This is a genomic window from Sphingoaurantiacus capsulatus (assembly GCF_042648405.1).
Taxonomy (GTDB): domain Bacteria; phylum Pseudomonadota; class Alphaproteobacteria; order Sphingomonadales; family Sphingomonadaceae; genus Sphingoaurantiacus; species Sphingoaurantiacus capsulatus.
In genome coordinates this window covers 322,944-377,423 of record NZ_JBHRXV010000001.1, presented here as the reverse complement: position 1 = coordinate 377,423, position 54,480 = coordinate 322,944, and the positions used below count along the sequence as shown (strand labels likewise).

Annotated in this window: 58 protein-coding genes and 1 pseudogene (1 of these 59 cut by a window edge); 36 read left to right on the top strand and 23 right to left on the bottom strand. The window is 69.2% G+C overall.

The annotated features are described in order from the left end of the window. Positions 1-1,200: the 5' portion of an N-acyl-D-amino-acid deacylase family protein gene (locus tag ACFOMD_RS02010; RefSeq protein WP_380856014.1), read on the bottom strand. It extends 441 nt beyond the left edge of the window; the window shows 1,200 of its 1,641 coding nt (coding positions 1-1,200); the start codon lies at positions 1,198-1,200; its stop codon lies beyond the left edge, outside the window. Between the two features lie 275 nt (positions 1,201-1,475). On the opposite strand from ACFOMD_RS02010, the gene ACFOMD_RS02005 reads away from it, so the two are divergent. Together ACFOMD_RS02005 and ACFOMD_RS02000 are read left to right on the top strand one after the other, a co-directional pair. After that, the gene (locus ACFOMD_RS02005) at positions 1,476-2,090 is read left to right on the top strand and encodes a retropepsin-like aspartic protease (RefSeq protein ID WP_380856011.1); all 615 of its coding nucleotides are present in this window, start codon (positions 1,476-1,478) and stop codon (positions 2,088-2,090) included. 193 nt (positions 2,091-2,283) lie between these two features. After that, entirely contained in the window at positions 2,284-2,589 is a 306-nt protein-coding gene (locus ACFOMD_RS02000) for a plasmid stabilization protein (protein ID WP_380856008.1), read from the top strand. A 394-nt stretch (positions 2,590-2,983) separates the two neighbouring features. Here the strand turns inward: ACFOMD_RS02000 and ACFOMD_RS01995 are convergent, their stop codons facing one another. Beyond that, the gene (locus ACFOMD_RS01995) at positions 2,984-3,283 is read right to left on the bottom strand and encodes a hypothetical protein (RefSeq protein WP_380856005.1); all 300 of its coding nucleotides are present in this window, start codon (positions 3,281-3,283) and stop codon (positions 2,984-2,986) included. Between the two features lie 204 nt (positions 3,284-3,487). Between ACFOMD_RS01995 and ACFOMD_RS01990 the strand changes: the two genes are divergently transcribed. Both ACFOMD_RS01990 and ACFOMD_RS01985 read left to right on the top strand, forming a co-directional pair. Further along, positions 3,488-3,718 (top strand): hypothetical protein, encoded by a 231-nt coding sequence (locus tag ACFOMD_RS01990; protein WP_380856002.1) that lies wholly within the window; start codon positions 3,488-3,490, stop codon positions 3,716-3,718. 131 nt (positions 3,719-3,849) lie between these two features. Then, positions 3,850-4,230 carry a hypothetical protein gene (locus ACFOMD_RS01985; RefSeq protein ID WP_380855999.1) on the top strand — a complete coding sequence of 127 codons (381 nt, stop codon included), beginning with the start codon at positions 3,850-3,852 and terminating at the stop codon, positions 4,228-4,230. A gap of 313 nt (positions 4,231-4,543) precedes the next feature. Here the strand turns inward: ACFOMD_RS01985 and ACFOMD_RS01980 are convergent, their stop codons facing one another. Beyond that, positions 4,544-5,152 carry a LexA family protein gene (locus ACFOMD_RS01980; protein WP_380855996.1) on the bottom strand — a complete coding sequence of 203 codons (609 nt, stop codon included), beginning with the start codon at positions 5,150-5,152 and terminating at the stop codon, positions 4,544-4,546. Positions 5,153-5,459: 307 nt separating this feature from the next. Between ACFOMD_RS01980 and ACFOMD_RS01975 the strand changes: the two genes are divergently transcribed. The 3 genes from ACFOMD_RS01975 to ACFOMD_RS01965 are packed head-to-tail and all read left to right on the top strand — an operon-like array spanning position 5,460 to position 7,340. Next, positions 5,460-6,230: a hypothetical protein gene (locus ACFOMD_RS01975; RefSeq protein ID WP_380855993.1), complete on the top strand. Its 771-nt coding sequence runs from the start codon at positions 5,460-5,462 to the stop codon at positions 6,228-6,230. A 1-nt stretch (position 6,231) separates the two neighbouring features. Further along, a complete protein-coding gene (locus tag ACFOMD_RS01970; RefSeq protein WP_380855990.1) occupies positions 6,232-6,738 on the top strand; it encodes a hypothetical protein in 507 nt (168 codons plus the stop codon). A gap of 2 nt (positions 6,739-6,740) precedes the next feature. Continuing rightward, positions 6,741-7,340 carry a hypothetical protein gene (locus ACFOMD_RS01965; protein WP_380855987.1) on the top strand — a complete coding sequence of 200 codons (600 nt, stop codon included), beginning with the start codon at positions 6,741-6,743 and terminating at the stop codon, positions 7,338-7,340. Positions 7,341-7,397: 57 nt separating this feature from the next. Here the strand turns inward: ACFOMD_RS01965 and ACFOMD_RS01960 are convergent, their stop codons facing one another. The 11 genes from ACFOMD_RS01960 to ACFOMD_RS01910 form a co-directional block, all read right to left on the bottom strand. Then, a complete protein-coding gene (locus ACFOMD_RS01960; RefSeq protein ID WP_380855984.1) occupies positions 7,398-8,078 on the bottom strand; it encodes a universal stress protein in 681 nt (226 codons plus the stop codon). A gap of 358 nt (positions 8,079-8,436) precedes the next feature. Next, positions 8,437-8,799: a hypothetical protein gene (locus ACFOMD_RS01955; RefSeq protein ID WP_380855981.1), complete on the bottom strand. Its 363-nt coding sequence runs from the start codon at positions 8,797-8,799 to the stop codon at positions 8,437-8,439. Then, positions 8,796-9,803, bottom strand: coding sequence for a phosphotransferase family protein (locus ACFOMD_RS01950; RefSeq protein ID WP_380855978.1), 1,008 nt, complete (start codon positions 9,801-9,803; stop codon positions 8,796-8,798). Before ACFOMD_RS01950 ends, ACFOMD_RS01955 begins: the two co-directional genes overlap by 4 nt. Further along, a complete protein-coding gene (locus ACFOMD_RS01945; RefSeq protein WP_380855975.1) occupies positions 9,800-10,888 on the bottom strand; it encodes a hypothetical protein in 1,089 nt (362 codons plus the stop codon). The genes ACFOMD_RS01950 and ACFOMD_RS01945 overlap by 4 nt, the downstream gene beginning before the upstream one ends. Positions 10,889-11,329: 441 nt before the next feature. Then, positions 11,330-12,460 (bottom strand): PEP-CTERM sorting domain-containing protein, encoded by a 1,131-nt coding sequence (locus ACFOMD_RS01940; protein ID WP_380855972.1) that lies wholly within the window; start codon positions 12,458-12,460, stop codon positions 11,330-11,332. A 404-nt stretch (positions 12,461-12,864) separates the two neighbouring features. Next, positions 12,865-13,647, bottom strand: coding sequence for a PEP-CTERM sorting domain-containing protein (locus ACFOMD_RS01935; RefSeq protein WP_380855969.1), 783 nt, complete (start codon positions 13,645-13,647; stop codon positions 12,865-12,867). A gap of 333 nt (positions 13,648-13,980) precedes the next feature. Beyond that, positions 13,981-15,117, bottom strand: coding sequence for a PEP-CTERM sorting domain-containing protein (locus ACFOMD_RS01930; RefSeq protein ID WP_380855966.1), 1,137 nt, complete (start codon positions 15,115-15,117; stop codon positions 13,981-13,983). A gap of 18 nt (positions 15,118-15,135) precedes the next feature. Then, positions 15,136-16,284 carry a PEP-CTERM sorting domain-containing protein gene (locus ACFOMD_RS01925; protein WP_380855963.1) on the bottom strand — a complete coding sequence of 383 codons (1,149 nt, stop codon included), beginning with the start codon at positions 16,282-16,284 and terminating at the stop codon, positions 15,136-15,138. A gap of 34 nt (positions 16,285-16,318) precedes the next feature. After that, positions 16,319-17,464, bottom strand: a complete 1,146-nt coding sequence (locus ACFOMD_RS01920) for a PEP-CTERM sorting domain-containing protein (protein ID WP_380855960.1) — start codon at positions 17,462-17,464, stop codon at positions 16,319-16,321. 466 nt (positions 17,465-17,930) lie between these two features. Beyond that, positions 17,931-18,215, bottom strand: a complete 285-nt coding sequence (locus ACFOMD_RS01915; RefSeq protein ID WP_380855957.1) for a hypothetical protein — start codon at positions 18,213-18,215, stop codon at positions 17,931-17,933. 85 nt (positions 18,216-18,300) lie between these two features. Further along, positions 18,301-19,293: a helix-turn-helix transcriptional regulator gene (locus ACFOMD_RS01910; protein WP_380855954.1), complete on the bottom strand. Its 993-nt coding sequence runs from the start codon at positions 19,291-19,293 to the stop codon at positions 18,301-18,303. Between the two features lie 87 nt (positions 19,294-19,380). On the opposite strand from ACFOMD_RS01910, the gene ACFOMD_RS01905 reads away from it, so the two are divergent. Further along, positions 19,381-20,694, top strand: coding sequence for an MFS transporter (locus ACFOMD_RS01905; protein ID WP_380855951.1), 1,314 nt, complete (start codon positions 19,381-19,383; stop codon positions 20,692-20,694). Between the two features lie 76 nt (positions 20,695-20,770). Here ACFOMD_RS01905 and ACFOMD_RS01900 read toward each other — a convergent pair whose 3' ends face one another. Further along, positions 20,771-21,445 carry a TorF family putative porin gene (locus ACFOMD_RS01900; protein ID WP_380855948.1) on the bottom strand — a complete coding sequence of 225 codons (675 nt, stop codon included), beginning with the start codon at positions 21,443-21,445 and terminating at the stop codon, positions 20,771-20,773. Positions 21,446-21,602: 157 nt separating this feature from the next. Between ACFOMD_RS01900 and ACFOMD_RS01895 the strand changes: the two genes are divergently transcribed. The 4 genes and pseudogenes from ACFOMD_RS01895 (at position 21,603) to ACFOMD_RS01880 (ending at position 25,795) form a co-directional block, all read left to right on the top strand. Continuing rightward, positions 21,603-23,756, top strand: a complete 2,154-nt coding sequence (locus ACFOMD_RS01895) for a putative bifunctional diguanylate cyclase/phosphodiesterase (protein WP_380855945.1) — start codon at positions 21,603-21,605, stop codon at positions 23,754-23,756. Between the two features lie 153 nt (positions 23,757-23,909). Next, a pseudogene (locus ACFOMD_RS01890) lies at positions 23,910-24,202 on the top strand (GIY-YIG nuclease family protein). 254 nt (positions 24,203-24,456) lie between these two features. After that, complete coding sequence (locus tag ACFOMD_RS01885; RefSeq protein WP_380855942.1) at positions 24,457-24,924, top strand: carboxymuconolactone decarboxylase family protein; 468 nt, start codon at positions 24,457-24,459, stop codon at positions 24,922-24,924. Further along, on the top strand, positions 24,911-25,795 hold the full coding sequence (locus ACFOMD_RS01880) for a sigma-70 family RNA polymerase sigma factor (RefSeq protein ID WP_380855939.1): 885 nt from the start codon (positions 24,911-24,913) through the stop codon (positions 25,793-25,795). Before ACFOMD_RS01885 ends, ACFOMD_RS01880 begins: the two co-directional genes overlap by 14 nt. A 95-nt stretch (positions 25,796-25,890) precedes the next feature. Here ACFOMD_RS01880 and ACFOMD_RS01875 read toward each other — a convergent pair whose 3' ends face one another. The 4 genes from ACFOMD_RS01875 to ACFOMD_RS01860 form a co-directional block, all read right to left on the bottom strand. Next, the gene (locus tag ACFOMD_RS01875) at positions 25,891-26,073 is read right to left on the bottom strand and encodes a hypothetical protein (RefSeq protein ID WP_380855937.1); all 183 of its coding nucleotides are present in this window, start codon (positions 26,071-26,073) and stop codon (positions 25,891-25,893) included. 359 nt (positions 26,074-26,432) lie between these two features. Further along, the gene (locus ACFOMD_RS01870; protein WP_380856699.1) at positions 26,433-27,362 is read right to left on the bottom strand and encodes a sensor histidine kinase; all 930 of its coding nucleotides are present in this window, start codon (positions 27,360-27,362) and stop codon (positions 26,433-26,435) included. Positions 27,363-27,700: 338 nt separating this feature from the next. Continuing rightward, positions 27,701-29,335 carry a M28 family peptidase gene (locus tag ACFOMD_RS01865; RefSeq protein WP_380855934.1) on the bottom strand — a complete coding sequence of 545 codons (1,635 nt, stop codon included), beginning with the start codon at positions 29,333-29,335 and terminating at the stop codon, positions 27,701-27,703. A 92-nt stretch (positions 29,336-29,427) separates the two neighbouring features. Further along, positions 29,428-30,426 (bottom strand): energy transducer TonB, encoded by a 999-nt coding sequence (locus ACFOMD_RS01860; protein ID WP_380855931.1) that lies wholly within the window; start codon positions 30,424-30,426, stop codon positions 29,428-29,430. An 85-nt stretch (positions 30,427-30,511) separates the two neighbouring features. Here ACFOMD_RS01860 and ACFOMD_RS01855 point away from each other — a divergent pair, with 85 nt between their 5' ends. From ACFOMD_RS01855 to ACFOMD_RS01845, 3 genes are all read left to right on the top strand, one after another. Further along, the gene (locus tag ACFOMD_RS01855; RefSeq protein ID WP_380855928.1) at positions 30,512-31,180 is read left to right on the top strand and encodes a PEP-CTERM sorting domain-containing protein; all 669 of its coding nucleotides are present in this window, start codon (positions 30,512-30,514) and stop codon (positions 31,178-31,180) included. An 86-nt stretch (positions 31,181-31,266) separates the two neighbouring features. After that, positions 31,267-31,590: a hypothetical protein gene (locus ACFOMD_RS01850; RefSeq protein WP_380855925.1), complete on the top strand. Its 324-nt coding sequence runs from the start codon at positions 31,267-31,269 to the stop codon at positions 31,588-31,590. Between the two features lie 121 nt (positions 31,591-31,711). Beyond that, positions 31,712-32,359 (top strand): DUF6624 domain-containing protein, encoded by a 648-nt coding sequence (locus ACFOMD_RS01845; protein ID WP_380855922.1) that lies wholly within the window; start codon positions 31,712-31,714, stop codon positions 32,357-32,359. A gap of 210 nt (positions 32,360-32,569) precedes the next feature. Here ACFOMD_RS01845 and ACFOMD_RS01840 read toward each other — a convergent pair whose 3' ends face one another. Together ACFOMD_RS01840 and ACFOMD_RS01835 are read right to left on the bottom strand one after the other, a co-directional pair. Beyond that, positions 32,570-32,839 carry a DUF2171 domain-containing protein gene (locus tag ACFOMD_RS01840; RefSeq protein WP_380855919.1) on the bottom strand — a complete coding sequence of 90 codons (270 nt, stop codon included), beginning with the start codon at positions 32,837-32,839 and terminating at the stop codon, positions 32,570-32,572. 64 nt (positions 32,840-32,903) lie between these two features. Continuing rightward, positions 32,904-33,653: a class I SAM-dependent methyltransferase gene (locus ACFOMD_RS01835; RefSeq protein ID WP_380855916.1), complete on the bottom strand. Its 750-nt coding sequence runs from the start codon at positions 33,651-33,653 to the stop codon at positions 32,904-32,906. 270 nt (positions 33,654-33,923) lie between these two features. On the opposite strand from ACFOMD_RS01835, the gene ACFOMD_RS01830 reads away from it, so the two are divergent. From ACFOMD_RS01830 to ACFOMD_RS01820, 3 genes are all read left to right on the top strand, one after another. Continuing rightward, positions 33,924-36,404 (top strand): sensor domain-containing protein, encoded by a 2,481-nt coding sequence (locus tag ACFOMD_RS01830; RefSeq protein ID WP_380855913.1) that lies wholly within the window; start codon positions 33,924-33,926, stop codon positions 36,402-36,404. A 54-nt stretch (positions 36,405-36,458) separates the two neighbouring features. Further along, positions 36,459-36,629, top strand: a complete 171-nt coding sequence (locus ACFOMD_RS01825; protein WP_380855910.1) for a hypothetical protein — start codon at positions 36,459-36,461, stop codon at positions 36,627-36,629. A gap of 131 nt (positions 36,630-36,760) precedes the next feature. Beyond that, a complete protein-coding gene (locus tag ACFOMD_RS01820; RefSeq protein WP_380855907.1) occupies positions 36,761-36,919 on the top strand; it encodes a hypothetical protein in 159 nt (52 codons plus the stop codon). 288 nt (positions 36,920-37,207) lie between these two features. On the opposite strand, the gene ACFOMD_RS01815 is transcribed toward ACFOMD_RS01820, so the two are convergent. After that, positions 37,208-38,539, bottom strand: a complete 1,332-nt coding sequence (locus tag ACFOMD_RS01815) for an oxygenase MpaB family protein (protein WP_380855904.1) — start codon at positions 38,537-38,539, stop codon at positions 37,208-37,210. Positions 38,540-38,650: 111 nt separating this feature from the next. Between ACFOMD_RS01815 and ACFOMD_RS01810 the strand changes: the two genes are divergently transcribed. The 3 genes from ACFOMD_RS01810 (at position 38,651) to ACFOMD_RS01800 (ending at position 42,696) form a co-directional block, all read left to right on the top strand. Continuing rightward, complete coding sequence (locus ACFOMD_RS01810) at positions 38,651-39,241, top strand: TetR/AcrR family transcriptional regulator (protein ID WP_380855901.1); 591 nt, start codon at positions 38,651-38,653, stop codon at positions 39,239-39,241. Between the two features lie 820 nt (positions 39,242-40,061). After that, positions 40,062-41,489 carry a phage terminase large subunit gene (gene terL, locus ACFOMD_RS01805; RefSeq protein WP_380855898.1) on the top strand — a complete coding sequence of 476 codons (1,428 nt, stop codon included), beginning with the start codon at positions 40,062-40,064 and terminating at the stop codon, positions 41,487-41,489. Between the two features lie 316 nt (positions 41,490-41,805). Next, positions 41,806-42,696, top strand: coding sequence for a DMT family transporter (locus ACFOMD_RS01800; protein WP_380855895.1), 891 nt, complete (start codon positions 41,806-41,808; stop codon positions 42,694-42,696). Here ACFOMD_RS01800 and ACFOMD_RS01795 read toward each other — a convergent pair. Continuing rightward, positions 42,693-43,064 (bottom strand): DUF1801 domain-containing protein, encoded by a 372-nt coding sequence (locus tag ACFOMD_RS01795; protein WP_380855892.1) that lies wholly within the window; start codon positions 43,062-43,064, stop codon positions 42,693-42,695. The genes ACFOMD_RS01800 and ACFOMD_RS01795 overlap by 4 nt on opposite strands. Before the next feature lie 54 nt (positions 43,065-43,118). On the opposite strand from ACFOMD_RS01795, the gene ACFOMD_RS01790 reads away from it, so the two are divergent. The 15 genes from ACFOMD_RS01790 to gp17 all read left to right on the top strand — a co-directional run bounded on the left by ACFOMD_RS01790 (position 43,119) and on the right by gp17 (position 53,944). Continuing rightward, on the top strand, positions 43,119-43,298 hold the full coding sequence (locus tag ACFOMD_RS01790; protein WP_380855889.1) for a hypothetical protein: 180 nt from the start codon (positions 43,119-43,121) through the stop codon (positions 43,296-43,298). A gap of 68 nt (positions 43,299-43,366) precedes the next feature. Next, entirely contained in the window at positions 43,367-43,519 is a 153-nt protein-coding gene (locus ACFOMD_RS01785) for a hypothetical protein (protein ID WP_380855886.1), read from the top strand. A gap of 74 nt (positions 43,520-43,593) precedes the next feature. After that, positions 43,594-44,907: a DUF1073 domain-containing protein gene (locus ACFOMD_RS01780; RefSeq protein WP_380855883.1), complete on the top strand. Its 1,314-nt coding sequence runs from the start codon at positions 43,594-43,596 to the stop codon at positions 44,905-44,907. A gap of 43 nt (positions 44,908-44,950) precedes the next feature. Next, complete coding sequence (locus ACFOMD_RS01775) at positions 44,951-45,376, top strand: hypothetical protein (protein WP_380855880.1); 426 nt, start codon at positions 44,951-44,953, stop codon at positions 45,374-45,376. 13 nt (positions 45,377-45,389) lie between these two features. Further along, positions 45,390-48,914: a phage head spike fiber domain-containing protein gene (locus ACFOMD_RS01770; protein WP_380855877.1), complete on the top strand. Its 3,525-nt coding sequence runs from the start codon at positions 45,390-45,392 to the stop codon at positions 48,912-48,914. Then, on the top strand, positions 48,898-49,263 hold the full coding sequence (locus ACFOMD_RS01765) for a hypothetical protein (protein ID WP_380855874.1): 366 nt from the start codon (positions 48,898-48,900) through the stop codon (positions 49,261-49,263). The genes ACFOMD_RS01770 and ACFOMD_RS01765 overlap by 17 nt, the downstream gene beginning before the upstream one ends. An 11-nt stretch (positions 49,264-49,274) precedes the next feature. Beyond that, complete coding sequence (locus ACFOMD_RS01760; protein ID WP_380855871.1) at positions 49,275-49,523, top strand: hypothetical protein; 249 nt, start codon at positions 49,275-49,277, stop codon at positions 49,521-49,523. A gap of 42 nt (positions 49,524-49,565) precedes the next feature. Beyond that, the gene (locus tag ACFOMD_RS01755) at positions 49,566-50,594 is read left to right on the top strand and encodes a DUF2213 domain-containing protein (RefSeq protein ID WP_380855868.1); all 1,029 of its coding nucleotides are present in this window, start codon (positions 49,566-49,568) and stop codon (positions 50,592-50,594) included. A gap of 73 nt (positions 50,595-50,667) precedes the next feature. After that, complete coding sequence (locus ACFOMD_RS01750) at positions 50,668-51,105, top strand: structural cement protein Gp24 (protein ID WP_380855865.1); 438 nt, start codon at positions 50,668-50,670, stop codon at positions 51,103-51,105. Between the two features lie 174 nt (positions 51,106-51,279). Beyond that, on the top strand, positions 51,280-52,224 hold the full coding sequence (locus tag ACFOMD_RS01745; protein WP_380855862.1) for a DUF2184 domain-containing protein: 945 nt from the start codon (positions 51,280-51,282) through the stop codon (positions 52,222-52,224). A gap of 19 nt (positions 52,225-52,243) precedes the next feature. Beyond that, positions 52,244-52,447: a hypothetical protein gene (locus ACFOMD_RS01740; protein ID WP_380855860.1), complete on the top strand. Its 204-nt coding sequence runs from the start codon at positions 52,244-52,246 to the stop codon at positions 52,445-52,447. Then, complete coding sequence (locus ACFOMD_RS01735; RefSeq protein WP_380855857.1) at positions 52,444-52,836, top strand: DUF4054 domain-containing protein; 393 nt, start codon at positions 52,444-52,446, stop codon at positions 52,834-52,836. The genes ACFOMD_RS01740 and ACFOMD_RS01735 overlap by 4 nt, the downstream gene beginning before the upstream one ends. Beyond that, positions 52,826-53,173 carry a hypothetical protein gene (locus ACFOMD_RS01730; RefSeq protein ID WP_380855855.1) on the top strand — a complete coding sequence of 116 codons (348 nt, stop codon included), beginning with the start codon at positions 52,826-52,828 and terminating at the stop codon, positions 53,171-53,173. Before ACFOMD_RS01735 ends, ACFOMD_RS01730 begins: the two co-directional genes overlap by 11 nt. Next, on the top strand, positions 53,170-53,508 hold the full coding sequence (locus tag ACFOMD_RS01725) for an HK97 gp10 family phage protein (RefSeq protein ID WP_380855852.1): 339 nt from the start codon (positions 53,170-53,172) through the stop codon (positions 53,506-53,508). The genes ACFOMD_RS01730 and ACFOMD_RS01725 overlap by 4 nt, the downstream gene beginning before the upstream one ends. A gap of 1 nt (position 53,509) precedes the next feature. After that, positions 53,510-53,944, top strand: coding sequence for a tail completion protein gp17 (gene gp17, locus ACFOMD_RS01720; RefSeq protein WP_380855850.1), 435 nt, complete (start codon positions 53,510-53,512; stop codon positions 53,942-53,944). The last annotated feature ends 536 nt before the right edge of the window (positions 53,945-54,480 follow it).

Here is a 54,480-nt window from a genome sequence, read left to right as displayed (position 1 = left end):
GAAGATGGTGTTCACTCTGGAGCCGTCCTCGACGATCAGGTCGATGACGGTGTCTGCCGGGCTGGTGCCGCGCGCCTTGGCGACCTCGTCGAGGCGCTTGCCGGCGTAGGGTTTCAGCTTCTCGGTCTTGAAGCCGCTGAACAGCACGTTCTTCGGGTCGCCGCCCGGCAGCTCCAGCTCGGCGGCGGCGCGGGCGCGGGCGGCGGGGTCCTTCAGCCGCTCGATCGTCGCCTCCAGCCCGCCTTCCTGCACCCAGGCGGGGAGCATCGAGTTGGCGCCGGTGCCGCTCGCCGGATAGGTGTACATGTCGGCGGTCATGCGCAGGCCTTCCTTCTGCGCGCCCTCGAACACCGCGATGGCGGGATCGAGCTTGTACCAGTTCTCGGGGTTCGACTGCTTCAGATGGTGGACGTGCACCGGCACCTTCGCCTGGCGCGCGATCGCCACCGTCTCCTCCAGCGCGCCGAGGAAATGGTCCTGCTCGTCGCGGATGTGCGCCGCATAGAGGCCGCCGCACTTGCCCGCCTCGGTGGCGAGCGCCACCAGCTCGGACGTGTCGGCGTACATCTCGGGGATGTAGATGAGCATGGTGGCGACGCCCATGGCGCCGTCGTTCATCGCGTCGCGGACGAGGGCGCGCATCCGGTTCAGCTGCTCGGGGGTGGGGTCGACGTCGTTAGTGCCCAGCACATATTCGCGGATCGAGCCCGCAGCGATGAAGCTGGCGACGTTGGGGGAGATGCCGCTCTTTTCCAGCGCGTCGAAATAGCCGCCGAGCGTCGACCAGGTGATCGGCACCTTGATGTCGCCCTGCCGGCTCTCGCGGATCTGGCGCATCCTGTCGGTGAGCGGGGCGAGCGAGCTCTCGCTGTTCACCTCGAGCGTCACGCCCTGCAGGATGCCGGACATGCCGCGGCCGTCGTTGAGCAGGGTCTCGCGGGAGTGCGACAGCATGTTGATGAAGCCGGGCGCGACCGCCTTGCCGCCGGCGTCGACGGTGGTTTTCGCGCGGCCGGGGGCCTTCGCGCCGACATAGGCGATGCGATCGCCCTTGATGCCGACCTCGCCGAGATAGGGGGTGCCGCCGGCGCCGTCGTGGATGAGGCCGTTGCGGATGAGGAGGTCGTAGGATTGGGCGGCGGCGGGGGTTGCCGTGGCGGCGAGCAGGGCCGCCATGATCGTCAGTCCGAGCCGCTTCATCGATGTTCTCCTCCCGCGTGAGGGGGCGAGTTTAGCGGGGTGGATGCCGCCGCCAACCCCCGCAAAATCCCCTCAAGGGAGAGGGAAGCGGGCCGCCCGCCCGCACGGCGGGCGACGTTCTTTTCTCGCTGGATCCCGGCCTTCGCCGGGATGACGGTGGGGGAGGCTCGGCCAACCCTCGCAAAATCCCCTCTCCCCTCAAGGGAGAGGGGAAGCGGGGCGCGACATCCCGCCCCGGCTGGAACCCGCGCCCGCCCTCGCGGCTTCCACCCTCCATGCGCCTCCTCCCCACCCTTGCCGCCCTGTCGCTCCTCGCCGCCTGCGACCAGGCGCTGACCAAGACGCCCGACTATCGCCCGCAGGACGCCGGCAGCGTCGATCGCGCGCTGTGCCTGCTCGGCTTCAGCGCGGTGCCGGTGACCGAGGTGCTGACCGGGCATCATCTCGTCGAGGCGGTGGTGAACGGGCGGAAGGGCGTGTTCGTGCTCGATACCGGCGCGAACATCAGCACGCTGCATGCGCCGCTCGCCGCCGACTATAAGCTGAAGCCGGCGCTGGGCGGGTTGATGCCGGCGGTGGGGGTGGGCGTCGGCGGCGCGCAGAAGGCCGGGGTGTGGACGCTCGACAGCCTGACGATCGGCGGCATTGCCATCCGGCAGACGCGGATGATGACCGCCGACCTGACGCCGGTGGTCCGCATGCTGTCGCCGCTGGCGCCGGGCAAGCGCGTCGACGGCATCATCGGGCAGGACGTGATGAAGGAGCATCGCGGGGTGATCGATGTGGCGAAGCCGATCTTGTACCTGATCGCCGAGGACAAGGACCCGGCGCCGGTGGACGCGGCGGAGAGCTGCACGGGCGGGGCGGCAGCGGCGAGCGGGACGGAATAACCCTCTCCCTGGAGGGGAGAGGGCGACTCGCGACAGCGAGCGGGGAGAGGGTGGTCGCCGCGTGGTGCCTGCTCTCGGACCACCCTCTCCCAACCCCTCTCCCCTCCAGGGAGAGGGGCTTTCGGCGGCAACCGGCGGGCCTTCGCTTCGTTGACCCCGCGAGCGAGGGGCGCGCGAGCTGAGGAGAGCTGCCATGCCCCGTGGCGACAAAACCGCCTACACCGACAAGCAGAAGCGCAAGGCTGCCCACATCGAGGAAGGCTATGAGGAGCGCGGCGTCCCGAAAAAGGAAGCCGAGGCCCGCGCCTGGGCGACGGTGAACAAGGAGTCGGGCGGGGGAAATTTGTCGGGCTCGGGGCGGGGCAAGCCGGATAGCAAGCTGTCGTCGCGGAAAGGCGGCCGCAAAGGTGGCGCGGCGTCGGCGACGCGCTCGGCGGCTGACCGCTCGGCGGCGGCAAAGAAGGGGTGGGAGACGCGGCGCAAGCGGGCGAAGGGCTGAGCCGCTCGCCGCCCGCCCGCCCGCGATCTCGACCCATCGGCGCCAGCTCGGCGCCACCGCTCCACCCCGTTTCGTCATCCCGGCGAAGGCCGGGATCCATACCCACCGCCGCATGGATCCCGGCCTTCGCCTGGATGACGTGGTTGGGAAGCGGCGGGTTAGCGCTCGCCCGGCCCGACGCCGGACACCCTCACCCTCCCATCCTCCTTCGCTAAAGCTACGGAGGACGGGCCCCTCCCTCTCCCGCAAGAGGGCGAGGGGTGAAGGGGGCGACGGAGTGGTGGGTTAGCGTCTCCGTCGCGCAAGCGGGCGAGGGGTTGAGGGGAACGGCGGCATCGTGATTGGCGTCCCTCTCCCGCCTGCGGGAGAGGACAGGTGAGGGTGTGGCGGCCGCTCAGGCCGCCTGCCGCTCCCGCTCCGGATGGGCGGCCAGCGCCACGAACGCCGCGTCGGTCAGGCGGCGCGCCGCATTGAGCGCCACCTCGACGGCGCCGGCCGGGCGCGGTGCGCCGGCTTTCCAGGCGGGGCTGGTGGCGACCTCATGGATGAGGAGCGCGGCGGTCCACAGCGGGTGGTCGGCGCGGGCGGCGGTGTCGGCGTCGGGCATGCCGAGGATATGCGCGGCGCCGACGGCGAGGCGCAGCGCCTCGATATGCAGCGGGTCGAGCGGCAAATGCGCGGCGGGGAGGCTCATGGGGGGGCGGCTTTCGGTGAAGGTCGGCGGCGATCCCGATGCCGCCGCTTGGCGCCATATTGGCCGATATGGCTATTTCGGCACAACCTTTCCCGCTGGACGATCCGGCCATAAATTACCGCCCGTAGCGGATCGGACTGGATCGGCGATTGACTCGCACCGCCACCATGTTCTGTTTATGTTCTCCTTTCCGAAAGCCGACTCATGCCCGATTTCCGCCCTGCCGCCGTCAATCGCCGCCTGCGCTCCCTGCGCGGCGAGCGCGCGCCGGTGGGCTGGGTGTTCATGGTCGGGCAGCGGCCTTGGGGGCCGCTGCGCCCGACCCGCGAGGCCGCGCTGCAGGACGCGGTCGAGGCGGGGGAGGCGTCGGTCTGCCTCGAATATGGCCGGGTGTTCCTGCAGCCGCTGACCTGGGTGGCGCCGGTCTGGCCGTAGGGGCGGGCACCGCGGCGATCGGCGGGGCTCGCGCGCCGCCGGCGCGGGGCCGAATCCTGCGACTAACCGGCTGACAGGTCAGCGGAATCATGTCACTTTTGTTGCGCGGCAAGCAGGCATATGCTGTGCTCATGCTGCAGGCCGCGCCCGCCGGGGCGTCCTCCTCCGTCCCGCCGCGCCGACGCTTCCCGCGCCTGCGCGAGCTGGTGAAGTTCGCGCTCATCGCGAACGCGGTGGCGTGCGGGCTGGTGGCGGTGCCGCTGACCCTGGCCGCCGCCTATCATGTCGAGCGCACCGGCCGCTGGTCGGCGGGGCCGCTGGTGTGGCGGGTGCTCGGGATTCACGACGTTGCGATGGTGGCGAGCCTGCTGCTCGGCGCCGCCACCCCGCCGCTGCTGATCGCGCGGCGGCGCAGGGCGCGGACGGTGGCTGCGGTGGAGGCGGCGCCGGCATTGCTGCCGCGGTCCACGCCGGCGCGGCAGCGGGTGGTGAAGGAACCGGCGAAGTGGTGAGGGGGCCGATCGGCCGCTGATCGTTGATCGCGGCGCCGGAAACCTCCCCTCCCCGAAGGGGAGGGTAAGGGGTGGGTGTTGGGGCGAGCCGTAGCCATCGGGCCAGCCGCCGCTTCGTGAGCCCACCCCTTACCCCCCTCGGGGAGGGGAGGTGCTTTCCCCACGCCCACCAATCCAATCCGTCATGCCGGCGAAAGCCGGTATCCAGTTCGGCGGCCGGTCTGGATACCGGCTTTCGCCGGTATGACGGGTGTGTGGGTAGCGGGCTCTTCACCTGAACCGGAAGCGGCCGGCGCGGCCTCCCGCTGGCGCCTTAGTCGAAATCCTGCCACGTCCCCACCACCCGGCCGATCACGGTAAAGGGCTCGCGGCCGATGTCGATCGGCTGGTGGATGGGGTTGGTCGAGCAGGGTTCGAGCCGGGCGGGGCTGGCGCGGAAGCGTTTGAAAGTGGTCTCGCCGTCCTTCATCACCGCATAATATTTGCCGTCGCGAAGCCCGAAATCGTCGGGGTCGATGTAGATGCGGCCGCCCGGCGGGACGAGCTTGTCCATGCTGTCGCCCTCGGCGATCAGCGCGAAGGTGGCGGGGCCGCCGCTTTCGCAGGGGACGAGGCTCAGCGGATCCTCGATCGCCTCGCGCCAGTTGCCGGCGGCGATGCGGCCGACCAAGGGCACGCGGCGCACAGGGGTGAAGTCGACGCCGGAGTCGAGCAGCGCCGCGGGCTCGACGCCGAGCGCGCCGGCGAGGCGCTGCATCCAGTCGGTGGTCAGCGCGCGCTTCGACAGTTCGAGCTTCGAGATGGTGGAGACGTCGGTCGCCGCCCCGGTGTCGGGGTTGGGGACGAGCGCCGCCAGCTGCTCGAGCGTCAGGCCGCGGGCCTTGCGGAGTTGGCGGATACGGTTGGGTGGGCGGCGGTCCATCGCGACTCTCCATAGCCAGGGCGGCCAAGGCGGTAAAGCGAAAAGTTAGCCATATTGGCTTGACAGAGATTGGCCAATGCGGCCAGTTTTGGCGCGTGACGACTCATGCCGCCCTTGCTCCCATCGACCCGTCATACCGGCGAAAGCCGGTATCCAGACCGGCCATCGACTGGATACCGGCTTTCGCCGGTATGACGGTTGGTTGGTGTGGTGGCCGATCTTATGGCGGCGTGCTGCGTCCGGAGATCACCCTCACCCTCCCAGCCTCCGGCTGGGCCCCTCCCTCTCCTCTCGAGGGAGAGGGGGCATGACCACCGCTGAACTCATCCGCGCGCTGGCCGCCGCCGGGGCGCCGGCCGAGGCGATCGCGCTGGCGGTCGATGCGGTCGAGGCCGCGCGGGCGCCCGATGCGGCGCGGCGGGCGGCGGAGCGGGACCGCAAGCGGCGGCAGCGCGCGCGGGCGGCCGGGGCCGATCTGTTCGAGGGCGACGCGGAGGCATCGTTCGACGCCGAGAGCACGCCGTCCCCGGAAGGTCGCGCGACCGGTGGGGCGTGTCCCGCGACCGACGCCCCGCGTCCCGCGACAGCGCCGGACACGGGCGCGGACGGTCCCGCCCTCCTTCCCCCCGATGGTCCCCCGCCTCCCCAGACCCCTCCACCCCCCCTTAACCCCCCAACCCGAAACCGACGCGGACGCGGCGAGCGGCTGATCCCGCGCTGGCAGCCGGCGCCCTTGCCGATGCCCGAGGCCGACATGGTCGCCTTGTGGCCGGCCGGGCGGCTGGAGCGGGAGCTGGCGCGCTTCCGCGATCACTGGGCCGCCGCGGCGGGCGCCAATGCCCGCAAGCACGACTGGGATGCCGCCTGGCGCAACTGGCTGCGGAAAGCTGACGATGAAACACCAAGAAATCCCCGCCGCACGGGCCGCCGTGCCGGCAACGCGGCCCCCGAGCGAGGGGCAGGCAGCGACGCAGCTGCCGGCAGCTTCGACCCCGGCGGGCCAGAGCTTGCCGACCTCGCCAGCCCGCTGGTCCGCGCCGGCCTTGCCCGGCTGCGTCACGCCGGCGGAGCTGGATAGCGTGGCCTTCTATCCGCCTGCCGTGGCGCGCGAGGATGCCGCGCCGCTGGCCGCCGCCGCGCGGGCCTATGCGACCGCGCTGGCGCCGGCCGAGGAGGGGGTGCGGGTGCGGCTGCTGACGATGCTGGCGCTGCGCTTTCCCGTCGCGGCGAGCCTGTCCGATGCCGAAGCGGCGGCTCGGATGAACCTGCTGATCGACGATCTCGCGCATCTGCCCGCCGATTTGCTCGATCTCGCCTGCCGGCGGGCGGCGCTCAGCAGCCGCTTCATGCCGACCGCCGCCGAGCTGATCGGGCAGGTGCGCGAGGAGATGGGGGAGCGGCAGCGGCGGCTTTACCGCCTCGACCGGCTGGCGCGCGAGGCGGGGCGGGCGGCACCGCGCAGCCGGCCGATCACCGATAACGAACGCGCGAAGGTCGCGGCCGGGCTGGCGAAGCTCGCGCGGCGGCTGGGGCGCTCGACCACCCGACGTAACCCCCAAAGCAACAAGACCAAGACTGGAGACTGACGATGGCCACCGCGCCCCAATATGATCCTGACGACCTAACGGCGACCCCCGCTCAAGCCAAGCCGAAGCGCGCCTCGCCGCCGCCCAAGCCGCCGCGCGCGTGCCCGCCCGATTTCGACGCGGTGTACATCGCGCACGGCTATGACGACTGCGAGGTGATCTTCCGCGCCGCGCCGATGACGGTGAAGCGCTGGCTGCTCGAACGCGGGGCGGAGCGGCTGCGCAAGGCCCGCGCCGAGTTCGTCGCCCGCGAACGCGCCGCCCGCCATGCGCTGAAGGCAATGAAGACGCGCAAGAAGCCGCCGCGCGCGGTGGTGGCGGACGGCATCGAGGTGCCGGCGCCGCTGCTGTCCGAAGCCGCGAACTTCCTGCGCACGATGCGCAACGGCGGCTGGTTCTGCGCGCCGACGGGCAAGGGCGATTGGTGGCTGGGTACGATGTACAAAACGCCCGCTCAGATCGTGGAGTTCGCCGCGGCGCGGGGGTTTGACCTGGAGGCGTCGCTGGCGCGGCATCGGTGCGTGGTGCCGGAGGAAGAGCCCCTCTCCCTGGAGGGGAGAGGGGTTGGGGAGAGGGTGGTCGGAGAGCTGGCTCCGTCCTGAGACCACCCTCACCCCGCTCGCTGACGCGAGTCGCCCTCTCCCCTCAAGGGAGAGGGGCTAGCGCCTGTCCGCCGTCGGCACCATCAGGACATCGCACGGCAGCCCGGCGAGCAGGGCGGCGGCGGTGCGGCCGATGAGGGAGACGCCGAGGTCGTGCGCGCCGTGGGTGGCGACGATCGCGAGGTCGTGGGCGCCGGTGGTGACCGCCTCGACGAGCAGCTTCTCCGGCGTGCCAAGGCGGTTGTCGACGCGGAAGCCGCGGAGCGCGAGCGGCGGCGGGGTGGGGGTGTGTTCGAGGCCGGCGGGGAGCGCGGGGTCGGCGCCGACGACATCGCGGAACGGCAAATGATAGGCGTGGACCAGCTCGATGGCCGCGTCGGGGAAGGCCTGCAGCAGGTCGAGCGACCGGGCGCCGCGCGCCGAATGATCGACAGCGACGAGCAGCTTGCGGTGCGGGCCGGCGGGCGGGGTCTTTACCGCGAGCAGCGGGCGGGGGCTGGCGCAGGCGAGGCGTTCGATCTCGGGAGACAGGCCGTCGGCGATGATCAGGTCGGCGGTGGCGCGAGCGACTTCGGCAGCGATCGCATCGGGGTCATCGTCAGGCAGCGGCACCACCGCCGCCTGCCAGCGCGCGGCGAGTTGCGCGGCGCGGGCGGCGGCGGGGCTGTGCTCGGGGGCAGCGAGCAGCAGGGTGCGCGGCCGGGCGAGCCAGCGCGGATGGAGAGGAGGGGACACCATCGGTGACCGGCTTAGAGCGGTGGCGGCGGGGGCGTTACTATAGGAATTTTTATATGCGACGGGTTGGCGCGGGGCGCTTCTCCGCTCCCCGAGGGGGAGGGGTTGGGGGTGGGTTCTATGGGTGCGGTTGGTCTTCCCGGTAACCCGATGCCCGGTCAGCCCACCCCTTACCCCTCCCCCTCGGGGAGGGGAGGTCTTTGGCGGTGGGGCGAGCCTCGCTTCCGGAGGGAGGTCTTGGCGGTGGGCGCGAGCCCCTCTCCCTGGAGGGGAGAGGGGTTGGGGAGAGGGTGGTCGGAGCGCGGGTGCCAGCCGGCGACCACCCTCACCCCGCTCGCTATCGCGAGTCGCCCTCTCCCCTCTAGGGAGAGGGAAGCGGTGGGGGGGTGACCGCCGCCGCTTCGGTGATCTCGACGTAGAAATCGAGGATGCGGCGGGTGAGGGCGGGATCCTGCGTTTCGGCGAGCAGGGTGTCCAACGCGGCGAGGCGGGGGTCGTGGCCTTCCGGCACCGGGGCGCCGGCGCTGGCCAGCAGTTCGGCGGCGCCTTCGCTCTCCCGCACCTGCCGCGCGTCCCAGGTCGCGCTGTCCTGCGCGACGAGGATCAGCGCGAGGCCGAGTGTCGCGGCGGTGCCGCCGGCGTAGGTGCCTTCGAGCGCGGGGGCTACCATCGTCAGTTGCGCCATGCCGAGGGTGACGGTGAGCTGGGCGGGGGTGAGGCTCATGCGGCGAGGCTCCGCAAGGTGGCGGCGAGCGTGCGGTTGTGGAAGCGGTAGGTGTAGAGCGACGAGAAGACCATGATCGGGTCGATCGAGCGGCCCGACGCCACCTCGCGCGCCGACGAGATCCAGATGGCGAGGCCCATCACCTGCGCATAGACGCGCCACCAGGCGAAGGCGGTGGGGTCCACGGTCAGCCCGCTGGTCCGGCGCCAATGGGCGATGGCGGTGGCCTCGTCGACGGTGCCGGCGGGACGGCCGGGGCTGCCGTGGCTCCACAAGGGGTCCATCGCCCAGGCGAGGTCCTCGAGCGGGTCGCCGATGTGCGCCATCTCCCAATCGACGATCGCGCCGATGCGGCCATTGTCGTCGACGAGGAAATTGCCCGAGCGATAGTCGCCGTGGACGATGGCGAGGCGGCTGGGCGTCGGCGGCGGGTTGCGTTCCAGCCAGCGGACGCCCGCCCAGAAGATCGGCTCCGGGCCGAGCGCGTCGGCGGTGACCGCCGCGGCCCAATGGTCGAGGCGCTGGCGCCAGCAGTCTTCGGGGGCGGGCGGCGGGGTGCCGGTGACGAAAGCGGCGGGGTCGGCGGCGTGGATGTGGCCGAGGATGGTGAACATCTGCTCGCCGACCCACGCGCCGTGCGGGGCATAGGCGTCGGGGGTGAGGATGCCGCCGGGCTTCACGTCGGCAACTTCGGACATGATGAAGCCGGGCGCGCCCAGCTCGGCGCCGCTCTCGTCGACGAACAGCGGTTCGGGGACGGGGACTTCGCTGCCGTGGACGGCGGCGAGCGCGGCGAATTCGGTGCGGCGGTCGGTCTCGATCAGGCTGGAGGCGGGGTCGCGGCGCAGGACGAGGCCGCGGGTGGTGCCGCCGCTGGTGGCGTCGAAGCGGTAGGTCTCGCGCGCGGCGCCGCCGTGGAAGCGCTTGAGGCCCGAGACGCTGACCGGCTGGCCCCAGCGGATGGAGAGGCATTTTTCCAGCAAGGCCTCAATGTTGTCGCTCATGCCAGATCGAAGATGCCGGTGAAGCCGGACGGGGCGTGCGGGCCGATGATCAGCTGTTCGAGGACGCCGCGGCCGTCCTCTTGGCCGCCGGGCAGTGTCAGCTTGGCGGTGACCAGCGCCTGGATATGGTTGAGCGGGATCGTGCCCTCGTCGGCGGTCGCGGTGTCGATGGTCTCGGTCACTACCGAATGCTCGCCGTGGAAGGTGCCGTGGGCGCGGGTCGGGTGGCCGTAGCCGATGCCCTGCATGAAGAAGGTGTCGTGGACGGTCAGCTCGACCTTGACCGGGCCGTCGGTGCCGGTGCCTTCGATCGTCGCGGCGCTGGCGTGGCGGGTGCCGGGCTTGAAGCTGAGCTTCGAGCGCACGTCCCACAATTTGCGCGGGGTACCGTCCGGGCCGATCAGCAGCATCGAGCGGTTCCACGGCTGGCCGTCGCCGTCGTCGTTGGTGTGGAAATAGAGCTGGTGGGTGGGGAAGTTGAGCGGCGCCCACAGCCAATAGAATTGCGGCATCGCCATCGGCACGGGCGGCTGCGGGTCGGCCGCGCCGATGGGGCGCACGCCCCAGCTGCGGTCGCGCGTTCCCAGCATGCCGGCGACGTCGTGGCGCTGGCCGTCAAGGCTGATCCAGCCGGTGTAGCGGCCGTTCTGCGTCATCCGCGTCACGTCCATCAGGGTGCGGGTGCCGATGCGGCGGGTGAAGCGCGGCTCCTCGATGGGGAAGGCGCGGCCGTCGAAGACCAGCTCCGCCTCGATGCCGCTGTCGTTGGGCGCGAGCGTCAGGCGCAGGCGCTGCAGCGGTTCCTCGACGGTCACCGAGATCGGCGCGACCTGCGTGTCCATCCGCTCGAAGCCGAGCAGGCGGGAGGCGAGGACCGAGCGCTGCTTGCCGCCGTGCACCAGCGAAAAGGCGGCGTCGGTGACGTTCAGATGCGGGTAGATGCCCATCGCCGCGGCGAAGAACAGGCGGCCGTCCGCGCTGTAGCCGTTGAAGAAATAGCGGTCGTAGAAATTGCGATCGGTGCCCGCGAAGGCGATCGGCTCGGCGCGCTGGTGAATGGGGAAATCGTCGGCTTTGGTGAGCATGGGGTGAGGCTGGCACCGGGTGCGGTGCAGCAACAAGCTATGCTTGCGGGGAGGGTTTCGGAGCCCCTCTCCCTGGAGGGGAGAGGGGTTGGGGAGAGGGTGGTCGGATGGCGGGCGCTAACCGGCGACCACCCTCACCCCGCTCGCTGACGCGAGTCGCCCTCTCCCCTCCAGGGAGAGGGACACCAAATGAAAAGAGGGCGGCCGTCCGAGGGTCCAGTTCGGATGGCCGCCCTCCCCCGGTCCCTCCGCCTGTCAGGGGGAGAGGGACATTCGGTCTGGGGCCGCGGCGTACGGGCGCCGCTGGCTGAGAAACCGGCGGGCGCCGCTACGCACGCCAGCGGGGGCGATCCCCCGATCACCATGAAATTACCGGGGAGGGCGGGGGTGCCTCAATGCCCCAGCGTCTCAATCGTGAGACAAACCGGCACCCCCGTCGTTTTAGTTGGTCGCTGCTTTCCGCCGCCGCCGGCGTAGGCCGAGGCCGACGATGCCGAGTCCGAACAGGGTGAGGGCGGCGGGTTCGGGGACGGCGGTGGACGGATCGACGTCGAACTCGTCGGGGGTCAGCAGGAAGGCGCGGGTGTTGCCGTTGAACTGGCCATAGCCCACGATCTGCCCCCGCTCGTTGAGCGCCGTCGCGTGGGTCAGCCGCCAGCCGCCGAGGTTCGAGACCAGCGAGGCGAGCGAGAAGATCTGGCTTTCGAACCACATCAGCGCCTGACTGCCCATGGCATCATAGCCGGTGCCGACGATGCGGCCGGCGTTGTTGATGTCATAGGCGGTGCTGCTGTTGGCGCCGCCGGCGAGGTCGCCGAGGTCGGTCATCACGCCATTGACCCACAGGAAGGCGCGGCTGCCCGTCGCGGCGCTGCCCCATCCGACGACGTGGCCGGCATCGTTGATGCCCTGCGCCGAGCTGGCAAAGCCGCCGCCGGGCAGGTCGCCGAGGCTGGTCGCCTGCCCGGCGGCGGTGAAGATCGCCGCGTTGGAATTGCCGGCGGCGTCGGTGCCGCGCCCGGCCACCACGCCGTGGTTGTTGATCGCCGCGCCGGTCGAGGAGGTGGGGCCGCCCGGGATATCGGCAAAGGCGGTCGCCACGCCATTCTCCCACCGCGCGGCCACATTGCCGCCGGGGACGCCGGCATAGCTCGCCACCTGGCCGCTGTTGTTGATCGCATAGGCCGACGGCGAAGGGCCGCTCGGGTTCAGCGGGGTGAAGCTGCCGTTCTGCCAGATGACGGCCGGGCCGTTCATATTGCCGACGATCTGGCCTGAATCGTTGATGCCGAACGCGGCGTCGCCGAAGGTGTTGCCGGCGCCGGGCGCCCGCGGCAGTTCGGTCATCACGCCGTTGGTCCAGACGAACGCGCGGTTAACGGTCGCGCCGCTCGAGCTGACGGTGCTGCTCCCCCCGACCACCTGGCCGTGGATGTTGATGCCGCTGGCGGTGCTGTAATCGAACCCGCCGGCGAGGTCGCCGATGTCGGTGAGCGTGTAGGTCGGCGCGGCGAGCGCCGGCGCGGCGAACAGCGCGGTCGCGGCGAGCGCCGCCAGCTTCAGATGCTTCATGGTCAACGAGCCCCCTGATCCTTTTCGAACAGACGGGGAGCTTCGGCGGCAGGAGGGCGTACGGCCGCGGATGCCCCCGGATCGGCCGTGCCCTGCCGAACCGGGCCGCTGCCGACCCCTCACGCAAAATGCCGCTGGAAAACGCCCCTCTGACGGGCATGAGCGCTAGCAAGCGCCGCCGCTCGACAGAATGCCTGAGCGTCTCAGGCGTGAGACAGCGTGGCTTTTTTCTGTGGATGCGCCCGCGCCCGCGCCGGTACACCCTCACCTTTCCTCTCCCGCAGGCGGGAGAGGGACGCCGCTCCAGCCCCTCGCCCGCTTGCGGGAGAGGGAGGGGCCCGCCGCGAAGCGGTGGGAGGGTGAGGGTGTGCGGCCGGGACGGGTTCGACGCTGGTGAACGGCGCTCAGCCCTTGCGCCGCCGCCGCAGCCCGAGGCCGACGACACCCAGCCCGAACAGGCCGAGCGCGGCGGGCTCCGGCACGCGTTCGGCGTTGATCGACTGGACGCGGCCCCAGACGTATTTGGTGTTCTCGGTGTAGCTCGTCTGCCGGCCGGCGCTGTCCCAGGTGTACTGGGTGATGCGGTCGAACGAGCGCAGGTGCGAGTTGGTGTTGAACGGGCCGAAGGCGGTCGCGAACTGGTCGCCGTCGATCACGCTCGTCACCACGCCCGGCGTGTAGAGGAACATGTCGAGGAACTGGTCGCGCATCCACTGGCGGGCGACGCGGCCGTTGCTGTGATATTCATACTGCCAGCCGTGGCCGGCGGTGGTCTGGCCATAGAGCTGATAGGTGCTGCCGTTCGAGTACATGATCGAGCGGTCGCCGCCGTCGGTGGTCGGCGTGGGCAGCGCCATCGTCCCGCCGGTCTTGGTCATCGACGCGGTCATGAAGCTGTTGTTGTACTGGCTGTAGTACATGCGGTTCGGGTTGTTGTCGGTGTCGGTCGGCAGATTGTCGCCGTTGACGATGAACCGTCCGGTCAGCCCGAAATTGGTCTCGGAATGATGGGTGGTGTTGCCGCAGTTCGGCGCCGTGCTCGGCGAATAATAGCAAAAGCTGGTGGTGTGCTGCGCCCATGAATTATTCTGGCCGCCGGCGATGACGTCATAGCGCACGATCGCCGCCGACGCCGGCAGGGCGGTCAGCGCGACGGCGGTGAGCGCCGCCAGTTTCAGGTTCAGCATGATCTTTTCGAGCCCCCGTGTTGCGTATCGTTCAACGGGGGTTCCGGCGGCAAGAGGGTGCACGGCCGCGGATGTTCCGGTGCGGCCGTGCCCTGCCGAACCGGGCCGCTGGCCGACCCCTCACGCAAATGCCGCTGGAAAACGCCCCCCTGACCCTTGAGGGCTTAGGGGCGGCGGGATGGCGACGCCATGCCCGGGCGTCTCACGCGTGAGACTCGCGAACGGTTTGTCGCTTTTCTTGGGGGATATGTTCCCCAACATCGTCATTCCCGCGAAGGCGGGAATCCATTAGCGCCGACGCTTCGGCGTATGGACCCCCGCTGGTGTGGCGGATCAGCCCTTGCGACGCCGCCGCAGCGCGAGGCCGAGGAAGCCGAGGCCGAACAGGCCGAGCGCTGCCGGTTCGGGGACTTCGACCGCGTCGTCGAACGCGTCCGGTGTCAGCAGGAAGGCGCGGGTGGTGCCGTTGAGGAGGCCGTAGCCGACGATCTGGCCGCGCTCGTTGATGGCGCTCGCCTGCGTCAGTTGCCAGCCGCCCAGGTTGGCGACGAGCGATCCCAGCGAGAAGACCTCGCCGCCGAACCACATCGCCGCCTCCGCCCCGGTGCTGCCGAGGCCGTAGCCGACAACGCGGCCGGCGTTGTTGATGTCATAGGCGAAACTGCCGTCAGCGCCGCCCGCGAGATCGCCGAGGTCGGTCATCACGCCGTTCACCCACAGGAAGGCGTGCGTGACGTTCTGGCTGGCGGCGTTGACGGTGCTGCTCTGCCCGACGACATGGCCGGCGTCGTTGATGCCACGCGCGATGCTGCTGTCGCCGCCGCCGGGCAGGTCGCCAAGGTTGGTGACCTGGCCTTGGGTGTAGAGCGCGGCGCGGGTGCCGGTCGCAGCGCCGCCTTGCCCGGCCACCTGGCCATCGGCGTTGATCGCATAGCCCAGACCGGCCGAGCTGCCGCCGGGCAGGTCGCCGAGCGCGCTCAGCGACCCGTTCTGCCAGATCGCTGCGGCCTGGCCGCTGGTGGCATAGCTCGTTCCCGCAACCTGGCCGCTGTTGTTGATGGCGTAAGCCTCGCTGTAGTTGGGCCCGCCGGCCAGGTCACCGATCGAGGTCGCGACGCCGTCCTGCCAGACGATGCCGCGAAACACCGCCTGCTGGCCGATGAAGCCGACACCGTTGCCGACGATCTGGCCGGCATCGTTGATGCCGCGCGCGCCCGTGCCAAAGCCCCCGGCGCCGGCAAGCGTCGGCAGCGCGGTCATCGTGCCGTTGGCCCAGACGAAGGCGCGCATCCCGCTGGCGCCGCTGCTCTGGCCGACGACCTGACCGAGATTGTTGAGCCCCCAGGCGGCGCTGTAATTGCTGCCGCCGGCGAGGTCGCCGATGTCGGTCAGCGTGTAGGTCGGCGCGGCGAGCGCGGGCATGGCGGTAGCGAGGGCCGCAGCGGCGGCGAGAAGCTTGAGCGAGCGCATGGGGCGTTCCTCGGCGGATCAGGCGGCGCGGCGGCGGCGCAGGCGGAGCGCGGCGAGGCCGAGGCCGAACAGGCCGAGCGCCGCGGGCTCCGGCACTTCGGCGACCGCGTCGTCGAAGCTGTCGGGCGTCAGCAGGAAGGCGCGGGTGACGCCGCCGAGGGTTCCGGAACCGACGATCTGGCCACGCTCGTTGATCGCCGTCGCCTGGATGAGCCGCCAGCCGCCGAGGTTCGAGACCAGCGAGGCGAGCGAGAAGATCTGGCTGTCGAACCACATCGTCGCCTGGCTGCCGACGCTGTCAAAGCCATAGCCGGCGACGCGGCCGGCGCTGTTGACGCCGAAGGCAATGCTCTGGTTGGTGCCGCCGGCGAGGTCGCCGAGGTCGGTCATCACGCCGTTGATCAGCATGAAGGCGTGGGTCACATTGGTCGAGCCGTTGGTCGTAATGCTCTGTCCCACGATGTGGCCGGCGTCGCTGATGCCGCGCGCGACGCTGCTGACGGCGCCGCCCGGCAGATCGCCGAGGTCGGTGGCCTGCCCGTTGACGAACAGCGTTGCCTTGGATGTGCCGGAAAAGGCGGTCACGCCGACCACGTGCCCGCTGCTGTTGACGGCGAGGCCCTGGCTGCTAGCCGCCCCGGGCAAGTCGCCCAGATTGGTCAGGCTGCCGTTCTGCCAGAGCGCCGATGTCGTCCCGCTGGCTGCGGCGCTGGTACCGGCGACCTGGCCGCTGGCGTTGATGCCCCAGCCCTGGCTGAGGTCGCCGCCGCCGGGCAGGTCACCCATCGAGGTGGCGACGCCGTTCTGCCAGACGATGCCGCGATTAACCGGCGTGCTGCCATTGAGCCCGATGCCGCTCCCGACGATCTGACCGGAATCGTTGATGCCGCGCGCGAGGGTGCCATAGTTGTTGCCGCCGGGCAGGTTTGGCAAGGCGGTCATCACGCCGTTGGTCCAGCTGAAGCCGATCTGTTGGCCGCTGGCGCCGATGCTGCTGCCGACGACCTGGCCAAGGTTGTTGATGCCGTAGGCGACGCTGTAGTTCGACCCGCCGGCGAGGTCGCCGATGTCGGTCAGCGTGTAGGTCGGCGCGGCGAGCGCGGGCATGGCGGCGGCGAGGGCGGTGGCGAGCGCCGTGGCGGCGGCGAGAAGGCTGAGCTTGCGCATGGGGGCCGGTCTTTCTGGCGAAAAGGAAGCGAGATCAGGCGGCGCGGCGGCGGCGCGCCGCCAGCCCGAGCAGGCCGAGACCGAACAGGCCGAGCGCCGCCGGCTCCGGCACCTCGACCGCGTCGTCGAAGCTGTCGGGCGTCAGCAGGAAGGCGCGGGTGACGCCGCCGACCGCGCCGTAGCCGACGATCTGGCCGCGCTCGTTGATCGCCGTCGCCTGGTTCAGGCGCCAGCCGCCGAGGTTCGAGACCAGCGAGGCGAGCGAGAAGACCTGGCTGTCGAACCACATCGTCGCCTGTACGCCGGTGTTGTCAAAGCCATAGCCCGCGACGCGCCCGGCGCTGTTGACGCCGTAAGCAATGCTCGCGTCGCTGCCACCGGCAAGGTCGCCGAGGTCGGTCATCACGCCGTTGATCCACATGAAGGCGTGAGTCACGGTGCTGACGCCGTTGGTCGTCGAACTTTGCCCCACGATGTGGCCGGCGTCGCCGATGTCGCGGGCGATGCTGCTGACGAGGCCGCCCGGCAGGTCGCCGAGATAGGTGGCCTGACCGTTGGCGAACAGGGTCGCCCTCGTCTGGCCGCCAACAACCGACTGGCCAACCACGTGCCCGCTGCTGTTAATCGCGAAACCCTGGCTGGAAGAGGCCCCGGGCAAGTCACCCAGGTCGGTCAGGCTGCCGTTCTGCCACAGGGCGGATGTTGTAAACGTGGTTGCGGCGCTCGTGCCGCCGACCTGTCCGCTGTTGTTGATGCCATAGGCCAGACTGTAATCGTTGCCGCCGGGCAGGTCGCCCATCGAGGTGGCGACGCCGTTCTGCCAGATGACGCCGCGGTTGACCGCCTGACCGCTGGCGCCGAGCCCGACGCCGGTCCCGACGATCTGGCCGGAATCGTTGATGCTGCGCGCCGCGCTGTTGTAATTGTTCCCGCCGGGCAGGTTCGGCAACGCGGTCATCACCCCGTTCGTCCAGACGAAGCCGACTTGCCCATTCGTACCGTTACTGCTGCCGACCACCTGGCCGAGATTGTTGATGCCGTAGGCCTGGCTGTTGTTCGCCCCACCGGGCAGGTCGCCAATGTCGGTCAGCGTATAGGTCGGCGCGGCGAGCGCGGGCGTGGCGGCGGTGTGGGCGGCGGCAAGGCCCGCGGCGGCGGCGAGAAGCTTGAGCGAGCGCATGGCAGTGAATTCCCCCTGAGACGGGGCGCGCGAAGCAAGTCCTGCGCCATGCGGCAGGAATCCGCAGATTTCCGTCATTCTTGAGGGAACGGCGGCGTAACGGCTTATGGTTAATGTAAAACCGGCCGACGAAAAGGAGGGCTTTTTTCAAGCCATTCCGGTAGAGTCGAGTGCGAGGCCGCCGGCCTATCTCCCACCATCGTCATCCCCGCGAAGGCGGGGATCCATTACCGCCGACGTTTCGGAGTATGGACCCTCGCCTGCGCGGGGCTGACGATGAAGGTTGGAGAGCGTGTGCCTGGCCCACATTTGCCCGACCGACACCCCGATCCGTCATACCGGCGAAAGCCGGTATCCAGTCTAACCATGGTCTGGATACCGGCTTTCGCCGGTATGACGGATGTTGGGTGGGCGGGGCGTCGGAGCCCGGAGCTCGCGCCCTCAGCCGCCGATCAAGGGCCGCCGCTCAGTTGCCGCCCACCCCGCTGGGCCGGGTCCGGAGTTCTTCGACCATGCGCCGCGTTCCCCTCACCTCGCTCTCCGCGATGCGCTCCCACTCGCCCTTGGTGAAGCAGCGCTTCGCCTTCCTGACCAGCGAGCCGGTTTCGAGATGCTTCTTGCAGATGATCTGCTGATCGTCGCCGCTGCTGACGGTGGTGACCCTTGCGGCTGGCGCGGCGCTGTTCGCCAGCGCGGCGGTGCCGATGAAGGCGCACGCGGCGGCCAGCGACATGAGACGTACGAGTTGCATGGTCCCTCCCCATCAATCGTTACGGGAGCACGCTAGCGTAATTACGCAACCCCGTCGACTCCGGGAGTGCCTACCGTAGTGGCGCCTACCGCAACTCCCCCAGCCACATCGGCAGGCGGGGGTCGGGCGCGCCGGCGGCGGCGGCGAGGAGCTGGTCGCGGTAGGCGCTGGGGCGCAGGCCATAGGCGGCGGCGAAACGCCGGCTGAAGTGGCTTTCGGAGGGGAAGCCGCAATCGGCGGCGATGGCGGCGATCGGGCGCGGGTCGGATCGGTCGGCGAGGCGGGTGCGCGCCTGCTCCAGTCGACGGGCGGTGATGAACGCCATGAGGCCGCCGTGCGGCTGAAACAGCCGGTAGAGCGTCGCGCGCGACAGGCGGCTGTGCTCCATCAGCATCTCGGTGCCGAGTGCGGGGTCGGCGAGACGGTTCTCGATGACGCGGCGAGCGCGGTCGAACGACGCCTCCCGCACGACGTCGTCGGCACCTGCCACCGGCTCCTCGATCGCGGCGGCGAGCAGTGGGGCGATCGCCTGGGCCAGCGCCGGCGCGGCGGCGTGGGGCATCGCCGCGGCATGGCGGGTCAGTGAGGCGAGGAAATCGGCGAGCGGCTGGATGCCCGTGCCTCCGAGCACCCGGCCGTGCGCGGCGCCGAGATCGCCGAGGACGGCGGCGGCGGCTTCGCGCGACAGGCTGACGGTCAGCACATGCGCGTCGCGCGACCGCGTCCGGATCGGGCGGCGCATGTCGACGAGGAGGAGGTGGCCGGCGGGCACGGCGCGGTAGCCGCTGCCCACGTCGGAATCATAGCCGCCGGCGACGACATGGTGGATGAGCAGATGGTCGAGGCCGTCCCTGATCTCTGCCGCGCCCCGGTCGTGCGCCACGTCGGTGCCGTGGCGTTCGTGAAGCACGGTGCGGTGCAGCCGCCAGCGCGCGACGCGCATGCTGAATGCGGGGCCGTCGGCGCTGACGCGGGTGGGGGCACCGTTGAACGCGGCATAGCGCGCCAGCCGATCGGCCGCCGGCCAATCTTTGCTGTCGAACGCCATATGCTCGATGGCGGCGGTCTGCCCCGTCATCCTGCTGCCTTCACATGCCCCGCTTGCATCACACCACAAGTTCAGCTTGTTGTGAACGCTGCGGGACGTGTCGGGGGCGAAACGACCATGGCGACGGCGTGGAAGCTATTGCGCGAGGGGCGAGCGGCGCGGCCGACGCTGTTGCTGCTGACCGGTGCCTACGGGCTCCAGTATCTCGACCGCATGCTGGTCGGGCTGTTCGCGCCGTCGATCAAGGCGGACCTTGCGCTTAGCGATACGCAGATCGGGCTGATCACGGGCGTCGCCTTTTCGCTGTTCTATGTGGTCGCCTCCTTGCCGCTGGCGCGGCTCGCCGATCGCTGGGACCGCAAGACCATCGTGGTGGCGAGCCTGGCGGCGATGAGCGTGGCGACGGCGGTGTTCGGCGCGATGGGAACGCTCGCCGGGCTGTTCGTGGCGCGCGCCTGCGTGGCGATCGGCGAGGCGGGGGCGACGCCGACCTCGGTTTCGCTGCTCGCGGGCCTCTACGACAGCCGGCAGCGGCAGATCGCCATGTCGCTCTATTCGGGCGGCGGCTTTGCCGGGATGGCGGTGGCGCTGTCGGCGCTGGCGCTGCTCAGCGACATGTTCGGGTGGCGACAGATATTCCAGTTGGCGGGCGTGGTCGGGCTGGTGTTCGCGATCCTGCTGGCGTGGCGGCTGCCGGCGACGCCGCGCGTGACGCCGGCGGCGGCGGGGTTCGCGCGGGTGCAATGGCGGCTGCTGCGCATTCCGTCGTTCACCTTGCTGTCGCTCGGGTTGTCGGCGGCGCTGCTCGGGTCGGCGGCGGGGACCAACTGGGTCGCGTCCTTCCTGTCGCGATCCTACGGCATGGCGCAGGGGGAGATCCTGCTGTTCCTCGCCGCGGCGTGGGGCGGCGGGGCGTTGCTGGGGACGGTCGTGTTCGGTTCGGCCAACGCCCGCCTGCGCGGGCGGGGTGCGCGCGGGCCGCTGGCGATGCTGGCGCTGGCGGTGCTGGGCTTTGCGAGCGCCTATGTGGTTGCCTTCACCGCGCGGACGCCGGGGGCGTCCTTGGCCGGGATCGCGGTGGCGCTGTTCTGCATCGGCGGGCTTCGCGGGCCGACCTTCGCGCTGGTGCAGGACATCGTGCCGGATGCGCACCAGGCGGCGGGCAATGCGTTGCTGTTGGTGATGACCTTCCTGATCGGCTCGATGCTCGGGCCGTTGCTGACGGGGGTGATTTCAGATGCGCTGACGCCGCGGCTGGGGCCGGAGGCGTTGCGGGCGGCGCTGTTTGGGGTGCTGACGACAGGCGGCGGGGCCAGTTTGCTGCTGCTGGCGGCGGCGGGGTGGTTTGTGGAGCGGGATATTGCGGGGAAGGGCGCCGACACCCCCTCTCCCTGGAGGGGAGAGGGCGACTCGCGCCAGCGAGCGGGGTGAGGGTGGTTGCCGGTTAGCGCCCGCCTTCCGACCACCCTCTCCCCAACCCCTCTCCCCTCCAGGGAGAGGGGCTAGATCAGAACCCCAGGCTTGCGCCGACCAGCACGCCGGTCTTGCCGAGATTGCCCGCTTCCGCCGGCCCCGAATAGTTCGTCCCGACCACCGAGAAGAAGGCCGTCACCGGGCCGAGGGCATAGTCCACCCCTGCTTCCCAATCGAGCTTCTGGTCGTAGAAGCCGTCCTCCCAGCCGCCGCGCAGGCGGAAGGTGAGGGGGGTGAGGGGGAGGCCGACGGTCAGTTCGGGGCTGACGTAAATGTTGTCGCCGGCGGTGTTCTTCTGATCGGGCGCGTAGGCGACTTTCACGGCGAGGCGTGCCGGGCCGAGGCTGCGGCCGACTTCGCCCTGGACCTCGCCGTAGTTCACATTGTCGCCGCCGGGGTAGATGTAGGCGACGACCGACGCGTTGTAGTCGAGGAGACCGTTCTCGCCGCCCCAGCCGGCGTAGAGGTCGAGCTCGGTATCGGCACCGCCGAATTCCTCGATGGTCGAGCCCCAGGCGCCGAGGAAGATTCCCGAGGGCAGCTCGGCCTCGACGCTCGCCTGCAAGGCGGGGTCGCGGTCGGAAAGGCTGATGCCGCGGTAGCGATAGTCGGTGACGCCGGTGACGCTGGCCGACAGGTCGATGGCGGCGGCGGGCGCGGCGATGCCGAGCAGCAGGGCGGCGGTCAACAGGGTGGGGGCGGTACGCATTATCACGGGCCTCGCATATCGCTGGCGCGCCATGCTATTTCGGGATCGAAACAGACATGACGCCGTTCTCCGTGGTATGAGTCATGGGGCGGCCGTTGGCAACGGAGCGTTGATCCTGTCGAGTTGGTCCCAGCGTCGCGGTCTCCTTGGACAGCTCGTGCTGCCGGTGACGCTGATCGTCGGCCTGACGGCACTGGTGATCGCCGGGCTGCTAGTGTGGTCGACCCGCCATGCCGACCGGGTGTCGGTCGAGCGGCAGGAGGCGCTGGCCGAGACGGTGCTGGCGCAGAGCGTCGACCGCGTCGGGTACGATCAGGAAGGCTCGACCGTCTGGGACGACGCGGTGGCGCAGTTGCAGCGCCGGCCGCTCGACATGGCGTGGATCGACGGCAATCTCGGCGTGTGGATGCAGGAATATTACGGCTATGACGCCGTCTACATTCTCGGCCCCGACGACCGGCCGGTCTATGCGATGCAGGCGGGCCGCCGCCTCGACACCGACAATTTCACCGCGGTCGCCGGCGCGCTGATGCCGCGGGTGGCGGAGCTGCGCCGCCAGCGGGTGCCGCAGCCGACGCGAGGGGCCGGCGTCGCGATGCTGAGCCCCGGCGTCGCCGACATCGCCGAGATCAACGGGCGCCCGGCGATCGTCAGCCTGAAACCCGTGGTGTCGGAAACCGGCGACCTGACGCAGCAGACCGGCGACGAATATGTGCACATCGTGGTGCGCTACCTCGACGGCAGCTTCGTGAAGGGGCTCGCCGAGCAATATCAGTTCGAGGGCGCGCATTTCGCGCGGGACCTGCGCGGGCGGCAACCCGACGAGGCGGCGGCGCCGGTGGCGGGGCGGTTCGGCACCGTCGGCTATCTGCTGTGGCGGCCGTTCGAGCCGGGGTCGGAAGTCAGCCGCGACCTGCGCTGGCCGCTGCTCGGCGCGCTGCTGGTGGTCGGGCTCGTCGTGACGCTGCTGCTGGCGCGGCTGCGGCGGCGGACGAACGACTTGCAGCGCAGCGAGGCGGCGGCGCAGCGGGCGGCGCTGCACGATGCGCTGACCGGGCTGCCCAACCGCGCGCTGCTCGACAAACGGCTGGCGGCGGCGCTCGAGGCGCCGGGGCCGGGCGATGCGACGGTGGCGCTGCTCTATCTCGACCTCGACCGCTTCAAGGCGATCAACGACACGCTCGGCCATCCGGCGGGCGACGCGCTGATCCGCGAGGTGGCGAAGCGGTTGGGCGAGCAGGTGCATGCCGGGGATACGGTGGCGCGGCTGGGCGGCGACGAGTTCGCCATCGTGCAGCGCGGGGTTCACCGGCAGGCGGAGGTCGAGCTGCTGTGCCTGCGCATCGTCGAGGCGATGGCGCAGCCGTTCGACCTGCCGGGCGGGCAGGGCTTCGTCGGCGCGAGCATCGGCGTGGCGCTCGCCGGGCGGCATGGCGCGGACGACCCGGTCGAGCTGGCGAGGAAGGCCGACATCGCGCTCTATGTCGCGAAGAAGGGCGGGCGCGGGCGCTTTGCGTTCTTCGCCGACGAGATGGACGCCTTCGTCAAGGACCGGCAGTCGCTCGAGGCCGAACTGCGCGCGGCGCTGAGCGAGGGCGGGCAGCTGGAGCTGGCCTATCAGCCGACCTTCGCGACGCATTCGGGCAAGCTGTCGGGCGTCGAGGCGCTGGTGCGCTGGCGGCATCCCACCAAGGGCCTGCTGATGCCGGGGACGTTCATCCCGCTCGCCGAGGATACGGGGCTGATCGAACGCTTGGGCGAATGGGTGCTGGCGGAAGCTGCGCGGACGGCCGGAGCGTGGCCGATCGAACGGCTGGCGGTCAACGTCTCGCAGGGGCAGCTGAAGAACCCCGGCTTCGCCGACAAGGTGAAGGCGATCCTGGCCGAGACGGGGTTCGAACCCGACCGGCTGGAGCTGGAGATCACCGAGAGCTCGTTCGCGGGCAATGGGCCGGAGGCGAAGGACAATGTCGCCAAACTGCGCGACCAGGGCATCCGCATCGCGCTCGACGATTTCGGGACGGGCTATTCGTCCTTAAGCCATCTGCGCGATCTCGACGTGGATCGCATCAAGATCGACAGCAGCTTTACGAGCGCGATCCTGCCGGGCGCGGGCGGCAGCGCGATCATCCGCGCGATCATCGATCTGGCGCGCGCCATCGGGCTGAACGTGACGGCGGAAGGGGTGGAGACCGACGAGCAGCGGAGCTTCCTGTCGAGCGTGGGGTGCCACGAGCTGCAGGGCTATCTGCTGGGCCGTCCGATGAGCGCGGGGCAGGTGTCGCGGTTGGTGGAGACGGCGAAGGGGTAGAGGCGGAGGTGGCTGGCGCGGGCGCGTTCGCGCTGCCTTGGCAACACCCACCACCCGTCATACCGGCGAAAGCCGGTCCAGACCGGCCGCTGAACTGGATACCGGCTTTCGCCGGTATGACGGGTGGAGTGAGACGGACTGGGGGCTACGAACGTGAACAAGGGCGGCTACGTCTACATCCTCGCGAGCCGCCGGAACGGGACGCTCTACACCGGCGTCACCAATGACCTCGCGCGCCGCATCTTCGAGCATCGTGAAGGTATCGCGCCGGGTTTCACGCGCGACCATGAAGTGAAGCTGCTGTCTGGTACGAGCCGCATGCGGACATCGCGGAAGCCATCCTGCGCGAGAAGCGGATCAAGGAGTGGCAGCGGGCGTGGAAGCTGGAGCTGATCGAGGCGGTCAATCCGGAGTGGCGTGATCTGTATGCGACGTTGCAAGCGTGAGCTGTGCTTCCGACACGCGCCACCCACCACCCGTCATACCGGCGAAAGCCGGTATCCAGACAGGCGGCCGAACTGGATACCGGCTTTCGCCGGTATGACGGATTGGGGAAGCTGGACGGCTTTCGCCGGTATGACGGTTGAGGGTGTGGGCACGGGTGAGTTCGCGAGCGGGCGTGGGAGCGGAAAAAACGCACACCCATGTCACAACTGCCGACCCCACCCCGTCATCAGGTCAGCAACCAAGGAGACCTGACATGACCCCCCGGATCGACAACGCCTTCCGCCACGCCCCCGACGCTTTCAAGGCGATGGTGGCGCTCGAGGGCAGTATTGCGCAGAGTGGGCTGGAGTATGGCCTGATCGAGCTGGTGAAGATGCGCGCGTCGCAGATCAACGGCTGTGCCTTCTGCCTCTACATGCACGCCACCGACGCGAAGAAGGCCGGGGAGAGCGACATGCGGCTGCATCTGCTTCCGGGCTGGCGCGAGGCGACGGTGTATTCGGCGCGGGAGCGGGCGGCGCTGGCGTGGACCGAGGCGCTGACCCGCGTGTCGGAGACGCATGCGCCCGACGAGGATTATGCGCTGGTCGAGGCCGCCTTCAGCGAGAAGGAGCGGGTGTATCTGACCTTCCTGATCGGCGCGATCAACGTCTGGAACCGGATGCAGGTCGGTTTTCGCGCGACGCATCCGGCGGTGGAAGAGGCCCGTGCGGTCGCCTGACGCCACCACTGACTTGTTCGAGGCGGAGCGGCCGCGGCTGCTCCGCCTCGCCTACCGCATGCTCGGCTCGATCGCCGAGGCCGAGGATGTGGTGCAGGACGCCTGGCTGCGCTGGGAGCGGGTGGAGGAGGCGGTCGACGTGCCCGCCGCCTGGCTGACGCGCGTCGTCACCCGGCTGTGCCTCGACCATATGCGGTCGGCGCGGGTGCGGCGGGAGCAATATGTCGGGGCGTGGCTCCCTGAGCCGCTGGTCGGCGGGGTCGAGCCGGAGGAGCCGGCGGACGACATCACCCTGACATTGATGCTGGCGCTCGAACGGCTGTCGCCGCTGGAGCGCGCGGCGTTCCTGCTGCACGACGTGTTCGGGGTGGCGCTGGGCGAGGTGGCGACGACGCTCGACCGCGATGCCGCGGCGGTGCGGCAGCTGGCGGTGCGGGCGCGGAAGCACGTCCATGCGGCGAAGCCGCGCTATGCGGTGGAACGCGGCGAGGCCGACCGGATCGCGCAGGCGTTTTTCGCGGCGTCCCGCGACGGCGATCTGGCGGCGCTCACCTCGCTGCTCGCCGAGGATGTGGTGATCCGATCGGACGGCGGCGGCAAGGTGCTGGCGTTCCGCAACCCGATCCGCGGGATCGAGCGGGTGCTGCGGCTGTATCGCGGCATCGCCAAGAAATATGCGGGGCAGCCGGCGGTGCAGCTAGTGCGCGGCGTCACCATCGACGGGCTGCCGGGCTATATCGGTTATGACCGGGGGAATGTGCTGCAGACGACGGCGCTCGATATTCGCGACGGCAGGATCGCGGGGATCTACATCGTGCGGAACCCCGACAAGCTGCGCCATGTGGCGGCGATGGTGGGGATAGGAGCGTAGCGCGGCGTCTGCCCGTTTGGGAGAAGACGTAGGCAGCGGATCATCGGCGACGACCGCTGATCGCGTAGCGGTCGCCGGATGACCGGCGGCGCGCCCTAGCTGGCCATCACGTGCAGCGGGTGAGTGCCGTCGGCGCGGCGGAGGCGGCTTTCGAGGGCCGCGATGCAGGCGTCGAGGTGAAGCGTCGCCACCCCGGCGTCGGTCTGTTCGAGCAGCGCATTGGCTTCGCGCAGGCGGTCAAGCGCCTGGTCGAGCAGGGTGAGATCAACATCTGACATAAACGTCCGCCTACCCGGCCGATGCAACGGCCGTCGCGCCAATCCCGGCGCTCGGTATCCCGGGCTTAGGGCGCTGCATGTATCGCGTGGCTAGCGAGATGCACCCAACCGACGACTCTGAACATAGCATGATCGGGATGCGCCGTATGTACGGCAGGCGACATGCGCGGCTGGTGGTCCGGTAGCCCTGCTTCGCCAAGGCTTCGCAGGGTTTGGCCTGTTTCTCCCTGATCGTCATCCCCGCGCAGGCGGGGACCCAGCCCGATCAACAACATGCCCGCTTTGCGGGCGCTATTGCTTGTGGACTGGGTCCCCGCCTTCGCGGGGATGACGGGTGGGAGGGTGTGGCGGGGCCGCCCCTACGCCGCGAAGCGCAACTCCGTCACCGCGCCGCGGGGGCGCTCGGGCATGGCGATCTCGCCGCCGAGCTGCGCGGCCAGCCCGCGGACGATCTTGAGGCCGAGGCTGTTGGGCGAGGGCTTGGCGGCGGCGAAGCCGGGGCCGTCGTCGGCGATGGTCATGTGGTAGCGGCCGTCGTGCAACTGCTTCAGGTCGAGCGTGATGGTGCCGGTGTCGCGGCCGTGGAAGGCGTGCTTCAGCGAATTGGTCATCACTTCGGAGACGATCAGCGACAGCGCGGTGAGCCTGGGCAGGTCGAGCCGGATGTCGTCGGCCTCGATCAGGCAGATGATGCCCTTCGCCGAGCCGACCTCGATAAGTTCGGCACAGAGTTCGCGCAGATAGTCGCCGATCGGCTGTTCGAGCGAGGCGGGGGCGTGCAGGCGGCGGTGGATGCGGCCCATCACCTCGATGCGGCGGATGGCGTCATCGAACAGCGCGGGTGCCGTGGCGGGATCGGCGGCGGCCTTCTTCTTCTGCAGCGCCAGCAGCGAGGCGACGAAGCCGAGGTTGTTGGCGACGCGGTGCTGAAGCTCGGTGAACATCGTCGCGTGGCTGTCGGCGAGCTGCTGGCTGCGCGCGCGGGACAGCGCGAGACGCTCGGTGGCGCGTGCCATCATGTCGATGATCAGGATGTCGACGGCGCAGATGAACAGGAAGAAGCCGAGGGCGATCGCCGTGTTGTGGGTCACCTCGAACGAGCGGAACGGCGGGATGAACCAGTACCAGGCGGAGAGGCCCGACAGCGCCGCGCACAGGATGCCCGGCCAGGTGCCGGCGAGGAACGCGGTGAGGATGATCGCCGGGAAGAAGGTCAGGTATGGGAACCCCGGCGGCAGCGCGCCTTCGAGGGTGAAACGGGTCCACAAGGCGAGGCCGTAAGCGGCCAGCGCGAAGAACAGGCCGAGCAGCGGCTGTCGCCGCAGGGCCGAGGTGGCGATGAGAAAACGTTCCAGGGTCGCGCTCCGCTAAGGCGTCCGATGCAAGGCGTTAGCCGTGCGTCGCGCGCGCCGTCTGTACGATCCGCGACGTAGCGGGGTGTTGGGGGTGACCGTAGGGGAGGCGCGGGGTGGGCGCCAGCGTGGGATTTTTGCGGGGGGTTAGCCCCTCTCCCTGGAGGGGAGAGGGGTTGGGGAGAGGGTGGTCGGATGGCGGACGCTAACCGGCGACCACCCTCACCCCGCTCGCTGACGCGAGTCGCCCTCTCCCCTCAAGGGAGAGGGGGAGTTTACTTCCGCTCGCTTGCCGTCTTGTCGCGCTCGGCTTTGAACTCGCTGTCGGCGCTCCAGGCGGGCCAGTCCTTGCTGTCGGCGAGCGCGCGGCCGGTGGTGTAGAGGAGGGTCATGTCATCCGGCACGCCGGTCATGTCCCAGTCGGCCGACCATTCGTCGGACGGCTGGTGGTAGCTGTCGCGGGTGAAGATCTTGCCGATCTCGTCGGCGCGGGCGGTGCCGCCGTTGACAAGGTCGCGGCCTGTCCCGAACGACACGGCGGGGACGCCGGCCTTGGCGAAGGGGAAATGGTCGGAGCGGTAGAAGCCTCCCGCCTCGACGCGCGAGTCAGGGGTGTAGACGCGGCCCTGCTTCTTCGCCTCGTCGATCAGGCGGTCGAGCAGGCCGAGCTTGGCGGTGCCCGAGATGGTGAAGTCCTTCGCCGCACCCAACCCGATGGTGCCGTCCATGTTGATGACGCCGGCGGTCTTGCCGAGCGGGAACAGCGGGTTCGCCGAATAATAGGCCGAGCCGAGCAGGCCCTTTTCCTCGGCGGTGACGGCGAGGAAGACGACGCTGCGCTCGGGCGCCGGGGCCTTGGCATAGGCGCGGGCGAGCTCGAGGATCATGGCGATGCCCGAGGCGTTGTCGCGGGCGCCATTGTAGATGGTGTCGCCCTTTGCGTCGGCGAGGCCGACGCCGAGATGGTCCCAGTGGCCGGAGTAGATCACCGTCTCGTCCGGGCGGCTCTTGCCTTTCACCATGCCGACGACGTTCTTCGAGATGATCGTCTCGGGCTTCACATCATAGCCGGCGCTGAGCGTGGCTTTCAGCGGGACGGGCTTGAAATCCTTCTTCTTCGCCGCCGCCTTCATCGCCTCGAAGCTGGTGCCCGACGCGGCGAACAGCTCGGCGGCGAGGTCCTTCTGGATCCACGCTTCCATCGCCGTGTGGTCGGCCGCCGGGTTCTGGCGGACGATGTCGAACATGGTGTTGGTGTTCGAGTTCTTGACGGTCGCCCAGCCGTAGGAGGCGGGCTCATATTCGTGGATGACCAGCACGCCGGCGGCGCCCTGCCGCGCGCCTTCCTCATATTTGTAGGTCCAGCGGCCGTAATAGGTCATCGCCTTGCCGCCGAAGTCGCCCTCACCGCCCTCGAAATCGGGATCGTTGACGAGGACGACGGCGATCTTGCCCTTCAGGTCGACGCCCTTGAAATCGTCCCAGCCGCCGCGCTCCGGCGCCTTCACACCGTAGCCGACGAAAACCAGCGGGGCGTTGGCGATGTCGACGCGCGTCTGCCCGGTCATCGCGGCGCGGACGGCGATCTCCTCGCCCTGGCTGAGCTTCTTCGCAGTGCCGTTGACGGTCATCGACAGCGAGGGCGTGCCGACGATGTCGGACTTCAGCAGCGGCACGTCCTGCGTGTAGCTGGCGCCGTTGCCGGGTTTGAGGCCCGCGTCCTTCATCGCCTTCACCAGATAGTCGACGGTCTTCACCTCGCCCGCGGTCGCCGGGCCGCGGCCCTCGAATGCGTCGGACGACAGGGTCTGCACATCCTTGCTGATCCGCGCGATGTCGAAATTGGGCGTGGCGGCGACCGCGGCGGTGCCGGCGAGCAGGGCGGCGGCGAGGAACAGGGGGGCTTTCATGAGGTCGTGCGACTCCGCGTTCAAATGGTACGTGTCGATCTAGCCGAGCGGGCGCGGCGGGGGAATGGCCCGCGCGGCCCGAAACGGGCGGGCTATTTGGCGGTCGGTTTGGCTTCGGCGGCGTGGACGGCGTCGCGGTATAGGGCGATGCCGACGAAGGCGCGCAGCGTGGCGCGATGCAGGCGCAGGGTGGTGCCTTCGACGATGCAGGGTTCGAGATGCGGCGTCAGCCTGGCCAGCGCCTGCGCCTCGGCCTCGCTGGTCGCCACCGTGTCGATCACCGCGCGGGCGGCGAGCGGGTCGCGACGGACGATGCACTGCGCCATCGCCTCGGCGCCGTTACGTGCGACCAGTGGCGCAACGCCGGCGCCAAGCGCGGGCCCGACACCGCGAAAGCGGTTCTGCATCAGATTTTCGCCGACAAAGCCGGCGAGTTGCAGATGCGGGATCGCCTTCAGATAGCTGTTGCAATTCGGCGCGGTCGCCATGGCGGCAGCGGCGGCGGCTGACTGCCCGGCGCTTCCCATCGGCTGGTCGACAAGCGCTGCCGCCGGCGCGGGCGAAACATGGACCAGGCAAGAAGCGAGCTGATTCAACATTCGGCGCGCCAGGGTCGGTTCAGCCGGCATCGGCAAATCCGGGATGGTCCACAGCGTATGCAGCACTTTCGTTTCGCGCACCGGTACGCCGTTCTCGAGCGCGGGCCTGAACTCGGAGCGACGCTCAACGATCTCGCAGGCGGCACGGTCCAGATATACCGAGCGGCTCGTCACGGCGACGACGCAACTGCCGCGAACGACCTTGCCGTCTTCACCGACGACGAACTGTATCGACGTCAATCCCTGTTCGTCCGCCCGCAATGCCTTGTCAGGATAGTCGGCGGCGGTGATCAAACCCTTCGCGGCGATGCGCTCAGCTGGTCGCGTCTCGCCCTGTGCGAGGGCGGGCATGGCGAGGGTGGCGGCGAGCGCGGCGGCGAGGGCGAGTCTCATGGGGGCGATGATATCTGGACCGGCGCGGCACGCCAGTCGCCGCGAAGTAGTGCTTCTATGGGGGTGACGCCGTTCCTTACATAGGTCGATGATCGACATATGACTTATCGTTATTCGCCATATAGTTAAGGTTATGGCACGATAAATGCCTAAGAGGCCCTGAATGCATTCTCAGGGGGCTTTGATGCGTAAGTTCGAGTTGGCCGCGGTTGCGGTAATGATGACGACCGGCGTTGTTTCGGGGGCGAACGCGGCGGTGATTTCCGAGGTCGAGAACAACGACACGCTGGCGACGGCGATGAACATCGATCCGTATTTCAGCACCGACTACAGCGCCAACATCGGCGACAATTCGACCAACACGTCGACGACGATCCCGCACGCCACGATCAACGGCTATGCCGAGCAGGGCGGGCGCGACTGGTACCGGTTCAGCGTCGCGACGGCGGGCAGCCGGGGCATCTTCGACATCGACGGCGCCTATGAGGCGACGGGCAATTTCGGCTTCGATTCGAACATCACCATCTATGATGCGATCGGCAACATGCTCGGCCGCAACGACGATTATAACCAGAACGCCGGCGCCGGGGGCAGCAACCACGGGCTCGATTCCTACTATGAATATGTGTTCAGCACGTCGGGCACCTATTTCGCCGAGATCAGCAATTGCTGCTGGTCGCAGCCGTTCAACCAGGGCAACACCGGCGCGCCTGGCGCCGAGTTCAACTACCAGTTCCAGGTGTCGATCCAGAACCATGCGACGATCAACGAGGTGCCGGAACCGGCGAACCTCGCGCTGCTCGGCCTCGGCCTGATCGGCCTTGCCGCGCGCCGCCGCCGCAAGATCGCCTGACTTCACACCGGAGTGGAGGCAACCGCCTCCGCCCCGCCACAATCGCGGAGCCTCCTTCCGGCCTGGCCGGGGGGAGGCTTCGTCTTTTGCTGCCGATCGCATTGCTGTTGCTGCAGGCTGCCGCGCCGGGCGAGGTGGCGGCGTTCGACCTGCGCAAGCTGAAGGAGAGCCGGGCGGCGGAGCGGTGTGCCGAGAGCGTCGGCGAGGAGATCGTCGTCTGCGCGCGGCCGGACGAGACGGTGAGGCACCGTGTGGAGATGTTGCCGCCGGCGCCGGTCGAGCTGTTGCTGCCCAAGGCGGAGATGAGGCTGTTCGGCGACGTGACGGGCGCCCTGACGACCGAAGGCGCAACCTTGCCCGACGGCACGCAGAGCAACCGGGCGATGGTGAAGCTGAAGGTCCCGTTCTAGGCTTTGCGTTCCACGGTCGTCATACCGGCGAAAGCCGGTATCCAGTCGAACGGTGGGCCTGGATTCCGGCTTTCGCCGGAATGACGATGAAGGGTGTGGCGCGGCTATGCTTCGTTTGCTGATGGCGGCGGTTACGATCGCGGCTGCCGCACCGTCGGCGGCGGGCGAGGCGCCTTTGCCGCTGGTCGCGGCCTTGCGCGAGGCGGTGGCGGCGGCGCGGGCGCGGCCGGTGCCGGTGCTGGCCAGCGCGCTGGAGCGTGAGCTGTGGCGGCGGACGGCGGTCGACAGGGCGGCGCGCGAGGCGCTGCTCGCGGGGCTGGCGGCGACGCCGGCCGACACGCGCGACGCGGTGAGCGCGGCGCTGTGGGCAGAGGTCAGGCCGATCGACCGCGACAACAGCGATTATCTGAGATCGGTGATGCCGGCGCGCGGCTGGTTCAGCGCGCGCGAGCATGGCCGCTTCGTGCCCGGATGGGCGTGGCTGATCGTCCAGCATTCGCGCGACCCGGCGCTGCGCCGCGAGGTGCTGGCGCGGATCGAGCCGCTGTGGATGCGCGGCGAGATACCGGGGTCGCGCTATGCGCTGCTGCATGACCGGGTGGCGCTGGAGGGCGGGCGACCGCAGCGGTACGGGATGCAGATCGTCTGCCGGGACGGCAGGGCGGTGCCGGCGGCGGTGGAGAACCCGGCGGGTCTCGACCGGCGGCGCGCGGCGCTCGGGCTCGATCCGATCGGGGCGTACATCGCCGAGGCGCGGATGGTGTGTTGAGGGGGTGGATCGGCGCGCGGGCCATCCTCAGGCGCGTCATACCGGCGAAAGCCGGTATCCAGTCAGGCGGACAGTCTGGATACCGGCTTTCGCCGGTATGACGGTTGGGGTTGAGGCGGCGGCGGGTCGCAAAACGCGAATATCAAAACGTGAAGCGGCGGCCGGGCGTTGGGCTCGGCCGCCGCTTTGACGTTCGGGTGAGCGGAAGGCTCAGTCGCCGTCGTTATCCGACAGCGGCTTGCCGTCCTTTTCCTCTTCGAGCAGGGCGGCGTTGGCGGCGGTGGCCGACAGGCGGACGTTGTCGCCCTCGACGCCGGCGACGAGGCCCTTCGAGATATAATGGTGATGGTCGTGGTGCGAGCCGCTGTCCGCCTTGGTCAGCTTGATGCGGTCGCCGTCGACCTTGTCGACGGTGCCGAGGTGAACGCCGTCGGCGCCGATGACGTTCATATGCTCGCGGATCTGGCCGAAATCGCCCATTGCGGGTCTCCTGCGGTTGAGGGTTTACCGCCCCTTCAACGCGCAGGAGCCGCGATGGATGCGCTTAGCTGGGCTTGCGGAAAACCAAGGTGAACTGGTCGGTCTTGCCGCGGATTTCGGGGCGGAAGACGTTGACGGTGCGGTCGTCGGCGGGGGCGCGGTAGAGGTCGGCCTCGCGCTCGAACCTGAAGCCGGCTTTCTCGATTTCGGCGCGCACGGCGGCCTTGTCGGCGCGGTGGAGGGTGTCGCTGTCGCGGAAGCCCGAGCCGTCGGCCGCCGAATGGTCGACGACCAGGAAGGTGCCGCCCGGCTTCAGCGCGTCGAACAGCTTCTTGTTGATCGCGTCGGCGGCGCCGGCCGGGAAGGCCTTCAGGTGCATGTCATGGTAGTTCTGCACGGTGATGATGGCGTCGAGCGGCTCGGGGAAGCCGACGGCGGTGAGCGACTGGTTGAGCGGCACGACGTTCTTGTAGGGTGCGGACGCGGCCTTCTGCTCCTCGCCATAGGCGGCGCGGAAGGCGATGAATTCGGCGGGCTGATAGGCGTAGACCTTGCCGGTTGGGCCAACCGCGCCGGCGAGGATGCGGGTGAGGTAGCCGCCGCCCATGATGAAGTCGCCGACTTTGGCGCCGGGCTTCACATTAGCGAGCGCCAGCAGCTCGGCGGGCTTGCGCGCCGCATCGCGGGCCTTGTCGGCGTCGGGGCGGTTGGCGTCGGCGAGCGCGGCGGTGACGGCCGCCGACGGCGCGGCCGAGGCGGGGACGGCGAGGCAGGCGAATGCGACGGCGAGCGTTAGGGCGATGCGGCGGGTCATGCTATGGTTCCTCCCCTGAGAAAGTTCGGCGACGCTAGGGCGGTAGCGGCGCGACGGCCATCCGGCTTTCGACGAACCGCCCACCGGCATCTGCCCGTGGTTCTACTACCGTATCTTTACGACTTACGGCGAAACCTTGCCGGGTTAGGAGTTGCTGACGGCAAGGCTGGCGACGTCGGGGGGCGACGCGGGCTATGGGCAGGTGCCGTCAGTATCGGAATTCTGGTGGGTGTAGCGAAAGCGTTAGCAAATTTCTTGGGGGAGCCGGGCGTGTCCGAACGGGGCGACGATGCCGCGAGCGTGCTGGCCGACCTCGACGAGGCGCTGGGCATCGCGCAGCTTGGGCTGTGGACCTGGGCGGCCGGCAGCCAGGTCATGACCTGGTCACCTGCGCTCTACGCCATTTCGGGCCAGGACCCGGCGACCTTTACCCCCACCATCGAAAACACCATCGCGATGGTTCACCCCGACGAGCGCGCGTCGGCGCTGGCGAAGCTGCAGGCGGCGGCCGAGGGAGAGAGCGGCGGCAGCGACTATCGCATCGTCCGCCCCGATGGCGAGGTTCGCCACCTGTGGGTGAAGATGAACCCGGTGCTGGAGGACGGGCGCATCGTCGCCGTCCGCGGCGTCAGCGCCGACGTCACCGAGCGCCGCAAGACCGAGGCGCGGCTGGCGGAGAGCGAGGCGAATTATCGCCATGCCCTTGAGTTGAACCCGCAGGTTCCGTGGGTGGCCGATGCCACCGGCAATATCCTCGAGGTGTCCCCGCGCTGGCGCGAGTGGATCGGCCTCAATGCCGAGGAGACGGCGGGGCTCAACTGGATCGATGCGCTGCACCCCGACGATTATGCGCGGACGGCCGAGAGCTGGACGCAGTCGGTGAAGGCGGGCGCGCCGGTCGACATGCGCTATCGGCTGAAGACCAAGGACGGCGAATACCGCTGGTTCCGGGCGCGCGGTGCGCCGCGGCGCGATGACAGCGGCGCGATCATCCGCTGGTACGGCGCCGTCGAGGACATCGACGAGCAGGTGCGCATGGAAACCGCGCTCCGCGAGACCGAGGAACGCTACCGGCTGGCGGCGCTCGCCACCAACGACCTGATCTGGGACCATGACCTCGTGTCCAACCACATCGCGTGGAACGAGACCGAGGGGACGCGCTTCGGCTATGCGACCGCCGAGCTGGGCGACAGCGGTACCTGGTGGCTCGACCAGATTCACCCGAGCGACCGCGAGCGGGTGCGCGACGCCATCGCCGCGGTCAGCAGCAACGGCGCCGAGCAGTTCGTGGAGGAGTATCGCTTCCGCTGCGCCGATGGCAGCTACGCCGACGTTTACGATCGCGGCTATATCCAGCGCGATGGCGACGGGCGCGCGGTGCGTCTCGTCGGCGCGATGCAGGACGTGACCGAGCGCAAGCGGGCGACGGCGGCGCTGATGGACAGCCAGGCGCGGCTCCGCTGGGGCGCGACGCATGACGCGCTGACCGGCATCGCCAACCGTGTGCGCTTTCAGGAAGTGCTTGCCGAGGCGATCGCCGCGGTGCCGGAAGACCGCTGCGTCGGGCTCGTGCAGCTGGATGTCGACGGGTTCAAGCAGATCAACGACACGCTGGGCCATGATGCCGGCGACGCGGTGCTGCGGACACTGGTTCGCCGCATCGGCGAGCTGCTGCGCCCCGGCGACACCTTGGCGCGGATGGGCGGCGACGAGTTCGCGATCGTGCTGCCGAGCCTCGGCAGGCCCGAGGGGCTGGAGAAGGTCGTCGAGCGCATCCAGACGCTGATGCGCGAGCCTTTCGTGTTCGAAGGCCATACGCTCGACTGCCGCACCACCATCGGCAGCAGCCTGAGCCCGCACCACGGCCGCACGCCCGAGGAATTGCTGAAGAGCGCCGATATCGCGCTGGCTTCGGCGAAGGCGGCGGGGCGCGGCCAGCATGTCACCTTCGACCCCGCGATGCGCGTCAGCCTGCAGCATCGCAACTCGATGCTGAACGTGGCGCGCGATGCGCTCGCCTATGACTGGATCGTCCCGCACTACCAGCCGAAGGTGGTGCTCGCCGACGGGCGCGTGGCGGGGTTCGAGGCGCTGCTGCGCTGGCGCGACAGCCGCGGCGTCTTCCACGGGCCGGGGACGCTGGGCGCGGCGTTCGAGGATCTGGAACTGGCGGCGCAATTGTCCGACCGGATGTTCGACCGTTGCATCGCCGACATGCGGCGCTGGATGGATGAGGGCGTCGACTTCGGCCATGTCGCGCTCAACGCCGCCGCCGCCGAATTCCGCCGCGACGACTTCGCCGAAGGGCTGATCGAGCGCTTGCGCGCCGCCGACATTCCGACCGACAAGGTGCAGCTCGAGGTGACCGAGAGCGTGTTCCTGGGCCGCGGCGCCGAATATGTCGAACGCGCGCTGCGGCGGCTGTACGACGTGGGCGTGCGGATGGCGCTCGACGATTTCGGCACCGGCTATGCCTCGCTGCGCCACCTCAACCAGTTTCCCGTCGATATCCTGAAGATCGACCAGAGCTTCGTCCAGGGCATGGCGGCGAACAGCGGCGAGGAAGTCATCGTGCGCAGCCTCGTCAACCTTGGCCAGAGCCTCGGCATCGAGGTGGTGGCGGAAGGCATCGAGGAGGAAGCGCAGGCGGAAATGCTGCGCCGGCTCGGCTGCCATTACGGGCAGGGCTTCTTCTTCGCGAAGGCGGTGCCGGCGGAAGCGGTTCCGGGCCTGATCGCGGCGCGGCGCTGACCCCGAGGCAACTGTGGCGCTCCCTGGCCGTTAGGTCCGCAGAGGGAGTGCCACATGCCGAACCACGCCAGTCCTGATGAAGAACGCGCCCGTCTCGCCAAGGCGTCCGAACTGACCCGCGAAGCGATGCGGCTGACCGACGGCTTCGCGCCGACCGCCTTCGAGCATCTGCGGCTGGCGACGGCGGTTCTCGACGTGATGAAAAGGCCGGCGGGCAGCGCCTGACCGCGCGTCGGGCGGCTTTACAGTTTCGCGGCGACGGTGGGCGGCGATTTCGTCGATCAATCTGAAATCGAGAGCTTTTTCGAAGCTGGTCCGCTTCCTGCTTGGGGTCTCCTCAGCGAAGAGGAGACAGAATGCGCGCCGATGCACTTCCCACCGGTGCCACCACGATGCTCCAGATCATCGTGCTGATGGCCGTGTTTGCCGTCGTCGTGGCCGGTTGGCTGTGGTGGCAAAACCGGCGCATCAGCAACATGGCCCCCGCGCGCGAACGGTTCCGCACGCCGGTTTGAGCGGCGGTTCCCACGTCGTCATCCCCGCGCAGGCGGGGACCCAGCCCGATTGAAGAGCGTGCCCGCTTTCGCGGGCGCTTTTCGTTTGGGGACTGGGTCCCCGCCTGCGCGGGGATGACGAGCGAGGGCTTCGCCTTCTTCGCGATTTCAGCTTTAGAGAACGGCCGTCTCCACCAGCCGTCATACCGGCGAAAGCCGGTATCCAGACCAGCGTCCGACTGGATACCGGCTTTCGCCGGTATGACGGCTGGTGGGTGGGCGAGCGACCCGTCCTGAGCCGGTGAGCGGCTAGGCCTGCGCTCCCGCATGCGCGCCTGTGGTCGGCCGGTAGGCGGCGCCGTCGCTGGTGAATTCGGCGTGGCCGTAGCGGGCGAGGAGTTGGCGGACGCGGCGGACGAGGTGGGCGTCGACGGCGCCTTGCAGCCCCGGCACGCGGCGGGCGAGGGTGTAGAAGGCCATGCGGCCGGTGATCCACAGCGCGACGATGATGAACAGCGCGCGGTCGACGACACCGATGTCGATGCCCATCGCCCTGGCGCGGTCGTTGTCGCCTTCGAGGAAATGCTTGAGGAAGAAGCCGCGGGCGAAGCGCTGCTCGACGGCGTCGAACAGGCGGTTCCGCAAGCGTTTGTCGGGCGGCAGATAGGCGGCGAGCGTGGCGCGGATGAGCGCGCCGCAGGTGGCGTCGTCGAAGCCGGCGCGCAGGGTGGAGTTGCGCGCGGTCATCAGGCGGACGACGCCCTCGGGCGTGTCGGCGAGCAGATCCTCGGGAAGGCCGAGCAGGAAGCAGCGGTAGCGGGCGAGCTCGACCTTGGCGCGCTCCTCGGCCGTGAACTGGCGGCGGCCTTCGCGGATCATCTGGAAGCTCAGCAGGAACACGCCGATGAGGCCGGCGGGCATCTGGTCGACCTGCGGGATCGGCATGCCGTAGACGCTGGCGTCCCACTTGCCCGAGCGCAACGCGTTGATGCGCACCATCGAGTGCATCAGCCGCACCATCGCCGCCGCCTTGAAGCCCTCGCCATGGCGTTCGAGCGCGCCGGGCAGGATGGTGGTGGAGAAGAAGGTCGCGGTCTCGTTGACGCGGCGGGCGGCCGACGAATGGCCGAGCGTGCCGGTCAGCGCCATCGGCAGCGCCGAATATTTGTTGAGGAAGGTGGCGATGAAGGCGCCGCGGATCGCGAAGGGCGCGAGGTTGGCGGTGCCGTTCAGTTCGAGCGCTGCGCCTTTGCGCACCATGTCCATGTCGACCCAGTCGGGCGTCGCCTCCATCGCGGCGATGAAGGCGGTGAGTTCGGCGGGCGCGTCGGGGACGGCGTCGAGGCCCTTTTCACAGGCGGTGACCAGCATGTCGATCAGCGGGCGGAAGCCGTATTTGGGCAGCAGCGCGGCATAGGCGTCGGCGACCACATCGCCGAGCATCGTGTAGTGGCGGACGCGCTCCAGATCCTCGTCGGTGACCTGCACGCCGCCGGGGGCGCGGTCGCGGACGACGGCGAAGCTGGAATCCTCGGTGAACCGCTCGGGCAGCGCATCGAAGTCGAAGCGGCCGTAGAGGGCGGGCATGCGCTCGGCCTGCGAAAGCACGCGGGCGCGGACGGCTTCGAGCGAGGTGTCCATCGGGGTCGATCCTGTCGGTGCTTGAACTCAGGCACCAAGATATGTGAGGGTTGCTCAGGTTTCTACTCGCCTTTGCCGCCTGGGCGGCAAGCAGGGGAACAGGAGAGCCAAGTGGCTGGAAACAAAAGGCGTTCGCCGACACAGGCGCGGGCGGCCGCGACGGTAGATGCGATCCTCGAGGCGGGGCTTCAGCTTCTGACCGCCGACGGCGTCGCGGCGCTAACCACCAATCGCATCGCACAGCGCGCGGGGGTGAGCATCGGCACGCTCTACCAATATTTCGACAGCAAGGCGGACGTGCTGGCGGCGCTCGCCGACCGGCGCGCGGCAGCGGTGCGCGAGGAGATCGCGCGGACGGTGATCGAGCGGCCGGGGCTGGGCAGCGTACGGACGATCGTGCGGGCGCTGACGCAGAGTTTCGAAGGGACGCCGGAGACGCAGACGGCACTGCTTGGCGCGATGTTCGCCAGGGATGGCGCGGCGTTGGCGAGGCACCATGAGGCGTTTCTGGCGGCGATCGCGGGCAAGGCGCGGCTGGACATCGAACTGACGCCCGAGCGGGCGTTCGTGCTGACGCACGCGGCGATCAGCCTGCTGCGCGCGGCGGCGGCAGAGCCGTCGCTAGCGCTCGACCCGGACGCCCTCGAGGATGAGATCGTGCGGTTGATGGAGGCGTACATCGCGGCGTTGCCGGCGGGGTAGGTGCGCGCCGCTCCACTCGCGTTTCGCGGGCGCCCGCACTCGCACTCGCATCCGTGTCCACTATCCGTCATGCCGGCGAAAGCCGGTATCCAGACCACCGCCTGACTGGATACCGGCTTTCGCCGGCATGACGGATTGGGAGTGGGGCGAGGGGGTGAGCGATCCCCGGACGACGCATGATGGGGGGCGACAGGACGGTGGGTCGGGGAGGCATCTACCGGTCCCGGATGTTCTCCAGCCGCCGGATCAGATCGTCGAGCGCGCGGTCGCCGGCCTTTACGCCGAAGGCAAAGCCGAGCAGCGCGCCGACCACCAGTAGGCGGACGGGCATCGTGCGATCATGCTCGCTGCGCAAAAACTCGCGCTCAAGAAGATAACGCTGGGACAAAACTACTTACGCTTCCGCAACTACACTTGACTTGGGATTCAATGATCGGCGGCTGCCGAGGTTCCGATTTGCGGTTTTGGAACCAACCTAGGTTAGGGTCGTTCATTACGCATCCGCCCGGCTGTATTCGGAGCGGTGGGTGCCCGGCAGTGTTTCGCCAGGCTGCGTACAGAGAACCCTCGTAAGAGGCGAGATTCGACGCCCGTCACTCCTCCCACGGTGACGGGCGTCTTTTCGTTTTCAGCGTCGGTAGGTCCTACAGAATCTCACAATTGGCGACCGGCCCCGTTTGTCAAAAACCTAGGATTTCCGCCGCTTCCAGAGCTTGGCCCGCTAGATGTTTACGTGCCCGCCCCGGACCCGTCCGCGGCGGGCGTTGTCGTTTCAGGGCGAACCTGTTGGCGGGACGGGCGCTTTCCTATCGTCGCGCGGATGAAGCGTGCCGATCCGCGCGAGGCCGATCTGTTCGGCGAGGCGCCGCCGCCGCCGACCCTTGCCGATGCCGAGATCACGCCGCAGCCGGGGCCGCAGGCGGCGTTCCTGGGCGTGGAGGCGGACATCGCCATCTATGGCGGGGCGGCGGGCGGGGGGAAGAGCTGGGCGCTGCTGGCGCAGCCGTTGCGGCATGTGGCGAACGGCAGCTTCGGGGGCGTGATCTTCCGGCGGACCACCGTGCAGGTCAGGAACGAGGGGGGGCTGTGGGACGAGAGCATGAAGCTCTACCCGCAGCTCGGCGGCAAGCCGAAGAGCCATGTGCTCGAATGGCGGTTCCCGAGCGGCGCCTCGCTGTCGTTCGCGCATCTGGAGAATGATGCGACGGTGCTCAATTATCAGGGCGCGCAGATGGCGTTCCTGGGGTTCGACGAGCTGACGCACTTCAGCGAGCAGCAATTCTGGTACATGCTCAGCCGCAACCGATCGACCAGCGGCGTGAAGCCCTATGTGCGGGCGACGACCAACCCCGATGCCGACAGCTGGGTGGCGAAGCTGATCGGCTGGTGGATCGATCCGGTAACGGGGCTGGCGTGTGCCGAGCGCGCCGGGGTGGTGCGCTGGTTCGCGCGGATCGGCGGCCGGCTGGTGTGGGCGGACAGCGCGGATGAGCTGAAGGCGCTTCACCCGGCGGCGCGGCCGAAGTCGCTGACTTTCGTGCCGGCGAACTTGTCCGACAACGGCATTCTGGAAGAGGCCGATCCCGACTATCGCGCCAATCTCGAGGCACTGCCGCCGGTCGAGCGCGAGCGGCTGCTGCTCGGCAACTGGAAGGTGCGCGCCGCGGCGCGCGCGCTGTTCCGGCGTGAGTGGTTTCCGTTGGTCGACGCGGTGCCCGGCGGGGGCCGGGTGGTGCGCAGCTGGGATCTGGCGGCGACCGAGAAGAAGGCGATTGGCCACGACCCCGACTGGACCGCCTGCGTGCGGGTGCGGCGGGTGCCCGATGCCAGCGACGGGCGGGCGGGGACATTCTACATTGAGACGGCGATGCGGCTGCGCGGGACGCCGGCGGCGGTGGAGAATGCGATCCTGAACACCGCGGCGCAGGACGGGGTGGGCGTGGCGATCCGGCTGCCGCAGGACCCGGGGCAGGCGGGCAAGGCGCAGGCGGACACCTATGTGCGCAAACTCGCCGGGCATGAGGTGCACGCCGTGATTCCGAGCGGCGACAAGGTTTCGCGCGCGGGACCGGCGTCGGCGCAGGCGGAGGCGGGGAACATCCGGCTGGTGCGGGCCGCGTGGAACGACGAGCTGCTCGACGAGCTTGAGGCGTTTCCGGCCGGACGGCACGATGATTGGGTCGACGCGCTGGCCGATGCGATCAACGAGCTGACCCTGGGGTCGGCGTATACGCTGGCGAATTTGTAGGGCCTGCGGCCCGTTGGTGCCGCCCACCCGTCCCGTCATTCCGGCGAAAGCCGGAATCCAGCCGGGCGGTTGTCTGGATACCGGCTTTCGCCGGTATGACGGATTGGGTGGGCGCGAGCGGCGGGCGGCGGGCGGCGGGCGGCGGGCGTGCCGGGGCGTGCGAGCTGCGAGCGTAGGACGGGCGCGGGACGCGGGCTTGGGGCGCGGCGGGCGGGGTGCATGAACTTGGCCACGCCGAAGAATGCCTAGGTTGTGACCCGGCGGAGGGGCGGCTAACGCATCGCTGATCCTTCGTCCTTTTGCCGGGAGCCGCCCCTTGTCGCCGCGCGACTTCCTGATCCTTGTCGGCATCTGCCTCGTCTGGGGGCTGGCGAACGTCGTCAGCAAGATCGTGGTGGCGCATTGGGCGGTGCCGCCGTTCGCGTTCGGGGCGCTGCGCTTCGCGCTGGTGGCGCTGGTGACCTTGCCGTGGCTGCTGCCGGCGCCGAAGCCGCTGGGGCGGCTGCTGCTGATCGCCGCGCTGATGGGGGCGGGCAATTTCGCGCTGCTGTTCGTCGGGCTGCAGACGGCGAGCCCGTCGGCCGCCGCCATCGTCGTGCAGGTCGGGGTGCCGTTCACCACGCTGCTGTCCATTATCGTGTTGAACGAGAAAATCGCGTGGCGGCGGTGGCTTGGCATTCTGATGACCCTGACCGGGGCGCTGGTCGTGATCTGGAACCCCGATGGCCTGTCGCTATCGAAGGGCCTGTGGTTCGTCGCGGCCGCCGCGGTCGCGGGATCGACGGGCGCGGTGTTGATGAAGCAGATGGAGGAAATCCAGCCGCTGCGTTTCCAGGCGTGGGTGGGGTTCACCTCCTTCGCGGCGCTGCTGCCGGCGTCGCTGCTGTTCGAAACGGGGCAGGCGGCAACGATGACGGCGGCGGGCTGGCCGTTCGTCGCGGCGCTGCTGTTTTCCGCGCTGATCGTCTCGGTGATCTCGCACACCGCCTATTACCGGCTGATCCAGCGGTACGAGGCCAATCTGATCTCGCCGCTGACCCTGATGGCGCCGCTCGCCACCATCGGCTTCGGCGTGCTGATCACCCACGACCGCTTCGACCTGCGCATGGGCATCGGCGCCGTGCTGGCGCTGTGCGGCGTGCTGATCGTCGCGCTGCGCACGCGGCGCGTGGGGCCGCTGACCAACCTGCTGCGCGAGCGCAGCTAGGCGGACAGCCAGCGAAGCACGAGATCGGTGACGGCGGGTGCCTTCGCCGCGACGTCGGCGCCATCCCTGAAACTGAGCACGCCGCGATCGGGGCTCGGCCATTTCGCGAGGCCGCCCGGGTCGTCGAAGCTGAAGCCGGCGGGCGCGCGGGCGCCGCGATGCAGGATGAGGCGCAGGCTGCCCTTGGGGCCGAGGTTCAGCGTCGCCCGGTCCTCGCCGTCCAGCGCGAAGCTGGGCGCGTTCCACTTGATGGTTTCGACGAGCGCCGGCGAGGCCGCGGCGACGGCGGCACGCAGGGTATCGATGGCGGCGCGAAGCTCGGGCGCGAGCGGGGTGAGCCAGGCGACGACGGCGGGCGAGTCGGTCATGGGACCGGTTTAGCATCTCCTCGCCGCAGCGGCGCGGCGCGCGGAAAGGGCGCGATGGGGAGCTTGTTCATCCACGCCAAGGTGCGCTGGCGCTTCGGGCCGATCGAATGGCTGACCTCCACGCCGGCATATGGCATCGACGGCGAGGTGGCGCCGAGCCTGGGCGGGCAGTTCATCGACCCGTTTCTCGGCGATGTGAAACCGAAAGCGAAGCCGCCCGAAACCCCCGCATAATTCGTATCTTGCGGCGCCCCGGCCTTTATGGTGAATGCGCCGCTTTCCAGCAGTTGAGGGGCTGATGGATGATTGATGACGAAGGGACCGCGGCGCGGCGCGGCCGACGACGAACCGAGCCGACCGAGCCGCGCGACGCGGCGATCACGCCCGACGATTCGGCGAGCGCGCTGGAACGCGGCGCGCGCATTTTCGAACGGCTGCTGCGCAAGCGGTCCTGACGAACCTACAGCCGATCTCCCCGCCACCCTATCGTCACGCCTTCGCGTCGGATGACGGCTAAGGAGGCGCTCGCATGGGTTTCGTCAGCGAATTGCGCGACGGGCTGACCAATCTGATCACCGGCGCCGGAACGGCGGCCGACAAACGGGCGCACAGCGTCTATGCGCTGCGCCATGTCGATCCGGCGCAGGTGGAGGCGGCGTACCGGTCATCGTGGCTGGTCAGGAAGATCATCGACCTGCCAGCGCACGACGCGACGCGCGCGTGGCGGCGCTGGCAGGCGGCGCCCGAGGCCATCGCCGCGATCGAGGCGGAAGAGCGGCGGCTGGAGCTGCGCCGCAAAGTGCGGCGGGCGCTGGTGCTGGCGCGGCTGCACGGCGGAGCGGCGATCCTGCTCGGGGTGGGCGATGGCGATGCGGCGATGCCGATCGATCTCGCGCGGATCGGCAAGGGCGGCTTGCGCTATGCGCATGTGCTGTCGCGCTGGGAGCTGGTGCATGGCGAACGGCGGATGGACCCCGAGGACCCGTGGTTCGGCCAGCCGACGCATTTCCTGTTGCGCGGCCGCGGCGGCGGCGAGGTGAAGCTGCATCCGTCGCGCGTCGTCGCCTTCGTCGGTCAGGCGGTGCCCGAGGCGAGCGCCATCGGCCCTGGTCTTATGGGGGGCGCGAGCTGGTTCTGGGGCGACCCACTGCTGCAGTCGATCGAGGACGCGGTGAAGAATGCCGACGCCGCGCAGAACGGCTTCGCCGCGCTGATCGACGAGGCGAAGGTCGATGTGTTCGGCATCCCCGACCTGCTGTCGAGCCTGGCCAGCCGCGAATATGAGGAGCGGCTGCTGCGGCGGTTGAGCCTCGCGAAACTGGGGCAGTCGACGCACAACGCCAAGCTGAAGGATGCGAGCGAGACCTGGGAAACGCGTCAGGTCGTGTGGACCGGCATGCCCGAGGTGATCGACCGATATTTGCAACTGGTGGCCGGCGCCGCGGATATCCCCGTGACCCGGCTTTTGGGGCAGGCGCCGGCGGGGCTCAATGCCACCGGCGAGAGCGACCTGCGCAACTACTACGACAGTGTCGCGGCGATGCAGGCGAACGAGCTGCGGCCGTTGCTCGAGCGGATCGATGCGGTGATGCTGCGGTCGCTGTTTGGCAGCGTGCCGGGCGATGTGTGGTTCGAGTTTGCGCCCTTGTGGCAGCTGGCGCCGAAGGAGCGAGCCGAGGTCGACAAGCTCAATGCCGAGACGGCGGCGATCGACGCGGCGAGCGGGTTGATCCCGGCCGAGGCGCTGGCGGCCGGGCGGCGGGGCCGGGTGATCGAGGACGGTTGCTACCCGGGCCTCGAAGCGGCGCTGGCGAACCTACCGGCGGTGAGCGCCGTGGCCTAATCTCTGCGCTTCCACCTCGTCGAGACGACGACAGGAGACATAAGTGGCGAACCTCGTCCTCTATTCGAACTTCCGCCTGCGCCAGCACAATGGCAACGCGATCAACCTGGCGTCGGCGCCGATCAAGGTGGCGCTGCTGACCGCTGCCTATGTGCCGGACGTCGCCGTCGACCAGCTGTTCGCGAGCGTGAGCAGCGGCAAGGAGGTGTCGGGCGGGGCCTACAGCGCGGGCGGGCAGACGATCGCCGGCTCGGCGGTGGCACTCGACGGCGCGACGCCGGAGTGGACGCACGACGATGTGGTGTGGAGTCAGCATGCCAGCGGCTTCGCGACCGCGCGCTACGCCGTGTGGCATGATAGCGGTAGCGGGCGGTTGATCGGCTATCTCGACCTGACCTCGAACCGCGGGAACGTGAACGGCCCGCTGACGCTCGACGTGACGGCGGCGACCGGCATCGCGAGCTTCTGAAGGAGCGGGCGCGGTGTTTCTGAACTTCAGGGAGCGGCTGCCGGCAGGCGTGGCGTTGACGCGTGCGTCGTCGGGGACGGTGGTGGATGCGATGGGGAGGGTGACGTACGCGGCGAGTAATCTGCTGACCCGTTCCAGCGACTTCGCCAGTACCGCGTGGATAAAGTATAACGATGGCACTGCGACTCAGGCGTTGACGGCAGGCCAAGCCGATCCGTTGGGCGGAAATGACGCTTCCCGGGTCGAATGGACTGCGGGGGGCTATAACCTGCTCACTCAGAATCTCACGCCGCTGCCGGGTATGAATTACCGGCTTTCAGTTTGGATGAAAGGTGCGGTCGGCGGCGAGATCGCCAAGCTCGACTTCTTTAACGGTAGCAGCAACGGAACCGCCGGCCAGCAGGTCACACTGACCGACCAGTGGGCGCGCTATTCGGTTAAGGTTACCTCTGTGAATGCCCTCGGCGGCTTTCAATTTCGAAAGCAAGTAACGGCTACGGCGCAGACTTTCTCAATCTTCGGCGCGCAGGTCGAGCATGTCACTTATCAGACGGCACCGTCGCCATATCTGGCGACGGTCGGCGTGGCGGCTTACGGCCCGCGCTTTACGCATGATTCCGTCACGCTCGATACACGCGGTCTGTTGAGTGAAGAGGCGCGGACGAACCTGCTGCTGCGGTCGGCCGAGTTCGACAATAGTTATTGGACGACGGCCGCAGCGGCGATCGTGCCGAATGATGCGGTGGCCCCGGACGGAACCGCGACTGCTGACCGCCTGACGTGCAACACGCCGGGCGCCTATGCGAGCGTGTTCCGTACCGAGGTCGTCGCCAATGCGACCGCCTACACACTGTCGGTGTTCGCCAGGGCCCGAACCGGCTTCATCCTGAGCCTCGAGCTTCGGGGGAGTCCGGCAGGCGTCGATGCCGTGTTCGATCTCTCGGACGGGACGGTGATCTCCGGCGCCGGCGCGATCACGCCCGCCGGCAACGGCTGGTATCGCTGCTCGGTCAGGAAAACGAGCATCGACACCTCGGAGATCGCTATCTTCGGCATGGGAGCGGCCAATCTCCACGACAGCATCCATGTCTGGGGCGCGCAACTGGAGCAGGGCGTCACCCCCACCAGCTACATCCCGACCACGGCGGTGGCGGTGACGCGCGCTGCCGAGCCATCGAGCGTGCAGACCGTCCAGGGTGACAACCTGGTGCAGAACGCCACCGGCTTGTCGACGACGGCGCATTGGAATGACGCGAATGGCGCCACGCTTGATGTCAACGCCGGGCGGCTGCGACTGACGGGAACTGCTGGCGGCTATGCCTGGCAGGCAATCCCGGTCGTCGTCGGTCGCCCGTACCGGCTCACGGCGGACTTCACGCGCACTGCGGCGAACAGCACATTGTTCGCGGGTAACGCGGCGGGCGGCACGCACTATGGCGTCAGGACACTGACCGCCAGCGGCGCGGCCATGCTGACGCTTGTCCCGACACAGCCGCTGATCTTCATCGGCGTGAGCATCGAGAGCGGTGGCCCGACGGTGGCCGAATGGGGTAACTTCTCTTGCCGCGAGGCGGTGCCGACCGCCTTCGCCGGCGATGGCGGCTGGGACAACGGCGCGGCCTCAGCGCACGACCTGTATGCGCCGGCGCGCGTCGGGGTCGCCGCCGGCGGTGGCATGGTCACGGCGGTTGGCACCACCATTAGCTATTCGGGCGGGAGCTTGACGCGGCGCGCCTATCTGAACCTCAACACCCGGCCCGGGCGACCCGTTTGCCTGATCGCGCTTGCCGACAAGGCGGGCACCTATTTCACGCCGAAGGCCGGGCGTGATGGCGTCGGCGGCAACCTCGTCGCCAGCGTATATGCCGCGACGGCCGGCCAGGTCGCCTTTACCTTCGTGCCGACCAGCGCGTTCACCACCCTCGAGTTCGAGAACGCGGCGGCCTTCAGCGTATCGGCGGTTCGCGTGGCCGAGGTGTCGGCGCAGGCACCCGCCGGCGGTAGCGCCCCCGATCTGCTGGACGGCGCCGGGCACTTCGGATCGACAGCCGGATGGACCGCCGAGAATGCGACGGTCGAGGTCGGCGACGGCCTGTTGACGCTCACGACGATTGCCGGAGACACGACGCCGCGCGCGCATCGCACGATCACCGGCCTTCGGCCCGGGCATGTCTATCGCGTCTGGGGAAGCGCGCGGCGGGGAACCTCCGCCGGCAACGCGCGCGTCCTGATGGCCGATGTCTCCGGATCGCCCACGGCGGTCAGCAGCTCCGGCACCGCATTGACCGCAGGGACGGTCGAGTTTGTGGCGGGCGGGATCAGCCACAGGCTCATGCTTGAGGTGGACGCGATTGAGGGCGGGACGACCGCGATGTTCGGGGATATCGAGGTCCGGGAGGGCGGGCTCGTTCGGAACGGCGATTTTGCGAGCGGCGAAGGGTGGACGACCGGCGCCTATTGGTCGATCGACCCGGCGGGCCACGCATCGCGGATTGGCGACGATTTTACCTATTCCGCGCTGAGCCAGAGCGTCGCCGTCGTCGCCGGTCGAACCTACCGGCTCACCTATCGCCTTGTGCGAAGCGACGGCGCGGTGACCCCGTGGCTGGGCGGCACCCCGGGTAGCGAGCGGTCAACATCGGGTACCTACAGCGAACTCTTCACGCCCGCCGGGACCGGCACGTTGCAGTTCAGGGGCAACGGGACGTTCGGCGGCACGATCGACGATGTCGTGCTCGTGGAAGTGGGCGCGCAAGGCGCGGGGGCTGTCGCGGCGCAATTCAGTTTGCCGGCGATCAACCCGATACGGGCCAGCGATATCATCAACCTGAATGACGGCACCGGCGGCGAGAATATCCGTGTACATGTCGAGGTGAACGGCGCCGTCATCGCGCTGGTGCAGAGTGCCGGCGCCAACCAGGCGCTATTGTCGCTGGGGATGATCGCTGCCGGGGAGGTGGCGCGGGTTGCGATCTCGTGGGGCTATGATGCGGTTGCCGGCACCAACTTCTTTCGGGGGTCGCTAAACGGCGCCGCGGCGCTGAGTGCCACGCCGGCGCGCCTGCCGCAGATCGGCCGGCTCGATATCCTCAACGAACCCGGCGGCAATCGCGCCGCCAATGGCTGCATCCGCTGGATCGCGGCCGCTCGGCACGGCCTGTCCGCCGCCGAGCTGCCGAACTGGCAGCCGGATATGACGGGCGTTGGGGCCGTGGCGAACGCGCCGGCCGGTCGAGGCATTGCCGTCGTCGAGGCAACGACCGTGGCGGTTGGGGCCAATGACAACATGCCGGTTGGCCGCGGGGTCGCGACGATCGAGGCGACCGTCATCGGGGCGGGCGCGGCGGCGCAAGCGCCGGCCGGGGCCGTCATCGGCATTGCCGAGGCGATGATCGTGCCGATCGGAGCGTCGGTAGCGCGGCCGCGGGGACGGTCGGTGCGGTTGGTTCATACGCCCGTCGCGCTGGTCGAGGCTGAGACGCCGGTCGAACGGCGGGCGGGTGGTAGTCAGGAGAGCCGTCGTGGCCTTGCCCAATGATCCCATATTGCTTGCCGAGGCGATGGACCCGTCGGAGGTCCTCGACTTCGTGTTCGACTTCGCGGCGCTGCTTGAGCCCGGCGAGGTGATCGATGATTTCGCGCTGACCATGTCGGCGGAAGGGGCGGCGCTGGGGTTGTCGGTGCTCGAGGCGCCCGACCGCGGCGCGACGCTGATCGAGGGAGATCGGGCGGTGCGGCTGTGGGTCGGCGTCGAGCCGGGCGCGCAGAACGATGCGGCCTTTGCCGGTGACGGCCTGCAGGTCGGCATCGAGCTGCGGGCGACGACGAACAGCGAGCCGCCGCGGACGCGCGAGCGCACCTTTGCGCTCACTGTGCGCCAGCGGTGAAGGAGCGGGCGATGGCGGAAATCCGGAACGGCGCGAGCGGTCATCTGGCGATCGAGGCGGTGCATGACGGGCCGTGCGGCATCCAGGCGGGGGACGGCACGATCGTCGCGTTTCGCTGGGCGCGGCGCGGGGTGCGGCCGGACCAGGCGGTCGGGCGGGCGGCCATGCTGGATGGCGAGCCCTTCTTCGTTGCCTCGGCGGCGCGGTCCAAGATCACCGAGGGCTTCTATGTGCTGCGGCTCGAACGGGCTGGCGTCTGACGAACCTACCGGCCTGCTTTGCCCAACCATAGGATGCCCGACATGCTGATTACCGATGCTCTTGCCCTCGATGCCGCCTCCGTCCGCCTGACCCGCGACGGCTATATGGTCGCCATCGCGCGGATCGCGCGGAGCGGCGTGCAAAGCTATTCGGCGGCCGAGCTGGGGCTTGCCGACCGCGCGGCCGACGAAGTGGTGCGGGTGTATCGCCCCGCCGAGGAAGTGTTCGCGCCCGACGCAATGGCGTCGCTGGCGCACCGGCCGATGACGCTCGACCATCCGGCCGAGGCGGTGACCGCCGCCAACTGGAAGCGGCATGCGATCGGGACGACGGGCGGCGACGTCACGCGCGATGGCGACACGGTGAGCGTGCCGCTGACCCTGATGGATGCCGAGGCGATCGCCGAGGTGCAGGCGGGCAAGCGGCAACTGTCGGTCGGGTATAGCTGCGAGCTGGTGTTCGAGGATGGCGTGACGCCGGAGGGCGAGGCCTATGACGCCGTGCAGCGCGGCATTCGCGGCAATCATGTCGCGGTGTGCGGGCTGGCGCGGGGCGGGCCGCGGCTGCGGATCGGCGATGCGGACGAGCTGGTGGTCGATGGTGTGGTGCTGACCGGGTTGTCGGCGGCAGCGCGGGCGGCGGTCGAGGGATTGCAAGGGCGCGTGGTGGCGCTCGATGCCGAGGTGGCAGTGCTGACGCAGCGGCTGGCCGAGGCGGAGCCGACGCCGGCGAAGTTACAGGCGCTCGCCGCCGCGCGGGTGAAGCTGATCGAGGATGCTTCGCGCGTCGCCGGCGCGTCGCTCGAGAGCGATGGGTCAGATGCCGAGGTTCGGCGCGCGGCGGTGGCGGCGCGGCTGGGCGACGGTGTCGCGGTGATGAGCGATGCGGCGGTCGAGGGGGCGTTTGCGGCGCTGCTGTCGGTGCCGGCGCCGGTGGCCGATGCCGCGCGCGACGTGATCCTGCGCGGGACGCACGTTGGTGACGAGGCGCGCAGCACCTTCGATGCCGCGCGGGCCGGGCGCTTTGCCCATTTCGAAAACGCGTATCGCGGGGTCGCCGACGCCGCCTGAGTTTTCACGCTGACGGCGCGTCGGGAGACGCTCCGCCGCCCACGGGATCGAATCCCTAGAAGGAGCCAACGACATGGCCGTCGTCCAGACCAGCTATTCCGATACCCCGCCGGCGGGCTTTGCCGGCATGGTCGCCGAGAGCGAACCGTCGACGCGGATCAGCCGCAGCGTCGAGGACGGTGCCGGCATCGCCTTCGGCAAGGCGGCGTTCCGCGGCAGCGGCCCGCGCGGCTGCACCGCGACGCCGGCGGCCAATGCCTTCCTGGGTTTCGTCGCCGCCGACAGCGCGGGCAGCGCCGATGTCGTGGCGCAGCATGGCAGCGCCGCCATCCTGACCAAGGGCGTGATCTTCGTGACCACGGGCGAGGCGGTGACGGCGGGTGCGCCGGTCTATGTCACGTCGGGCGGCGGCATCGTCGACACCGCGAGCTCCAACACCGCGGCGCCGGGCTGGGTGTTCGACACGGCGGCGGCCAACGGCGCGCTCGTCCGCATCGCCAACCGCAGCTGACGCGCTACGCCCATGCTCTATTCCTCCCCGTCATACCGGCGAAAGCCGGTATCCAGCTCGACCGTCCGACTGGATCCCGGCTTTCGCCGGGATGACGAAAAGGGAGGGGCAGGACTGCACTGAAATCCACGCCCGTCGCGAGACGGCCGATTGCCCCGAGAAGGAAGCCCGCGAATGTCCGAGATCAATTTCCACGACGCCCAGCAGGCGCTGGGCTTCCTCCAGCCGCAGCTCCAGCGCATCGAGACCGAGGTCTATCAGACCCGCTTCCCGTCGTTCGACTACAGCCGGCTGATGTTCGTGAACACCGACGGCGGCATGTGGGATGCCGGCTCGGTCTTCTATTCGGGCAGTATCGCCGGCGCGGCGCAGTTCCTGTCGGGCAAGGGCGTCGACATGCCGTTTGCCGAGGTCGCGCAGTCGCAGCATCTGCGCACCAACCACTTCGCCGGTATCGGCTATGAATGGTCGCTGCAGGAGCTGCAGCGGGCCGCCGCCCTCGGTCGCAATCTCGGCAGCGAGAAGGCGCTGGCCGCCTCAAAGGTCGCCGAGGCCTTTCTCTATGGCATCGCGATGCGCGGGTCCGACGAGAAGGGCATCACCGGCCTGATCAACGATGCGCAGGTGCCGGCGGCGCTGGTGGCGGCGGATGGGACGGGCAGCGCGCGGGACTGGGCGTCGAAGGACGCCGACAAGGTCGCGCGCGACGTCAACGCGGTGCTCAACGCGCCGGCGACCGAGACCAAGGAGACGCACCGCGCCAACACGCTGCTGCTGCCGACCAGCCGGCTGCAGGCGATTGCCGGCAAGCGCATCGGCGACGGCACGGATTCGGTGCTGAAGTTCATCAAGGAGAACAACGCCTACACGCTGGAGACCGGCCAGCCGCTGACCATCATCGGCAGCCGCGAGCTGGAGACGGCGGGCGCTGACAGTGCCGCACGCATGATCGCCTACGACAACAGCCGCGAGGTCATGCAATTCCATCTGCCGGGACCGCACGAGTTCCTGCCCGCCTTCCAGAAGTCGCCGATGCTGTGGGAGGTCGCCGGCATCATGAACGTCGGCGGCGTCGAGATCCGGCTGCCGAAGGCGGTCGCCTATCGCGACGGCCTGTAAGGCGGAGGAGGGCGACGCCATGGCGGACCTCGTTTTCGCGACGCTCACCAATCTCGACGCCGGCCCCCGCGGCGTCGAGACCGCCGCCGGTCTCGTGATGATCGAGGCCGGCGGCGACGCCCGGGTCGAGCTGCCGGCGGGTGCGCTGGCAGCGGTGGAGCGCAGCGGGTGGTTTGCCGTGGCGGCGTCCGCGCCGCGCCGGCGGAAGGGAGCCAGCAAATGATGCCGCCGGTGCCGACCCCGAGCGAACTGACTGCTGCCTTCCCTGCCTTTGCAGGGGTGGCGACGGGGCAGATCCAGTTCTGGATCGACCGCGCCGAGCGCGTGGTCGATGCGAGCTGGACGGCGGACGATTTCGCCTTTGCGACGATGCTGCATGCCGCGCACGAGATGGTGCTGAACGGGCTCGGCAGCGGGGCGGAGGCCGAGGCGGCGGCGGGCGGGGCGAGCGCGTTCCGCACCTTGAAGTCGGGCGCGCTGTCGATCGAGCGGTTCGAGGGCGGCGCGGCGGGTGGCTATGCGGCGACGCAATATGGCCGGCAGTTCCTGCCGCTGCTCGCGCGCAACCGCGGCGGGCCGCGGGTGACCGGAGGCGCCGGCGATGCCGGCTGACGATGCCATCGCGCGGCTGTTCGGCGCGGCGCTGCGGCCGATCTACCAGGCGGCGACCCTGCACCGGGTGACGCGCAGCCGCGCGCGCGGCGGGTCGACGACGGAGAGCGTCGTCGAGGTGCCATGCTGGGCGCGGTTCGATGGCGGTGTCGAGGCGATGCAGGGCGGCGCGGGGGTGGCAGCGCGCGAGCTGCGGCTGTTCGTGCTGCGCGCGAGCTTTGTCGGCGGGATTAGCAGTGACGACCGGATCAGCCTGGGCGGCGAAAGTTACGCGATTTCGTGGGCAGCGCTCGATCCGGCGGGTGTTGCTTATGAGCTTGAGGTGCGGCGGGCATGAGCGGGCTGGCGACGCATCTGGCGAGATTGCAGCGGCTGGGCAGCGGCGCGCTTTCCGAGGCGGCGGATGTCGTGATCGGGGAGGGCGCCGCGGCGCTGGCCGAGGCGGCGCGGGCGGCGGCGGGCGAGGGATCGCTCGCCGCGGGGATCAACAGCGCACGCACCGGCGCGGGTAGCGCCGAGGTGCGGTCGAGTGCGTCGCACGCGGCCGTGATGGAATTCGGCACGTCGAAGACGCCGGGCCGTCCGCATCTGCGGCCGGCGGCGGCGCAACTGCGCGGGCTGATCGCGGCGAAGCTGGCGCAGGCGGTGCGGCGCGTGGTGCGGGGAGGCTGAGATGGCGCGGGACCTGTCGCTGGCGGTGCGGAAAGCGATCATCGCTGTGCTGGAGGATGACGCGGCGGTGACCGCGATCGTCCCGGTGGCGCGCATCCATGCGGTGGAGGCGCCGGCCGATCCGGTGTGGCCGTTCATCCGCTACGGCTTTGCGACGCGGCTGCCCTTTCATGCGACGGGCATCGACGGGACGCGGATCGCCGGGGCGCTGCACGGCTTTGCGAAAGGGACGCAGGAGGATGGGGTGTCGGCGCTGGGCGCGGCGATGGCGGCGGCGATCGACGGCGTCGACGGGCGGGGGTTGACCTTGCCGCTCGAACACGAACCGGCAGCGGTGGCGCATGTGGCGTGGACCGGGAGCCGAATCTTACGCGATGGCGATGAGGCGGGCGCCTATCAGGTGGTCGTGAGTTTCGAGGCGGTCGTCGTGGGATAGCATGCTCTGACTTTGTTTATTCGCCTTGGCGAGTATGCGACGAACTGCCACTCGAAAGAGGCAATAGGATACTTACGTATAATCGTAAGATCGCCACCGAATTGCCATGGAAGCAATGCTAAAGCGGGATAGGCCGAATTTTCGGAACGTTGCCTGCGGGCTATCCGTTGTGCCATATGCGATTCGATGCTTCGATGTGGAGACACCTTTGACAGGTTAATCCTTGGGCAATGTCTCAATGGTAAAATGGCCTTAAGCGGCATTCCCGCCAGCCGCTATGTAAAGGAACGAAGCTATGAGCAGTCTACGTAAGAGCGCGATAACCGCAGCTCGCGCAGGCCGCGTAATTCAGCCGCAGCCGGATTATAACGACGAAATCAGCGATGAGCAGTTTGATGCTATTCGCCGTATTTCCTCCCCAAACGGCGAACCGAAGAAGTTGACGCCGCTATGCGAGGCAGGCTGGTAATTGGCCTGGTCCTTTTTCGAGCTTTCGACTGCGCCGGCATCATACGACATCGTATGGTGCCGGTTTC

Coding starts and splice junctions, on each gene's coding strand:
- ACFOMD_RS02005 (WP_380856011.1), top strand. CDS start 1,476: ATGCGCCTCCTCCCCACCCTTGCCGCCCTGTCGCTCCTCGCCGCCTGC.
- ACFOMD_RS02000 (WP_380856008.1), top strand. CDS start 2,284: ATGCCCCGTGGCGACAAAACCGCCTACACCGACAAGCAGAAGCGCAAG.
- ACFOMD_RS01995 (WP_380856005.1), bottom strand. CDS start 3,283: ATGAGCCTCCCCGCCGCGCATTTGCCGCTCGACCCGCTGCATATCGAG.
- ACFOMD_RS01990 (WP_380856002.1), top strand. CDS start 3,488: ATGCCCGATTTCCGCCCTGCCGCCGTCAATCGCCGCCTGCGCTCCCTG.
- ACFOMD_RS01985 (WP_380855999.1), top strand. CDS start 3,850: ATGCTGCAGGCCGCGCCCGCCGGGGCGTCCTCCTCCGTCCCGCCGCGC.
- ACFOMD_RS01980 (WP_380855996.1), bottom strand. CDS start 5,152: ATGGACCGCCGCCCACCCAACCGTATCCGCCAACTCCGCAAGGCCCGC.
- ACFOMD_RS01975 (WP_380855993.1), top strand. CDS start 5,460: ATGACCACCGCTGAACTCATCCGCGCGCTGGCCGCCGCCGGGGCGCCG.
- ACFOMD_RS01965 (WP_380855987.1), top strand. CDS start 6,741: ATGGCCACCGCGCCCCAATATGATCCTGACGACCTAACGGCGACCCCC.
- ACFOMD_RS01960 (WP_380855984.1), bottom strand. CDS start 8,078: ATGGTGTCCCCTCCTCTCCATCCGCGCTGGCTCGCCCGGCCGCGCACC.
- ACFOMD_RS01955 (WP_380855981.1), bottom strand. CDS start 8,799: ATGAGCCTCACCCCCGCCCAGCTCACCGTCACCCTCGGCATGGCGCAA.
- ACFOMD_RS01950 (WP_380855978.1), bottom strand. CDS start 9,803: ATGAGCGACAACATTGAGGCCTTGCTGGAAAAATGCCTCTCCATCCGC.
- ACFOMD_RS01945 (WP_380855975.1), bottom strand. CDS start 10,888: ATGCTCACCAAAGCCGACGATTTCCCCATTCACCAGCGCGCCGAGCCG.
- ACFOMD_RS01940 (WP_380855972.1), bottom strand. CDS start 12,460: ATGAAGCATCTGAAGCTGGCGGCGCTCGCCGCGACCGCGCTGTTCGCC.
- ACFOMD_RS01935 (WP_380855969.1), bottom strand. CDS start 13,647: ATGCTGAACCTGAAACTGGCGGCGCTCACCGCCGTCGCGCTGACCGCC.
- ACFOMD_RS01930 (WP_380855966.1), bottom strand. CDS start 15,117: ATGCGCTCGCTCAAGCTTCTCGCCGCCGCTGCGGCCCTCGCTACCGCC.
- ACFOMD_RS01925 (WP_380855963.1), bottom strand. CDS start 16,284: ATGCGCAAGCTCAGCCTTCTCGCCGCCGCCACGGCGCTCGCCACCGCC.
- ACFOMD_RS01920 (WP_380855960.1), bottom strand. CDS start 17,464: ATGCGCTCGCTCAAGCTTCTCGCCGCCGCCGCGGGCCTTGCCGCCGCC.
- ACFOMD_RS01915 (WP_380855957.1), bottom strand. CDS start 18,215: ATGCAACTCGTACGTCTCATGTCGCTGGCCGCCGCGTGCGCCTTCATC.
- ACFOMD_RS01910 (WP_380855954.1), bottom strand. CDS start 19,293: ATGACGGGGCAGACCGCCGCCATCGAGCATATGGCGTTCGACAGCAAA.
- ACFOMD_RS01905 (WP_380855951.1), top strand. CDS start 19,381: ATGGCGACGGCGTGGAAGCTATTGCGCGAGGGGCGAGCGGCGCGGCCG.
- ACFOMD_RS01900 (WP_380855948.1), bottom strand. CDS start 21,445: ATGCGTACCGCCCCCACCCTGTTGACCGCCGCCCTGCTGCTCGGCATC.
- ACFOMD_RS01885 (WP_380855942.1), top strand. CDS start 24,457: ATGACCCCCCGGATCGACAACGCCTTCCGCCACGCCCCCGACGCTTTC.
- ACFOMD_RS01875 (WP_380855937.1), bottom strand. CDS start 26,073: ATGTCAGATGTTGATCTCACCCTGCTCGACCAGGCGCTTGACCGCCTG.
- ACFOMD_RS01865 (WP_380855934.1), bottom strand. CDS start 29,335: ATGAAAGCCCCCCTGTTCCTCGCCGCCGCCCTGCTCGCCGGCACCGCC.
- ACFOMD_RS01860 (WP_380855931.1), bottom strand. CDS start 30,426: ATGTCGATCATCGACCTATGTAAGGAACGGCGTCACCCCCATAGAAGC.
- ACFOMD_RS01855 (WP_380855928.1), top strand. CDS start 30,512: ATGCGTAAGTTCGAGTTGGCCGCGGTTGCGGTAATGATGACGACCGGC.
- ACFOMD_RS01845 (WP_380855922.1), top strand. CDS start 31,712: ATGGCGGCGGTTACGATCGCGGCTGCCGCACCGTCGGCGGCGGGCGAG.
- ACFOMD_RS01840 (WP_380855919.1), bottom strand. CDS start 32,839: ATGGGCGATTTCGGCCAGATCCGCGAGCATATGAACGTCATCGGCGCC.
- ACFOMD_RS01835 (WP_380855916.1), bottom strand. CDS start 33,653: ATGACCCGCCGCATCGCCCTAACGCTCGCCGTCGCATTCGCCTGCCTC.
- ACFOMD_RS01825 (WP_380855910.1), top strand. CDS start 36,459: ATGCCGAACCACGCCAGTCCTGATGAAGAACGCGCCCGTCTCGCCAAG.
- ACFOMD_RS01820 (WP_380855907.1), top strand. CDS start 36,761: ATGCGCGCCGATGCACTTCCCACCGGTGCCACCACGATGCTCCAGATC.
- ACFOMD_RS01815 (WP_380855904.1), bottom strand. CDS start 38,539: ATGGACACCTCGCTCGAAGCCGTCCGCGCCCGCGTGCTTTCGCAGGCC.
- terL (WP_380855898.1), top strand. CDS start 40,062: ATGAAGCGTGCCGATCCGCGCGAGGCCGATCTGTTCGGCGAGGCGCCG.
- ACFOMD_RS01795 (WP_380855892.1), bottom strand. CDS start 43,064: ATGACCGACTCGCCCGCCGTCGTCGCCTGGCTCACCCCGCTCGCGCCC.
- ACFOMD_RS01790 (WP_380855889.1), top strand. CDS start 43,119: ATGGGGAGCTTGTTCATCCACGCCAAGGTGCGCTGGCGCTTCGGGCCG.
- ACFOMD_RS01785 (WP_380855886.1), top strand. CDS start 43,367: ATGATTGATGACGAAGGGACCGCGGCGCGGCGCGGCCGACGACGAACC.
- ACFOMD_RS01780 (WP_380855883.1), top strand. CDS start 43,594: ATGGGTTTCGTCAGCGAATTGCGCGACGGGCTGACCAATCTGATCACC.
- ACFOMD_RS01760 (WP_380855871.1), top strand. CDS start 49,275: ATGGCGGAAATCCGGAACGGCGCGAGCGGTCATCTGGCGATCGAGGCG.
- ACFOMD_RS01755 (WP_380855868.1), top strand. CDS start 49,566: ATGCTGATTACCGATGCTCTTGCCCTCGATGCCGCCTCCGTCCGCCTG.
- ACFOMD_RS01750 (WP_380855865.1), top strand. CDS start 50,668: ATGGCCGTCGTCCAGACCAGCTATTCCGATACCCCGCCGGCGGGCTTT.
- ACFOMD_RS01745 (WP_380855862.1), top strand. CDS start 51,280: ATGTCCGAGATCAATTTCCACGACGCCCAGCAGGCGCTGGGCTTCCTC.
- ACFOMD_RS01740 (WP_380855860.1), top strand. CDS start 52,244: ATGGCGGACCTCGTTTTCGCGACGCTCACCAATCTCGACGCCGGCCCC.
- ACFOMD_RS01735 (WP_380855857.1), top strand. CDS start 52,444: ATGATGCCGCCGGTGCCGACCCCGAGCGAACTGACTGCTGCCTTCCCT.
- ACFOMD_RS01730 (WP_380855855.1), top strand. CDS start 52,826: ATGCCGGCTGACGATGCCATCGCGCGGCTGTTCGGCGCGGCGCTGCGG.
- ACFOMD_RS01725 (WP_380855852.1), top strand. CDS start 53,170: ATGAGCGGGCTGGCGACGCATCTGGCGAGATTGCAGCGGCTGGGCAGC.
- gp17 (WP_380855850.1), top strand. CDS start 53,510: ATGGCGCGGGACCTGTCGCTGGCGGTGCGGAAAGCGATCATCGCTGTG.